Origin of the sequence: Piscibacillus salipiscarius JCM 13188, assembly GCF_001311865.1 — a bacterium.
In the GTDB taxonomy this organism is placed as follows: domain Bacteria; phylum Bacillota; class Bacilli; order Bacillales; family Alkalibacillaceae; genus Piscibacillus; species Piscibacillus salipiscarius.
In genome coordinates this window covers 1-57,671 of the sequence record NZ_BBCD01000008.1, presented here as the reverse complement: position 1 = coordinate 57,671, position 57,671 = coordinate 1, and the positions used below count along the sequence as shown (strand labels likewise).

General features: G+C 34.7%; 60 protein-coding genes, 1 other RNA gene and 21 pseudogenes (1 of these 82 running past the window's edge). 71 read left to right on the top strand and 11 right to left on the bottom strand.

Annotated elements, in window-relative coordinates; genetic code table 11:
- From der to JCM13188_RS07220, 25 genes and pseudogenes are all read left to right on the top strand, one after another.
- Positions 1 to 13: the 3' portion of a ribosome biogenesis GTPase Der gene (gene der / locus JCM13188_RS07335; protein ID WP_054753174.1), read on the top strand. The gene continues 1,298 nt to the left of window position 1, outside the view; 13 of the gene's 1,311 nt are visible here — the last part of the coding sequence; its start codon lies beyond the left edge, outside the window; the stop codon is at positions 11 to 13.
- 14 nt (positions 14 to 27) lie between these two features.
- Entirely contained in the window at positions 28 to 1,050 is a 1,023-nt protein-coding gene (locus JCM13188_RS07330; RefSeq protein WP_054753172.1) for an NAD(P)H-dependent glycerol-3-phosphate dehydrogenase, read from the top strand.
- A 79-nt stretch (positions 1,051 to 1,129) separates the two neighbouring features.
- Positions 1,130 to 1,333 carry a stage VI sporulation protein F gene (locus JCM13188_RS07325; RefSeq protein ID WP_369404881.1) on the top strand — a complete coding sequence of 68 codons (204 nt, stop codon included), beginning with the start codon at positions 1,130 to 1,132 and terminating at the stop codon, positions 1,331 to 1,333.
- A gap of 298 nt (positions 1,334 to 1,631) precedes the next feature.
- Positions 1,632 to 1,831 (top strand): annotated as a pseudogene (locus JCM13188_RS18415) (DUF2768 family protein).
- Between the two features lie 12 nt (positions 1,832 to 1,843).
- Positions 1,844 to 2,572 carry a YphF family lipoprotein gene (locus JCM13188_RS07320; protein ID WP_054753170.1) on the top strand — a complete coding sequence of 243 codons (729 nt, stop codon included), beginning with the start codon at positions 1,844 to 1,846 and terminating at the stop codon, positions 2,570 to 2,572.
- A gap of 142 nt (positions 2,573 to 2,714) precedes the next feature.
- Positions 2,715 to 4,192: pseudogene (gene spoIVA / locus JCM13188_RS07315) on the top strand (stage IV sporulation protein A).
- A 384-nt stretch (positions 4,193 to 4,576) separates the two neighbouring features.
- Positions 4,577 to 4,849, top strand: coding sequence for a non-specific DNA-binding protein Hbs (gene hbs / locus JCM13188_RS07310; protein ID WP_054753168.1), 273 nt, complete (start codon positions 4,577 to 4,579; stop codon positions 4,847 to 4,849).
- Between the two features lie 254 nt (positions 4,850 to 5,103).
- Positions 5,104 to 5,694, top strand: a complete 591-nt coding sequence (locus tag JCM13188_RS07305) for a heptaprenyl diphosphate synthase component 1 (RefSeq protein WP_279401542.1) — start codon at positions 5,104 to 5,106, stop codon at positions 5,692 to 5,694.
- A 1-nt stretch (position 5,695) separates the two neighbouring features.
- Positions 5,696 to 6,406 (top strand): demethylmenaquinone methyltransferase, encoded by a 711-nt coding sequence (locus JCM13188_RS07300; RefSeq protein WP_054753162.1) that lies wholly within the window; start codon positions 5,696 to 5,698, stop codon positions 6,404 to 6,406.
- Between the two features lie 21 nt (positions 6,407 to 6,427).
- On the top strand, positions 6,428 to 7,396 hold the full coding sequence (locus tag JCM13188_RS07295) for a polyprenyl synthetase family protein (RefSeq protein WP_054753159.1): 969 nt from the start codon (positions 6,428 to 6,430) through the stop codon (positions 7,394 to 7,396).
- Between the two features lie 78 nt (positions 7,397 to 7,474).
- Complete coding sequence (ndk, locus tag JCM13188_RS07290; protein WP_054753157.1) at positions 7,475 to 7,921, top strand: nucleoside-diphosphate kinase; 447 nt, start codon at positions 7,475 to 7,477, stop codon at positions 7,919 to 7,921.
- 145 nt (positions 7,922 to 8,066) lie between these two features.
- Positions 8,067 to 8,835, top strand: a pseudogene (locus JCM13188_RS07285) (CheR family methyltransferase).
- 16 nt (positions 8,836 to 8,851) lie between these two features.
- A pseudogene (gene aroC, locus JCM13188_RS18410) lies at positions 8,852 to 10,016 on the top strand (chorismate synthase).
- Entirely contained in the window at positions 10,016 to 11,008 is a 993-nt protein-coding gene (aroB, locus tag JCM13188_RS07270; protein WP_054753153.1) for a 3-dehydroquinate synthase, read from the top strand. Before aroC ends, aroB begins: the two are co-directional and overlap by 1 nt.
- A gap of 99 nt (positions 11,009 to 11,107) precedes the next feature.
- Positions 11,108 to 11,317: a carboxyvinyltransferase gene (locus JCM13188_RS20660; RefSeq protein ID WP_369404880.1), complete on the top strand. Its 210-nt coding sequence runs from the start codon at positions 11,108 to 11,110 to the stop codon at positions 11,315 to 11,317.
- Positions 11,318 to 11,319: 2 nt separating this feature from the next.
- Positions 11,320 to 12,195, top strand: a complete 876-nt coding sequence (locus tag JCM13188_RS07265; protein ID WP_369404887.1) for a 3-phosphoshikimate 1-carboxyvinyltransferase — start codon at positions 11,320 to 11,322, stop codon at positions 12,193 to 12,195.
- A gap of 7 nt (positions 12,196 to 12,202) precedes the next feature.
- Positions 12,203 to 12,388, top strand: a complete 186-nt coding sequence (locus tag JCM13188_RS20655) for a carboxyvinyltransferase (RefSeq protein WP_369404879.1) — start codon at positions 12,203 to 12,205, stop codon at positions 12,386 to 12,388.
- Between the two features lie 23 nt (positions 12,389 to 12,411).
- Positions 12,412 to 13,668 (top strand): tetratricopeptide repeat protein, encoded by a 1,257-nt coding sequence (locus JCM13188_RS07260; protein WP_054753151.1) that lies wholly within the window; start codon positions 12,412 to 12,414, stop codon positions 13,666 to 13,668.
- Between the two features lie 15 nt (positions 13,669 to 13,683).
- On the top strand, positions 13,684 to 14,238 hold the full coding sequence (locus JCM13188_RS07255) for a ReoY family proteolytic degradation factor (RefSeq protein WP_054753149.1): 555 nt from the start codon (positions 13,684 to 13,686) through the stop codon (positions 14,236 to 14,238).
- Between the two features lie 87 nt (positions 14,239 to 14,325).
- Positions 14,326 to 14,694 carry a DUF2487 family protein gene (locus JCM13188_RS07250; RefSeq protein ID WP_279401541.1) on the top strand — a complete coding sequence of 123 codons (369 nt, stop codon included), beginning with the start codon at positions 14,326 to 14,328 and terminating at the stop codon, positions 14,692 to 14,694.
- Positions 14,695 to 14,851: 157 nt separating this feature from the next.
- A pseudogene (locus tag JCM13188_RS07245) lies at positions 14,852 to 15,360 on the top strand (QcrA and Rieske domain-containing protein).
- Between the two features lie 3 nt (positions 15,361 to 15,363).
- Positions 15,364 to 16,037 (top strand): annotated as a pseudogene (gene qcrB, locus JCM13188_RS07240) (menaquinol-cytochrome c reductase cytochrome b subunit).
- A 35-nt stretch (positions 16,038 to 16,072) separates the two neighbouring features.
- Positions 16,073 to 16,903: pseudogene (locus tag JCM13188_RS07235) on the top strand (c-type cytochrome).
- A 59-nt stretch (positions 16,904 to 16,962) separates the two neighbouring features.
- Positions 16,963 to 17,552: pseudogene (gene lhaT / locus JCM13188_RS07230) on the top strand (lipoprotein heptaprenylglyceryl N-acetyltransferase LhaT).
- 253 nt (positions 17,553 to 17,805) lie between these two features.
- Positions 17,806 to 18,486, top strand: a pseudogene (locus JCM13188_RS07220) (zinc metallopeptidase).
- A gap of 29 nt (positions 18,487 to 18,515) precedes the next feature.
- Here JCM13188_RS07220 and JCM13188_RS07215 read toward each other — a convergent pair.
- On the bottom strand, positions 18,516 to 19,397 hold the full coding sequence (locus JCM13188_RS07215; RefSeq protein ID WP_054753143.1) for a YitT family protein: 882 nt from the start codon (positions 19,395 to 19,397) through the stop codon (positions 18,516 to 18,518).
- A gap of 133 nt (positions 19,398 to 19,530) precedes the next feature.
- Here JCM13188_RS07215 and JCM13188_RS07210 point away from each other — a divergent pair.
- The 19 genes and pseudogenes from JCM13188_RS07210 (at position 19,531) to nth (ending at position 34,570) form a co-directional block, all read left to right on the top strand.
- Positions 19,531 to 19,868, top strand: a pseudogene (locus JCM13188_RS07210) (nucleotide pyrophosphohydrolase).
- A complete protein-coding gene (dapB, locus tag JCM13188_RS07205) occupies positions 19,868 to 20,671 on the top strand; it encodes a 4-hydroxy-tetrahydrodipicolinate reductase (protein ID WP_054753141.1) in 804 nt (267 codons plus the stop codon). Before JCM13188_RS07210 ends, dapB begins: the two are co-directional and overlap by 1 nt.
- An 8-nt stretch (positions 20,672 to 20,679) precedes the next feature.
- The gene (mgsA, locus tag JCM13188_RS07200) at positions 20,680 to 21,096 is read left to right on the top strand and encodes a methylglyoxal synthase (RefSeq protein ID WP_054753138.1); all 417 of its coding nucleotides are present in this window, start codon (positions 20,680 to 20,682) and stop codon (positions 21,094 to 21,096) included.
- Positions 21,089 to 22,200: pseudogene (gene bshA, locus JCM13188_RS07195) on the top strand (N-acetyl-alpha-D-glucosaminyl L-malate synthase BshA). Before mgsA ends, bshA begins: the two are co-directional and overlap by 8 nt.
- Positions 22,201 to 22,303: 103 nt before the next feature.
- Entirely contained in the window at positions 22,304 to 23,437 is a 1,134-nt protein-coding gene (locus JCM13188_RS07190) for a CCA tRNA nucleotidyltransferase (protein ID WP_279401531.1), read from the top strand.
- Positions 23,413 to 24,384, top strand: a complete 972-nt coding sequence (locus tag JCM13188_RS07185) for a biotin--[acetyl-CoA-carboxylase] ligase (protein WP_054753134.1) — start codon at positions 23,413 to 23,415, stop codon at positions 24,382 to 24,384. Before JCM13188_RS07190 ends, JCM13188_RS07185 begins: the two co-directional genes overlap by 25 nt.
- A 12-nt stretch (positions 24,385 to 24,396) precedes the next feature.
- Positions 24,397 to 25,230: a 3-methyl-2-oxobutanoate hydroxymethyltransferase gene (gene panB, locus JCM13188_RS07180; protein WP_054753132.1), complete on the top strand. Its 834-nt coding sequence runs from the start codon at positions 24,397 to 24,399 to the stop codon at positions 25,228 to 25,230.
- Positions 25,230 to 26,104 (top strand): annotated as a pseudogene (gene panC, locus JCM13188_RS07175) (pantoate--beta-alanine ligase). Before panB ends, panC begins: the two are co-directional and overlap by 1 nt.
- A 1-nt stretch (position 26,105) precedes the next feature.
- Positions 26,106 to 26,489 carry an aspartate 1-decarboxylase gene (gene panD / locus JCM13188_RS07170; protein ID WP_054753130.1) on the top strand — a complete coding sequence of 128 codons (384 nt, stop codon included), beginning with the start codon at positions 26,106 to 26,108 and terminating at the stop codon, positions 26,487 to 26,489.
- A 47-nt stretch (positions 26,490 to 26,536) separates the two neighbouring features.
- Entirely contained in the window at positions 26,537 to 27,190 is a 654-nt protein-coding gene (locus JCM13188_RS07165) for an exonuclease domain-containing protein (protein WP_054753128.1), read from the top strand.
- 77 nt (positions 27,191 to 27,267) lie between these two features.
- On the top strand, positions 27,268 to 29,109 hold the full coding sequence (locus JCM13188_RS07160) for a helicase C-terminal domain-containing protein (RefSeq protein WP_279401530.1): 1,842 nt from the start codon (positions 27,268 to 27,270) through the stop codon (positions 29,107 to 29,109).
- 153 nt (positions 29,110 to 29,262) lie between these two features.
- On the top strand, positions 29,263 to 29,388 hold the full coding sequence (locus tag JCM13188_RS18405; RefSeq protein ID WP_279401529.1) for a hypothetical protein: 126 nt from the start codon (positions 29,263 to 29,265) through the stop codon (positions 29,386 to 29,388).
- Positions 29,372 to 29,635 (top strand): hypothetical protein, encoded by a 264-nt coding sequence (locus JCM13188_RS07155; RefSeq protein ID WP_279401528.1) that lies wholly within the window; start codon positions 29,372 to 29,374, stop codon positions 29,633 to 29,635. The genes JCM13188_RS18405 and JCM13188_RS07155 overlap by 17 nt, the downstream gene beginning before the upstream one ends.
- Positions 29,636 to 29,709: 74 nt before the next feature.
- Complete coding sequence (locus JCM13188_RS07150) at positions 29,710 to 30,015, top strand: hypothetical protein (RefSeq protein ID WP_054753122.1); 306 nt, start codon at positions 29,710 to 29,712, stop codon at positions 30,013 to 30,015.
- A 196-nt stretch (positions 30,016 to 30,211) separates the two neighbouring features.
- A complete protein-coding gene (locus tag JCM13188_RS07145; RefSeq protein WP_279401540.1) occupies positions 30,212 to 30,616 on the top strand; it encodes a cell wall elongation regulator TseB-like domain-containing protein in 405 nt (134 codons plus the stop codon).
- Between the two features lie 51 nt (positions 30,617 to 30,667).
- A pseudogene (locus JCM13188_RS07140) lies at positions 30,668 to 31,849 on the top strand (pyridoxal phosphate-dependent aminotransferase).
- Positions 31,850 to 31,883: 34 nt separating this feature from the next.
- Positions 31,884 to 33,164: an asparagine--tRNA ligase gene (asnS, locus tag JCM13188_RS07135; protein WP_054753119.1), complete on the top strand. Its 1,281-nt coding sequence runs from the start codon at positions 31,884 to 31,886 to the stop codon at positions 33,162 to 33,164.
- Between the two features lie 69 nt (positions 33,165 to 33,233).
- Positions 33,234 to 33,899: a DnaD domain-containing protein gene (locus tag JCM13188_RS07130; RefSeq protein ID WP_054753117.1), complete on the top strand. Its 666-nt coding sequence runs from the start codon at positions 33,234 to 33,236 to the stop codon at positions 33,897 to 33,899.
- Between the two features lie 68 nt (positions 33,900 to 33,967).
- Positions 33,968 to 34,570, top strand: a complete 603-nt coding sequence (gene nth, locus JCM13188_RS07125) for an endonuclease III (protein WP_054753116.1) — start codon at positions 33,968 to 33,970, stop codon at positions 34,568 to 34,570.
- A gap of 26 nt (positions 34,571 to 34,596) precedes the next feature.
- On the opposite strand, the gene JCM13188_RS07120 is transcribed toward nth, so the two are convergent.
- From JCM13188_RS07120 to recU, 5 genes and pseudogenes are all read right to left on the bottom strand, one after another.
- The gene (locus JCM13188_RS07120) at positions 34,597 to 35,175 is read right to left on the bottom strand and encodes a hypothetical protein (protein WP_054753114.1); all 579 of its coding nucleotides are present in this window, start codon (positions 35,173 to 35,175) and stop codon (positions 34,597 to 34,599) included.
- 2 nt (positions 35,176 to 35,177) lie between these two features.
- Positions 35,178 to 36,398 carry a transglycosylase domain-containing protein gene (locus JCM13188_RS07115; RefSeq protein ID WP_054753112.1) on the bottom strand — a complete coding sequence of 407 codons (1,221 nt, stop codon included), beginning with the start codon at positions 36,396 to 36,398 and terminating at the stop codon, positions 35,178 to 35,180.
- The gene (locus JCM13188_RS07110) at positions 36,376 to 36,897 is read right to left on the bottom strand and encodes a transglycosylase domain-containing protein (RefSeq protein WP_279401538.1); all 522 of its coding nucleotides are present in this window, start codon (positions 36,895 to 36,897) and stop codon (positions 36,376 to 36,378) included. The genes JCM13188_RS07115 and JCM13188_RS07110 overlap by 23 nt, the downstream gene beginning before the upstream one ends.
- 20 nt (positions 36,898 to 36,917) lie before the next feature.
- Positions 36,918 to 37,148 (bottom strand): hypothetical protein, encoded by a 231-nt coding sequence (locus JCM13188_RS07105; protein ID WP_279401527.1) that lies wholly within the window; start codon positions 37,146 to 37,148, stop codon positions 36,918 to 36,920.
- Between the two features lie 129 nt (positions 37,149 to 37,277).
- Positions 37,278 to 37,881: pseudogene (gene recU, locus JCM13188_RS07100) on the bottom strand (Holliday junction resolvase RecU).
- 91 nt (positions 37,882 to 37,972) lie between these two features.
- Here recU and JCM13188_RS07095 point away from each other — a divergent pair.
- The 13 genes and pseudogenes from JCM13188_RS07095 (at position 37,973) to JCM13188_RS07040 (ending at position 47,458) form a co-directional block, all read left to right on the top strand.
- Entirely contained in the window at positions 37,973 to 38,938 is a 966-nt protein-coding gene (locus tag JCM13188_RS07095) for a DUF2515 family protein (RefSeq protein WP_054753106.1), read from the top strand.
- Between the two features lie 277 nt (positions 38,939 to 39,215).
- A complete protein-coding gene (locus JCM13188_RS07090) occupies positions 39,216 to 39,557 on the top strand; it encodes a DUF1798 family protein (protein ID WP_054753104.1) in 342 nt (113 codons plus the stop codon).
- Positions 39,558 to 39,570: 13 nt separating this feature from the next.
- The gene (locus JCM13188_RS07085; protein ID WP_369404878.1) at positions 39,571 to 39,888 is read left to right on the top strand and encodes a cytidine deaminase; all 318 of its coding nucleotides are present in this window, start codon (positions 39,571 to 39,573) and stop codon (positions 39,886 to 39,888) included.
- Between the two features lie 150 nt (positions 39,889 to 40,038).
- On the top strand, positions 40,039 to 40,224 hold the full coding sequence (locus JCM13188_RS07080; RefSeq protein WP_054753102.1) for an SLOG family protein: 186 nt from the start codon (positions 40,039 to 40,041) through the stop codon (positions 40,222 to 40,224).
- Positions 40,205 to 40,612: an SLOG family protein gene (locus tag JCM13188_RS07075; RefSeq protein WP_054753100.1), complete on the top strand. Its 408-nt coding sequence runs from the start codon at positions 40,205 to 40,207 to the stop codon at positions 40,610 to 40,612. The genes JCM13188_RS07080 and JCM13188_RS07075 overlap by 20 nt, the downstream gene beginning before the upstream one ends.
- A 10-nt stretch (positions 40,613 to 40,622) precedes the next feature.
- Positions 40,623 to 40,922 carry a cell division regulator GpsB gene (gene gpsB, locus JCM13188_RS07070; RefSeq protein ID WP_054753099.1) on the top strand — a complete coding sequence of 100 codons (300 nt, stop codon included), beginning with the start codon at positions 40,623 to 40,625 and terminating at the stop codon, positions 40,920 to 40,922.
- A gap of 77 nt (positions 40,923 to 40,999) precedes the next feature.
- An RNA gene (gene rnpB, locus JCM13188_RS18400) (RNase P RNA component class B) lies at positions 41,000 to 41,381 on the top strand.
- A gap of 111 nt (positions 41,382 to 41,492) precedes the next feature.
- Positions 41,493 to 42,588 (top strand): annotated as a pseudogene (locus JCM13188_RS07065) (THUMP domain-containing class I SAM-dependent RNA methyltransferase).
- 19 nt (positions 42,589 to 42,607) lie between these two features.
- The gene (locus tag JCM13188_RS07060) at positions 42,608 to 44,110 is read left to right on the top strand and encodes a carboxypeptidase M32 (protein WP_054753098.1); all 1,503 of its coding nucleotides are present in this window, start codon (positions 42,608 to 42,610) and stop codon (positions 44,108 to 44,110) included.
- A 77-nt stretch (positions 44,111 to 44,187) separates the two neighbouring features.
- Positions 44,188 to 44,967, top strand: coding sequence for an SDR family NAD(P)-dependent oxidoreductase (locus JCM13188_RS07055; protein WP_054753097.1), 780 nt, complete (start codon positions 44,188 to 44,190; stop codon positions 44,965 to 44,967).
- 76 nt (positions 44,968 to 45,043) lie between these two features.
- Positions 45,044 to 46,105, top strand: a complete 1,062-nt coding sequence (locus tag JCM13188_RS07050; RefSeq protein ID WP_054753096.1) for a type III polyketide synthase — start codon at positions 45,044 to 45,046, stop codon at positions 46,103 to 46,105.
- A 165-nt stretch (positions 46,106 to 46,270) separates the two neighbouring features.
- On the top strand, positions 46,271 to 46,618 hold the full coding sequence (locus JCM13188_RS20650) for an isoprenylcysteine carboxylmethyltransferase family protein (RefSeq protein ID WP_369404886.1): 348 nt from the start codon (positions 46,271 to 46,273) through the stop codon (positions 46,616 to 46,618).
- Between the two features lie 15 nt (positions 46,619 to 46,633).
- On the top strand, positions 46,634 to 47,458 hold the full coding sequence (locus JCM13188_RS07040; protein ID WP_054753093.1) for a sulfurtransferase: 825 nt from the start codon (positions 46,634 to 46,636) through the stop codon (positions 47,456 to 47,458).
- A gap of 167 nt (positions 47,459 to 47,625) precedes the next feature.
- Here JCM13188_RS07040 and JCM13188_RS07035 read toward each other — a convergent pair.
- Positions 47,626 to 48,287 (bottom strand): annotated as a pseudogene (locus JCM13188_RS07035) (queuosine precursor transporter); the annotation flags it as partial.
- Between the two features lie 145 nt (positions 48,288 to 48,432).
- Entirely contained in the window at positions 48,433 to 48,639 is a 207-nt protein-coding gene (gene cspD, locus JCM13188_RS07030) for a cold-shock protein CspD (protein WP_054753091.1), read from the bottom strand.
- Between the two features lie 247 nt (positions 48,640 to 48,886).
- Between cspD and JCM13188_RS07025 the strand changes: the two are divergent.
- Positions 48,887 to 49,728, top strand: a pseudogene (locus JCM13188_RS07025) (DUF72 domain-containing protein).
- Between the two features lies 1 nt (position 49,729).
- Here JCM13188_RS07025 and JCM13188_RS07020 read toward each other — a convergent pair.
- On the bottom strand, positions 49,730 to 50,053 hold the full coding sequence (locus JCM13188_RS07020; RefSeq protein ID WP_279401537.1) for a C40 family peptidase: 324 nt from the start codon (positions 50,051 to 50,053) through the stop codon (positions 49,730 to 49,732).
- Between the two features lie 20 nt (positions 50,054 to 50,073).
- Positions 50,074 to 50,757 carry a peptidoglycan-binding domain-containing protein gene (locus JCM13188_RS07015; RefSeq protein ID WP_054753086.1) on the bottom strand — a complete coding sequence of 228 codons (684 nt, stop codon included), beginning with the start codon at positions 50,755 to 50,757 and terminating at the stop codon, positions 50,074 to 50,076.
- Between the two features lie 113 nt (positions 50,758 to 50,870).
- Here JCM13188_RS07015 and JCM13188_RS07010 point away from each other — a divergent pair, with 113 nt between their 5' ends.
- From JCM13188_RS07010 to JCM13188_RS06985, 6 genes and pseudogenes are all read left to right on the top strand, one after another.
- Entirely contained in the window at positions 50,871 to 51,830 is a 960-nt protein-coding gene (locus JCM13188_RS07010) for a thymidylate synthase (protein ID WP_054753084.1), read from the top strand.
- A gap of 12 nt (positions 51,831 to 51,842) precedes the next feature.
- Positions 51,843 to 52,334, top strand: a pseudogene (locus JCM13188_RS07005) (dihydrofolate reductase).
- A gap of 89 nt (positions 52,335 to 52,423) precedes the next feature.
- Positions 52,424 to 52,606: a twin-arginine translocase TatA/TatE family subunit gene (tatA, locus tag JCM13188_RS07000; RefSeq protein WP_054753082.1), complete on the top strand. Its 183-nt coding sequence runs from the start codon at positions 52,424 to 52,426 to the stop codon at positions 52,604 to 52,606.
- 24 nt (positions 52,607 to 52,630) lie between these two features.
- Positions 52,631 to 52,846, top strand: coding sequence for a twin-arginine translocase TatA/TatE family subunit (gene tatA / locus JCM13188_RS06995; RefSeq protein ID WP_054753080.1), 216 nt, complete (start codon positions 52,631 to 52,633; stop codon positions 52,844 to 52,846).
- Between the two features lie 57 nt (positions 52,847 to 52,903).
- Positions 52,904 to 53,659 carry a twin-arginine translocase subunit TatC gene (gene tatC / locus JCM13188_RS06990; protein WP_054753234.1) on the top strand — a complete coding sequence of 252 codons (756 nt, stop codon included), beginning with the start codon at positions 52,904 to 52,906 and terminating at the stop codon, positions 53,657 to 53,659.
- 10 nt (positions 53,660 to 53,669) lie between these two features.
- The gene (locus tag JCM13188_RS06985; protein WP_054753078.1) at positions 53,670 to 53,888 is read left to right on the top strand and encodes a YozE family protein; all 219 of its coding nucleotides are present in this window, start codon (positions 53,670 to 53,672) and stop codon (positions 53,886 to 53,888) included.
- 56 nt (positions 53,889 to 53,944) lie between these two features.
- Here the strand turns inward: JCM13188_RS06985 and JCM13188_RS06980 are convergent, their stop codons facing one another.
- Entirely contained in the window at positions 53,945 to 54,028 is an 84-nt protein-coding gene (locus JCM13188_RS06980) for a YjcZ family sporulation protein (RefSeq protein ID WP_054753077.1), read from the bottom strand.
- 169 nt (positions 54,029 to 54,197) lie between these two features.
- On the opposite strand from JCM13188_RS06980, the gene JCM13188_RS06975 reads away from it, so the two are divergent.
- The 7 genes and pseudogenes from JCM13188_RS06975 (at position 54,198) to JCM13188_RS06950 (ending at position 57,665) form a co-directional block, all read left to right on the top strand.
- Positions 54,198 to 54,446, top strand: a complete 249-nt coding sequence (locus JCM13188_RS06975; protein WP_054753070.1) for a DUF2584 family protein — start codon at positions 54,198 to 54,200, stop codon at positions 54,444 to 54,446.
- A 67-nt stretch (positions 54,447 to 54,513) separates the two neighbouring features.
- A pseudogene (ung, locus tag JCM13188_RS06970) lies at positions 54,514 to 55,176 on the top strand (uracil-DNA glycosylase).
- A gap of 75 nt (positions 55,177 to 55,251) precedes the next feature.
- The gene (gene vrrA, locus JCM13188_RS06965; protein ID WP_054753069.1) at positions 55,252 to 55,773 is read left to right on the top strand and encodes a VrrA/YqfQ family protein; all 522 of its coding nucleotides are present in this window, start codon (positions 55,252 to 55,254) and stop codon (positions 55,771 to 55,773) included.
- 11 nt (positions 55,774 to 55,784) lie between these two features.
- Positions 55,785 to 56,302: pseudogene (gene msrA / locus JCM13188_RS20645) on the top strand (peptide-methionine (S)-S-oxide reductase MsrA); the annotation flags it as partial.
- Positions 56,288 to 56,740, top strand: a complete 453-nt coding sequence (msrB, locus tag JCM13188_RS20640; protein ID WP_369404885.1) for a peptide-methionine (R)-S-oxide reductase MsrB — start codon at positions 56,288 to 56,290, stop codon at positions 56,738 to 56,740. The pseudogene msrA and the gene msrB, both read left to right, overlap by 15 nt.
- An 11-nt stretch (positions 56,741 to 56,751) precedes the next feature.
- Positions 56,752 to 56,955: a DUF6501 family protein gene (locus JCM13188_RS06955; RefSeq protein WP_054753067.1), complete on the top strand. Its 204-nt coding sequence runs from the start codon at positions 56,752 to 56,754 to the stop codon at positions 56,953 to 56,955.
- Positions 56,956 to 57,064: 109 nt separating this feature from the next.
- Positions 57,065 to 57,665, top strand: a pseudogene (locus tag JCM13188_RS06950) (alpha/beta hydrolase).
- The last annotated feature ends 6 nt before the right edge of the window (positions 57,666 to 57,671 follow it).

Genomic DNA, 57,671 nt, shown 5'->3' with positions numbered 1-57,671 from the left:
ACAAAGAAAATAAGAGGTGAGAATTAAATGGAACAAGTTGCAGTTATCGGTGCAGGTAGCTGGGGAACAGCGCTAGCTATGGTACTTGCGCACAATGGCCATGATGTTAGAGTTTGGTCTCATCGTGAGTCACAAGTTGAAGAAATAAACTCAAAACATATTAACTCAAAATATTTACCAAATGTAGAACTACCTTCAAACTTAGTTGCTTATTCTGATATGCAAAAAGCTATCGAAGGTGCTAAAGCTATATTATTAGTTGTACCTACTAAAGCAATTCGAGAAGTGTGCAGACAATTAAGACCTTTTATAACCAATGGCCAAACTGTCATTCACGCTTCTAAAGGTATTGAGCCCGAAACACATAAAAGAATATCAGAAATGATCGCGGACGAATTAGGCGATGAGGTTAACAACCGACTAGTTGTATTATCGGGACCTAGTCACGCAGAAGAAGTTGCACTTAAACAGCCGACAACTGTTACTGTTTCATCATACAACATGGACGCCGCTGAGGTTGCTCAAGACTTGTTTATGAATGAACATTTTAGAGTATACACGAACGATGATGTTGTTGGTGTTGAAATTGGTGGAGCTTTAAAGAATATTATTGCTCTTGGTGCAGGTATTTCCGATGGATTAGGTTATGGTGATAATGCAAAAGCTGCCCTTATTACAAGAGGGCTTGCTGAGATTGCTCGTTTAGGAACAAAATTAGATGCCAATCCACTTACCTTCGCCGGTTTAACTGGTGTTGGAGACTTAATTGTTACTTGTACAAGTCAACACAGTCGAAATTGGCGAGCAGGTAATATGTTAGGTAAAGGTTATGTTCTTCAGGATGTATTAGATCAAATGGGTATGGTTGTAGAAGGCGTTAGAACGACGAAGGCTGCTTATCAATTAGCACAGAAATTAGATATTCCTATGCCTATTACAGAAGGGCTTTATGAACTGTTGTTTGATGAAAAAGACCCTAAACAAGTAGTAGATGAATTAATGAATCGTGGGAAAACTAAAGAATTAGAAGATTTAAATTCATTTTTATAAAATTAGACGCTAAACACACACAACAGCCCTCCCTTTCTTGCATATAGTATTACGAATGCAAACTAGGGAGGAGCCAAATATGTCTCAAGATTTCCAACAAAATATTTTTGAGCATTTGAAAAAGAAAGCAAATATTAACCCTAATGAAGTGATGAATGTTGCAAAGTCTGTTCAAAATGCAAACTTTAAAGATGAAAGAACAGTCCGGAATTTAGTAAGACAACTGGCTATGATGGCAAATAAACCATTAAGTCAACAAAAGAAGATCGGATCGTTAAAATGATTACTGAAAAAGGGCATCAATTGGATCATCAAACTTTGCAACAATTATTTAAAAAATAGGGTAAGAATGGGCAAGCGAAGTTTCAGGATGTACGATGAGTCATACTATAATATGCAACAGTCAATATGAGCTACTTTTGTGAGGAATTTAGTCTAAAACTAGAGGTGCAGAGCCCCATGCACCTCTTTTTAATTTGCATATAGATATGAATTAACATGATTTACAAATTTCATCCCTTAAAATAGTTTATAGTTATGCTATAATATCCCCTAGAGAAAAGAGAAAGGGCTTGATTAGAATGACAGATGCAATGTTTAGAATGTACATATCGTTTGGAGGTATGGGTGCATTAATTTTATCTGCACTACTAATATTATTTGCTAGACATAAATTAAAAGGTTTTTTGGAATTGTGGTAAGTATTCTAGCTTATTTACTATTGATTATTGGAAGTATCATTATCTTTTATATTGTTTTCAGCGGACCAACAGCAGAATAGGTGGGTTAATAAATGAAGCTTAAGTTAGGAATTATACTTGTTATCACATCAGTAATATTATCAGCTTGTCTATATCCTGATAGTCAGCGTGTAGAAAACACTCCTACAAATGATGAACAATTGGAACAAGTCCAAAATGCAGTGCATCAATATCAAGAACAACATAATGGTTTATTACCGATTAAAAATAGAGATCAAAATACACCATTATTTATAAAATATCCTATAGATTTTAATAAATTAAAAGAGTCAAATATTATGGGACAGCCTCCTGCTAATTCGTATGAACGGGGCGGTGCCTATTCATACGTGATTATAGACCCAGAAAATAAGGCGATAGTTAAAGTGTCAGATGTGCGAGTAAATCAAAAATTACGTACTGTAAATTATGAGATTAATTTATATCGAAATGAGAATTTATATCCGCCTTATGGTGAAATGCTTTTTAAAAATTACTTTAAATTAGATTATGAATCATTAGGTATTGATCAGCCGTTTACTGTTAAAAGTCCATATACTAGAAATAAATTAGATGTGATCATTAATGCAAAAGGACAAGCATTAGTTGACTATCGCCCGGATGTCTATAAATTATTAGAAGAAAATAATATAGAGTCTTATGATGGTGACTTAAGAAACCTATTAGTTCAAGAATATCCATTAGTCCCGACTTATTCTCCACCTATGTATTTGGAAGATGGAGAAATTATTTTTAAACATGAAAATAAAACAAAAGAATAAAATGGTATTAGAGATTCTATTTAAATTTTATTAGAATCTCTATTTTTTTTGAAATTGAGTCATATTTGAATAGGACAACATCATAAATTAATATTGCATCGAATAATAGGTGTACGATATTGTACAGGGTCGGAGGGATATAATGGAAAATTTCAACGTGTTTCATGACATATCGAAACGGACGAACGGTGATATCTACCTTGGAGTTGTAGGTGCAGTCCGAACAGGTAAGTCGACATTTATTAAGAAGTTATGGATTTAGTGGTTATTCCGAACATCGAAAGTGAAGACGAACGAGAAAGGGCAAAAGATGAATTGCCTCAAAGTGCTGCTGGGCGTACGATCATGACAACAGAGCCAAAGTTTATCCCTAATCAAGCTGTTGAAATCGCAGTAGATGAAGGGTTAGACGTCAAAGTAAGAATGGTTGATTGCGTAGGTTACACGGTTGATAGCGCGAAAGGATTTGAAGATGAAAATGGACCACGAATGATTCATACACCATGGTATGAAGAAGCTATTCCATTTCACGATGCAGCAGAAATTGGAACAAGAAAAGTTATTCAGGAACATTCTACAGTAGGTATTGTTGTTACAACTGATGGATCATTTGGTGAAATTCCTCGTGAGGACTATGTAGAAGCTGAACGTAAAGTTGTTGAAGAGCTAAAAGAAGTCGGTAAACCATTTATCATGGTACTTAATTCTAGCAAGCCTCATGAGCTTGAAACAATGGAACTGAGAAATGAGCTGGCTGAAGAGTATGACATTCCAGTTTTACCTGTATCTGTAGAGAATTTACGAGAAGAGGATATTTACAATGTTTTAAGAGAAACGTTATATGAATTCCCAGTACTTGAAGTGAATGTAAACTTACCTAGCTGGGTAATGGCTCTTAAAGAAGATCATTGGCTTCGCAAACAATTTCAAGGTGCCATTCAAGAAACAGTTCAAAATATCAAAAGATTACGTGATGTAGATAACGTGGTCGGAAATTTCTACGACTATGATTTTATAACAGATGCCCACCTTTCAGGAATGGAAATGGGTGAGGGAGTTGCAGAAATTGACCTACATGCATCAGATGAACTTTATGATCAAGTGTTAAAAGAAATTGTAGGTGTAGAGATCAGAGGTAAAGATCACTTGTTAGAGTTATTACAGGATTATGCTGATGCAAAACGAGAATACGATCAAGTTTCTGATGCTCTTCAAATGGTGAAGCAGACAGGATATGGAATCGCAACGCCAGCTTTAGAAGATATGAGGCTTGAGGAACCAGAAATTATTCGTCAAGGTTCAAGATTTGGTGTTAGACTTAAAGCAGTGGCTCCGTCAATTCATATGATTCAAGTTGATGTTGAATCTGAATTTGCTCCAATAATCGGTACAGAGAAGCAAAGCGAAGAACTAGTAAGGTATTTAATGCAAGATTTCGAAGAGGATCCATTATCCATTTGGAAGTCAGATATCTTCGGTCGTTCGCTAAGTTCTATTGTAAGAGAAGGTATCCACGCTAAATTAACGTTAATGCCAGAGCATGCAAGATATAAGCTTAAAGATACCCTAGAAAGAATTATAAATGAAGGAAACGGTGGTCTAATAGCCATCATTTTATAAAAGCGACGAATAAGTCGCTTTTTTATTGTTCTTATATAATCTATCTATTAAATAATCTTAAACTATAAAGCAAAGCCCTTGGTATACAAGTAGCCACGTCATTTACTCTAATTTTTGGTTGAGAGATGGTAGAATGGTATGATTTATACAAAAATAGAGAAAAAACATCTAAAAATCCTTATTTGACGCTATTTTTCCTTGCTATCTTAACTATTAATGTGGTAATATGCAGTTAAACCGGCTAGAAAATAATGCTAAATAGCATAAAAAGTCGGTTAAACGCAGGCAATATGCAGGAAGTTGTTGCATTTACTGTGTATTTTGTTTAAATGTGGTTAGAATGGTATTGTCTGATAATTGAAAATTTGAGAGGAGGTGAAAGATATGAACAAGACAGACTTAGTAAACTCTGTAGCTGATCAAGCGGACTTATCTAAAAAAGATGCAGCAAAAGCTGTTGATGCTGTTTTAGAATCTATTACAGGCTCTTTAAAGAAATCTGAAAAGGTACAGCTTATCGGGTTCGGTAACTTCGAAGTACGTGAGCGTTCTGCTCGTAAAGGTCGTAACCCACAAACTGGAAAAGAGATCAACATTCCAGCTAGTAAAGTACCTGCATTTAAACCAGGTAAAGCCCTTAAAGATGCTGTTAAATAATGCAATACATAGGGCAAAAGAGGAGGGACAACCCTCCTCTTTTTTATTGTAATTAATAATTTTTTCAACTCTACCCTACAAAATAAAGCCAATCCAAAAAATAACTTTATTTAGGCACAGTTATTAGATTATAAGCATATTACATGCTACAATATTACTGTACTTCATAGAAATAGATGTCTATTTAAATAATAGGTGATATATAGTGATTAATATAAATAATATAACTATTCGAGAAGATTTTTTAACAGCGTATAAAACACCCATACTTAGGTGATGCTTTTTATAATCAAGTGTTATTAAAGCAACAAATATCTTTTTTTAAAGAATTATTAATAGAGAGCGGACAAAATCATGATCCAGAGTTTTTCTATGCACTTTTACATATGCAATTATCTTTAGATATTCATGATTTAGTGGATTTGGAGTTTAATTTAAACTCAGCTCATAATCGCAATCAAACAAATCAGCTTCAAGTGCTTGTTGGGGATTATCATAGTTCTTACTTCTACAGAATTCTTTCAGAACATAATTTGTTAGATGAACTATACCATCTTATCCAGTCTATTAAATCTATAAATGAAGTGAAGATGTCATTATTACATAATACAACGGACGATTTAAATGAGCAGTTACAACAAATTGAAGCTGTGCATTGTGGTTTATATAATTCATTAATGGATTATTATAAGTTAGACGATTATAAAGAGAAAAACTATTCTAAATTGGTAAATCAGTTGGTGTATGAACGTGAAAGCATCTGGTTAGATCTTTTGGCGAAACGTGATTCTGCAGCGAAAAATGTAATTGATAAGCGAAAAAATGAGCTATACAGGAGAGCATAATATGGATCAGCAAACAAAATCAGAAAAAGTACATTCCGTATTTGAAAAAATATATAAACGATATGATCGAATGAACTCAATTATTTCGTTTCAAAGACATAAAGCGTGGCGTAAAGACGTCATGAAACATATGAAGGTTGAAAAAGGTTCAACTTGTCTAGATGTATGTTGTGGTACAGGTGATTGGACCATTGCACTATCAGAAGCAGTTGGACAAAATGGATACGTTTATGGATTAGATTTTAGTGAAAATATGTTATCAGTCGGTCAAGATAAAGTAGACGAACAAGGGATCCGTAATATTACATTACAACATGGAGATGCCATGAATTTGCCTTATGACGATAACCATTTTGATTACGTTACGATTGGATTCGGTCTTCGAAATACTCCAGATTATAATCAAGTTTTAAGTGAGATGTTCAGGGTAACAAAACCAGGGGGTATTGTTGTTTGTTTAGATACTTCACAGCCGACATTACCAATATATAAACAGCTTTATTTTTTCTATTTTGAACATATCATGCCTTTATTCGGTAAGGTTTTTGCCAAAAGCTATGACGAGTATTCATGGCTTTATGAATCAACTAAAAACTTCCCTGGAAAACAAAAGCTTGCCCATATGTTTAAACAAGTAGGTTTTCAATCTGTTAACGTTAAAAGTTATGCATTAGGTGCAGCTGCTATGCACTTAGGTGTTAAGCCAAAATAATCTCACATAAAGGTGAAAAACATGAAAATCGCTACTGCAATAAAATATGTTAATAAAGATATTCAACGAGTTGAGAAGAAAATAAAAAGTGTTACTAAAGCTGAAAGTTCGATGATACAATCTGCTTCCAATCATTTATTGTCAGCTGGAGGTAAACGAATTCGTCCAATATTTGTTTTGCTTTCATCAAGATTTGGAACAAAACATCAAGATCAGATTATCGATGTGGCTGTAGCATTGGAACTCATTCATATGGCCTCATTGGTTCATGATGATGTCATTGATCACGCAACAGTTAGGCGGGGCAAGCCTACAGTCAATAAACAATGGGATAATGGAACTGCTGTATATACTGGAGATTATATTTTTGCTAAAACTTTAGAATTGTTAAAACCATTTAAGAATAATCGTTTACATGCCGTTTTGTCTAAAACGATTCACGAACTATGTATTGGTGAGATTGAGCAGATTAGAGATAAATTCCAACTTAGCCAAAACCATTTTACATATTTTAAAAGAATTAAACGAAAAACCGCATTATTAATTGAATCGAGTACTCAAATGGGAGCTATTGGCGCGGGAGTTGATTTAAAAACAGAAACTCTCTTAAAAGAGTATGGTTATTACATAGGGATGTCTTATCAAATTATGGATGACATTTTAGATTTTACTTCTACAGAGAAAGAATTAGGAAAACCTGTCGGTAGTGACTTGTTAAATGGACATATCACATTACCAACTTTATATGCAATGCAAGAAGATCATGATATATATAACGGAGTACAAGCTTACTTCAATGAAACGAACAAGCAAAGTGATATCGAAAACGTGATTGCGCGCATAAAAGAATCTAATGCGATTGAACAGTCTTATGAAATTAGTCAGCGATATTTAACAAAGGCAAAAGAGGCACTAGAGCAACTTCCAGATATTGAAGCAAAACAATATCTTTCAGAAGTGGCACAATATTTAGGTAAAAGGCGGTTTTAGCTTAAAAACAATTGTTTTTTATGCCAAACTTTGATAAAATCTTTGACGGCTTACAAAATATTTATAGAGGTGAAAATCATGGAACAAACATTTATTATGGTCAAACCAGACGGTGTACAACGTAACTTAGTTGGAGATATCCTACAACGTTTTGAGAAAAAAGGATTCAAATTAGTAGCGGCAAAATTAATGCAAATCTCACCTGAACTAGCAGAAGAACATTATGGTGAACACAAAGACAAGCCTTTCTTTGGAGAATTAACTGGTTTCATTACTTCCGGACCTGTCTTTGCAATGGTTTGGGAAGGTGAAAATGTAATCGCAACGGCACGTAAAATGATGGGTGCTACTAACCCTGCAGAATCTGATATCGGTACAGTACGTGGCGATTTCGGCCTAACCGTTGGCAAAAATGTTATTCACGGTTCTGATTCTCCTGAATCTGCAGAACGCGAAATTGGTTTATTCTTTAATAAAGAAGATTTAGTTACTTATAACAAAGATCATGATCAGTGGATTTACTAATAAGATTGAGAAGGCCTTGAATTAACAAGGCCTTTTTTTATTTTAGATAAAACTTTTTTCTAGCTTTTAAATGATAAAATAATAGCACGATGTTTCGACATTTTTTTATAATAGAGTTAGATTTAATTAATGGGAGAGCTTAAGTATGGATGATTATTATTCGTTTATTAAAAAGGTTTACAAGGATATAGGAGTCGATTTAAGCCTTTATAAAGAAAAACAAATGAAAAGAAGGCTGACTTCACTTAGAGAACGAAGAGGCTTTAAATCTTTTACTGATTATTATGAAGGATTTAAATTAGACCAAGACTTAAAAAAGAATTTCTTAATCGAATTACGATCAATGTGTCTCATTTCTATCGCAATTACAAAAGGTGGGAAGTTTTAAAAAAGGAAATACTACCAGATTTAATTAAACAAAAGTCAAAAATCAAAATTTGGAGCGCGGCTTGTTCAACTGGAGAAGAACCTTACACAGCAGCTATGTTATTAAGTGATTTTTCGAATTAAATCAAATATCAATCCTTGCAACAGATATAGATGAAGAAGCGCTGGAACAGGCAAAAGTAGGAGCTTATTCAAAAAGGTCGTTAGATGAAACTCCCAAAGATAAAATAGAAAAGTTTTTCTCTGAGCATAATTCTACATATTTAATTTCAGATGAGTTAAAAAAAATCGTAACGTTTAAAAAACATAATTTATTGGAAGACCCATATGACGGGCATTTTGATTTAATTATTTGCCGTAACGTTTTAATTTATTTTACTGAAGAAGCTAAGTTAAAAGTTTATCAAAACTTTAATCAATCTTTATCTAAAGACGGTATTCTGTTTGTTGGAAGTACTGAGCAATTATTTAAACCACAAGAGCACCATTTTGAACCAGTCAATACATTTTTTTATAAGAAATTTTAATGCTAGGGGTGTCATAATGAGGTATTTAACTGCTGGTGAGTCTCACGGTAAACAATTAACCACAATTATAGAAGGTGTTCCTGCACAAATGACGTTATTAAAGGAACAAATTAATGAGTCTCTCATTAGAAGACAAGGCGGGTATGGACGTGGCCGCAGGATGAAAATTGAAAAGGATTTAGTTGAAATTACAAGCGGGGTAAGACATGGTTATACTCTAGGTTCACCTATTAGTCTTGTTATATCCAATGATGATTTTAAACATTGGACACACATCATGGGAGAAGAGCCTGTTCAAGATAACGCTGATATAAAACGCCAAATAACTAAACCTAGACCTGGCCATGCAGATCTAAATGGTGCATTAAAATATGGACATAGAGATATGAGAAATATTCTTGAACGATCATCAGCCAGAGAGACTGCTGCTCGTGTAGCTGCAGGGTCAGTCGCTAAAGTTATCTTAAATGAAGTAGGAATTGATGTAGTCAGCTATGTTAAGCAAATTTATAATGTTAGAGCACTTGATCATCCGAATATGACTTTGGAAGAGAAAAAAGGAAATCTAATGAATCCCCTGTTAGAACTTTAGATCAAGAAAGTGAACAAGCAATGATGAGCGAGATTGACCAAGCTAAAAAGATGGTGATTCAATAGGTGGAGTCGTTGAAGTTCATGTCGAAGGAGTTCCAGCTGGCTTAGGTTCTCACGTTCATTATGATCGTAAGTTAGATGGGCGAATTGCTGGAAGTGTCATGAGTATTAATGCTTTTAAAGGGGTAGAGTTTGGGGTAGGTTTTGATGCTGCTAATAGAAGAGGAAGCGAAACTCACGACGAAATAGATTATGACCCCGAAAAAGGGTATTTGCGTAAAACGAATCGATTAGGTGGTTTTGAAGGTGGCATGACTACTGGAATGCCAATCATTGTAAAAGGAGTCATGAAGCCTATTCCAACTTTATATAAACCATTAAACAGTATTGATATTGATACAAAAGAGCCGTTTCAGGCAAGTATTGAAAGGTCTGATGCTTGTGCTGTCCCTGCTGCATCTGTTGTTGTGGAGCATATTGTAGCGTGGGAAGTAGCAAATGCTTTACTAGAACAATTTACATCAGATACCATTGACCAATTAAAAGATGAATTCCAAAAGTATAGGGAAAGGATTAGGCAGTTTTAATGGAACAGTTGTCAGTAAGGTCCTATAACCATACGTATCCGATTTTAATTGGGAAAGGAATTAGATATAAACTTTCTAAATTTCTAAAGGGTAAAGATTACAGCCAATTAGTTATTATCACAGATGAAAATGTTTACAAACATTATCTTAATGATATAACTGACGATTTAAACCGTGATTTTATAATAAAAGTATTTACAGTGTCGCCCGGTGAACAAGCGAAATCATTGAAGGTTTATGAAGAAATTCAAAAGTATTTGTTAGCTGAAAATATAGATCGTTCTTCAGCAGTTATAGCATTAGGCGGAGGAGTCATAGGTGATTTGGCAGGATTCGTAGCTTCTACCTACATGAGAGGAATCTCGTTTATTCAAGTTCCTACTACTTTACTTGCTCATGACAGCAGTATTGGTGGAAAAGTGGCGATTAATTTAAATTCGACTAAAAATGTTTTGGGTAATTTTTATTCTCCAGATTTAGTCCTTTATGATACGGAAACATTCTTAACTTTATCAGAAAAAGAATTAAGATCTGGTTTTGCAGAAATGGTCAAACATGGTTATTTAACAAAAAATGGTCTTTTAAATCGATTAAAACTTGAAATGAATGAATCGATTAATCCAATGGCAAAAGAGTTCGATCGATTATTATTAGAATCGATAAAAGTAAAACAGAAAATAGTTGAATTAGATGAATTTGAGTCAAATGAACGTAAATTCTTAAATCTAGGCCACACATTAGGTCATGCGATTGAAGCGATTAAAAGTTATTCTCACGGGGAATGTGTGATGTATGGTCTGCTTTTCTGCCTATATGTTTCCGGGGTAAAAAAGGGGCAACCACAGAAGTTTTTAGATGAAGACTTATTAAACTGGGTTTTCAGTTTGAAATATCCGCTCAATTTGATTACAAAAGAAGATTTAGACTTACTAGTTAATAAATGGCAAATGATAAAAAAACAATTAATCAAACAATTAATTTTGTTTTATTAGAAAATATAGGAAATCCATATATGTCATCATTAAAGCCTGAAGAAATTAAGCAATATTTGTTAGATTTTATGGAAATGATGAATTAAGGGAATGAATTAAATGAAACCTTTAAGCAATTCACATAAACAACTAAAAGGAACTTTAGAAGTACCTGGTGATAAATCGATCTCACACCGCGCGATTATGTTAGGCGCACTAGCACAAGGAGAAACAAAAGTTTATAACTTCTTACACTCAGAAGATAGTATGTCTACAATACTTGCGTTTCAGAGATTGGGTGTTGACATTGATAAAATAACAACACAGTAACTATTTACGGTAAAGGCGTACAAGGACTTTCTCAACCAAAGGATTCAGTCAACATGGGTAATTCAGGGACGACTGTAAGACTTATAAGTGGAATCTTAGCAGCATTACCTTTTAATACGAAGCTGGTCGGTGATCAATCTTTAAGTCATAGGCCTATGGACCGAATTATAGAACCACTAACAGAAATGGGAGCATCTATTGAATCTAGTGGTGGTACATTACCTATGCTAATAAGAGGTAGACCATTAACTCCAATTCGTTATCGGTTACCGGTTGACAGTGCTCAAGTTAAATCAGCAATTATGCTTGCAGGGCTATTAACAGAAGGGATAACAACTGTACTCGAGCAAAATACAACTCGTGACCACACTGAGAGAATGCTGCCGATATTTGGTGTTGAAGTAAATCGAAATGACCAAGGAATACAACTAGAAGGACGACAAAACTTAGCTAGCAGTACCATTCATGTTCCTGGAGATGTTTCTTCGGCTTCTTTTTGGGTTGCTGGTGCTACAATTACGCCTGGAAGTCATGTAACAATCAAAAACGTCGGCTTAAACCCAACTAGACTCGGTTTTATTAACGTGCTAAAGCGGATGGGCGCTCAAATAAATACCGAAGTAAAACGGTATGAAGGAGATGAGCCGATTGGTAACATAAGCGCGAGCTATACAGAAAGACTTACACCTACTCCTTTACAAAAACACGAAATCGCAACATTAGTTGATGAAGTACCATTATTAGCCCTAGTTGCTACTCAAGCTAACGGTCAAATGAAAATGAAACACCTCGAAGAGCTTCGTTATAAGGAATCAGATCGAATCAAAAACGACTGTAAATACATTAAAACAATTCGGAGCTACGATTATAGAAACTGAGGATGGTATGATTATAGAAGGTAAGCAAGAATTACATGGTGCTCAAGTTGATTCATATGGAGATCACAGAATTGCCATGATGGCATCAATCGCTTCTTTTATTACGACTTCTAAAGTTACAATAAAAGATACTGAATGCATCAGAATTTCCTACCCTAGATTTTTTGAGGATTTAGCTTCAATAACTATTTAACGGAATGAACAGGAGGGGATCAAATGGACCCGATTAAGGACGCATTAGACTTATATGATGCTGGAAACGTCAATGAAGCAGTCAATCATTTAATGGAAAATGCCAGAGAAATAAGCGAACAAGATCAATTTTCAGTAGCAGAATTATTACAACAGTGGGGATTTTTGGATGAGGCTAGAAGGTTATTTGAGGAACTATACCGAACTTATCCAAATGACCACCAAATCAAATTCCAGTTAGCTGATATTTATATAGACCTCGAGATGGATTCAGAGGCATTAGAACTTATTGAAAGTATTGAGCCAGATGATCCGGAGTATATAAACGCTTTGATGATATTAGCTGATATTTATCAATCACAAGGTCTAAATGAAGTAGCTGTACAGAAATTGCTTCAGGCAAAAGAATTACAACCAGATAATTATTTAATTGATTTTGGTATAGCTGAATTAGCTTTTCATCATGGAGAGTTTCAAAAAGCCTTAGATCATTATGAGAAGTTAGAAGCACACGAAGGAGAGTTCCCTTTTGTCACTATCCATGAGCGGTTAGCTGAATGCTACGCTTCCCTAGGGAAATGGGAAAATGCGTTAACATACTATCAAGAGTTAGAGTTAAAAGAGCCTGATCAATTATTTAAGTATGGTTACACGGCATTTCAATTGGAGCGTTACGACATAGCCATTAAAGCTTGGAATGACCTTCTGGACCTCGACCCTGATTATACAAGTGTTTATCCATACTTAGCAAAAGCATATGAGGAAGAAGGCGTGATGGAATCTGCACTTGATATTCTGAAACAAGGTCTGAAAAAAGACGAATATAATATTGAACTATTTATTAATATAGCAAGGATTGAACTAAAACAAGATCAATTAGAAGCCGCCAAAAGTCATTTGAAAGAGGCTATAGCTCTAGACCCAGGTCATGAGAAAGCTATTATTGAATTATTTTCGATCTACGAGTCACGTGACGATTGGGATGATGCTAAAAAATTAGTAGAAGAACTTATGAAATTTGATGCTTATCCAGAGATTTTAGATTGGTTAGCGGGACAAGTATACAATGAACTAGAAGAATTTGAGAAGGCTAAAAATTCATTTGAAAAAGCTTATTTAACTTATCATAATGATGCTGATTTCTTGAAAGAATATGGATACTTCTTAATTGAAGAGGGACAAATGAATAAAGCTATCCAGTTACTAAAAGACTATTTAATACAAAACCCTGAAGATCAAGACACTAAAGAATTCCTACATCGCCTGCAGGGTGGAATTTAAAAAGAGGGTGAAAATATGGGTGTGACGACTAATCAAAAGCGAGTCTTCATAAATTGGTACTTGGATCATCACAGAACTGAACGTAGAGAAATGGTATGGTTATTAGAATACATTTTGAAACGTGAAAATATCCTCAAACATTTACATTTTGTATTCGAAGCACATTTGTGTCCAAGAAGCATAATAATCTCAACAGATAATGATGAGAAGAGACCTTTTAGATATTATAAAGACCATGTTGTGACAACAGATGTAGATAAAGCTTTTCACGATATAAGACTAAATCCTGAAGATACGATTTATGTTGAAATGAAGTTTGAAGGAAATAGACAATCTACTGAATATGCTGAAGTTTTAGAAGACAACCCATATTTACCTGAAGACTATTATTTAGAAAATGAAGATTATATCTTATTAGAACGTATTCTTGAAGCATCGTCTTATCAGTCTAAAATTCATTTATTAAAAAGTAAAATAGATGCTGCACTTGACCAAGGAAATGTAAACGCATTTAATAAGTGGAGTGACGAGCTAAATAAACTAATGGAAAGTAATAAATATAAATCTTAATAGGAGTTTTTAAATGAAATACCTAAATGCTGATATTAAACAATACACTCAAGCTAAAAAATATGTTGACACTGCCATTTACCTTTAATTCCTTATTCATTTAATTCTGACCAAGATTTGTTACAGCTATCTTCTCAAAAGGAATTAATACAACTTTATATCTCGCAAATTGAAAGTGAGCTGAAAGGCCGTGTTTTTTCTTTACCTGAATATTACTACTTAAAACAAGACAAAATACTTGATGAGGAAAAAGAAAGATTGAAAGGTTTCATCTCGCATATCAACCAACAACCTTTTGAGTATATTTTTCTAATTACTTCAGATAGTAAATGGAGAAAAGCCTCAAGAGATTTAGATGCTGAGTTAGTTTGGCTCCCAGGTTTCAGCAGTACAGAAATGAATCAAGAAGAAACTCAAAATTCATTCAATCTCAAGTTCAAGAGATTAAAATGCTGATTCAAGATAGCTGGTCCGATTAATTATGACATTTTTCATCTAAAATGTGGTTTTATTGACCACTTTTCAGGATTGCGCTATCATTGTATTGTCCTAATAAATATGTGTATCATCAATACCCTGTTCGTTGTAATTGATGAATAGAGGGGGGAAAGACATGACTAATAAGAAAAGCCAAGTATCGCGTAGACAATTTTTAAACTACACTTTAACAGGTGTAGGCGGATTTATGGGAGCAGCTATGGTTGCACCAATGGTTGGTTTTGCGATTGATCCATTACTTAAAGGCGAAAAGAAGACTGAATTCGTCTATGTTATGGATGTGGATGAAATCACAAATGAACCACAACGTAAAACCTTCCCTGTCGATCAAGTAGATGGTTGGTACGAATCTAAAGTTGATCGTTCTGCATGGATTTTTAGAACTGAAGAAGATAAAATTCTTGCATTATCACCAGTTTGTACACACCTAGGATGTGTTGTTGACTGGAATTCTAAAGCAGAATTTGAAAATGAGTTCTATTGTCCTTGTCATGGTGGTCGTTATACTAAAAAAGGTGTTAATATTCAAGGAACACCACCAACAGAACCACTTCATGTTTATGAACAAAAATTGAAGATGGAAAATTATTGTTAGGTAAAGCGGTAGCTAGAAAGGAGGCGTAATAGATGCTTAATAAAGTTTATGACTGGATTGATGAGCGATTAGATATTACGCCTATTTGGCGAGATATTGCAGATCACGAAGTGCCAGAACACGTAAACCCAGCGCATCATTTCTCTGCGTTTGTATACTGTTTGGTGGATTAACATTCTTCGTAACAGTAATTCAGGTTTTGTCTGGAATGTTTTTAACAATGTATTATGTTCCAGATATCATTAATGCTTGGGAATCAGTTAAGTATTTACAAACTCAAGTCGCTCATGGACAAATTGTTAGAGGTATGCACCACTGGGGAGCAAGTGTTGTTATCGTAATGATCTTTCTACATACATTACGCGTGTTCTTCCAAGGTGCTTATAAGAAGCCACGCGAACTTAACTGGGTTGTGGGGGTCTTATTATTCTTTGTAATGCTAGGTTTAGGTTTTACAGGTTATTTACTACCATGGGATAATAAAGCGTTCTTCGCAACACAAGTAGGGTTAGAAATTGCTGAAAGTGTTCCATACATTGGTGGAGATTTAAAAACATTACTAGCTGGTGATCCAGAAATAGTTGGTGCTAAAACATTAGCAAGATTCTTTGCTATTCACGTATTCTTCTTACCAGCAGCATTGTTTGCATTAATGGGAGCACACTTCATCATGATTAGACGTCAAGGTATTTCTGGACCACTATAAGTTATAATTCCATGTCATGAAAAGGAGGGAACACAGTGCAAAGAGGTAAAGGAATGAAATTTGTCGGGGGACTCTCGTGTACCTGATAAAGAAAGTCGTAATAAAATTCCGAAAGATTACTCAGAATATCCCGGTAGAACAGAGGCTTTTGGCCTAACTTCTTATTAAAAGAATGGTTAGTCGGTGCTGTTTTCTTAATTGGATTCTTATGCCTAGTGGCAGCAGCTCCTTCACCACTTGAACAACAAGCGGATCCAAATAATTCATCATATATACCATTACCGGACTGGTATTTCTTATTTCTTTATGAATTACTTAAGTACGAATTTGCTGCAGCTGAATATGTTGTAATTGGTACTGTTATTATACCTGGACTAGGTTTTGGTGCCTTATTATTAGCACCTTTCTTAGACACTGGAACAGAACGTAGACCATCAAAACGCCCAATTACAACAGGTTTAATGCTTTTAGGCATTATCGCAACTGTTTGGTTGACTTACAAATCAGCAGCACACGTTGATTGGGAAGAGAGAGCCAAGTATTCAGTTGAAGCAGTACCAGATGTTGAAATTGATGAAGAGCATCCAGGCTATGAAGTTTATGCTAACAACTGTTTATCTTGTCACGGTGATTCCTTACAGGGTAATCCAGGGATGGCACCTACATTAGTAGGAATTCCATATAATGCTGAGCAAATTAAAGATATCGCTAAAAATGGTATTGGTGAAATGCCAGCCAACCAGTTTTCAGGAACTGAAGAGGAACTTAATCAGTTAGCTGAGTTTATTGTATCTACTAATAAACAAGCTTCTGGTGAAGGTGAAGGCGAAGGTGAAAGTGAAGGTTCTGAAGAAGGATCTCATTAATCATAAAAGCTGACTTGTCATTAAAACAAGTCAGCTTTTTAATATAGTTAGGTGATATAATGCTGTTGAAATTAAAGTTCATATTAATGGATCGGACTTTTTTAAAATTACTTTTAATCGTCAATATTCTAGGTACAATTTATGGATACATTTGGTATGAATATCAACTTGTACTAACACCATTGCATTTTATACCTTTCGTTCCTGATAGTCCGACAGCTTCTTTATTTTTGTTATCGTATTGATTGGATTTTTAGTGGGAAAAAATTATAAATTGTTTGAAGCCTTAGCCATGTTAACACTATTTAAATACGGTCTTTGGGCTGTAGTTATGAATGTATTAACTTTTATTGAATTAGGTGAAGCTTCCCCAGCTGGTTTAATGCTAATTGTCTCGCATGGTGCAATGGCGATTCAGGGCTTATTGTATGCTCCTTTTTATAAGATAAATTGGATTCACCTTGTCATAGCTGCGATTTGGACATTACATAATGATGTTATTGACTATGTCTATGGTATGATGCCTATCTACGGCTCACTTGATCAATATATGTCACACATTGGTTATTTTACGTTCTGGCTAAGCATTCTATCTATTTGGTTAGTTTATAAATACGGTCTGGTCCATCGTACCAAAACAACCCCATAAGCCATATAATATAAAAAAGCTTATGGAGTGTTTAATATGTATAACTTCCTAATTGCATGGGTTGTCATGAATCATTTATCAGTTTCAAATCAGATTATGACAATAATAATTGTTTTTGGAAGTGTAATCCTCACATTAGTTTATGTGGCTTGGAAACGATATTATTATAACCACCACAGAAGCAATTTTATTGATAAAAATTACACAGATGAATAAAATTAATATATAGACATAATAATGGAGGAATGCCAAGATGGGGATAGGAGCTTTTCTAATTTACTTTGCGGTTCTATTAATTCTTCCTTTATGGGCACAAAGTAAAGTTAAGAACACTTATAAAAAATATATGAAAGTCCCGAATTCATCTGGAATGACAGGGGCTGATGTTGCCAGAAAAATTCTTCAAGAAAACGGCATCAATGATGTAAGAGTGGAAGAGACAAGAGGATTTTTTAAGTGATCATTATGATCCTCGTAAAAAGTGGTTAGATTATCTTCAAATAATTATCATGAACAGTCTAAAGCTGCTGCAGCTATTGCTGCACACGAAGTAGGACATGCGATACAAGATGCACAGGATTATGCATTCTTACGTTTCAGACATGCTCTAGTACCAGTAGCAAATTTAGGGTCAAATATGTCCTTTTTCTTAATTATTGCTGGTTTCTTATTAGGCATGACTGGTTTAGTGGGGATTGGAATCGTTTTTATGGCATTTGCTGTTTTATTCCAATTGGTTACTTTACCAGTAGAATTTGATGCATCAAATAGGGCAATGGACCATTTAGTTTCTTCAGGAGTCATCACAAGTTCAGAGCACCCAGAAACAAAGAAGGTACTAAATGCTGCTGCTTTAACGTATGTTGCAGCTGCTGTTGTTGCATTAATGGAACTTGTTCGATTCGTATTAATGTTTCTGCACATGGATGAATAGTTATACAAAATCCCTTAGAGTTTCGAACTCTAAGGGATTTTTTTAAGTAATCGGTTTTTGTTTTCATCTAATGTAAACCCTTCACCTAGTACGTCATGAACCGATGTTACAGCAACAAAAGCATGAGGATCTATTTCGTCTATAATTCCTTTAAGTTTAACTATTTCATTCCGACCAACTACACAATATAAAACATTTCGTTCCTCACCAGTAAAACTTCCACTTCCATGTAAAACGGTAACGCCTCTGTCCATTTGCTCGTGAATAACTTCTGAAATACGACCACTTTTTCCAGAAATAATCATGGCACCACGAGCAGAATAAGCGCCTTCTTGAATAAAGTCAATGACACGGGCTCCTATGAACACGGCAACTAATGTATACATCCCTTGGATCGGTTTAAGGTATAAAATAATGGATGAGAAGATGACTAAAGCATCAAACAAAAACATCGTACGTCCCATACTCCAGCCTACATATTTATGCACTAATCTAGCGATGATATCAACTCCACCAGTTGTGCCTCCATACCTAAATATTATTCCTAGACCGACTCCAATAAAAGTACCTGCAAATAAAGCTGCTAATGTCATGTCATTTCTTAATGAAAATTCTAATGTGTATATTTGAAAAATCCATAAGAAAACAGATACTGCAACTGTACCAATTACGGTATAAATAAATGTATTAATCCCTAGGAGCCTCCAGCCAATTATAAACACTGGAATATTAAGAACTAAGTTCATAATTCCAGGGTCTAAATTAAACATGAAATACAATAATAGGGTGATTCCAGTAAATCCACCTTCAGCTAAATTGTTTTCCATATTAAAATTAACTATTCCAAATGAAAAAATTGCTGAACCCAATAAAATAAATAGGGTATTTTTTACTTTTATATGATATTTCATATAATCCCTCCTTTTACAAAGCACTTTAAATATTATAGACAATGGATATTAATGGTTCAATATAAAATAAAAGATTTGTCAAAATAGTTGGATTTAGCTACCATTAGGATAGGCAATAAGAAAGGTGATTATCATGACAAATTCACATAATGATTTAAAATTGATGCAAGAACGAGTAGATAATTTTATCAGCCAATTTGAAGAAGGGTACTTTTCTCCACTTGCCATGACGGCAAGAATGACAGAGGAGCTTGGTGAATTAGCTAGAGAAGTTAATCATTATTATGGGGAGAAGGCTAAGAAAAGTAGTGAAAAAGAGAAACTCATAGAAGAAGAATTAGGTGATTTATTTTTGTATTAATTACATTTGCTAACTCTTTAAATATTGATCTGTCTGAATCATTTGATATGAGTATGTCAAAAATTGAACAACGAGATCAAAACCGCTTTACAAAAAAGGAGAATCAATAATGGCAGAGACTATTAATGTAATGCTAGCAGGACCTAGAGGAAAAATGGGTACCGAAGCTTTAAAAATGATTGAAACAACTGACCACTTTAATTTAGTTGGTTGCATTGATCGTAAATATAATGGCAAAACAATTAAAGACCTTGAGGGCCTTCCTTCGCTAGATGCACTGATTTACACCGATCCAGAAGAAGCTTTTGAACGACTTAATGCAGATGTGTTTATAGATTTAACCAATCCTGAAACAGGTTTTAAACATACAAAAATAGCTTTACATAATCATATTAGACCTGTGATAGGGACGTCTGGATTTTCGGAAGAGCAATTAGATGAGTTAAAACAATTAAGTCAAACTCAACAAACTGGAATCGTTATTGCTCCTAACTTTGCAATTGGTGCTGTATTAATGATGCGATTCTCTCAAATGGCAGCAAAACACTTTCCAAATGTCGAAATTATAGAAAAGCATCATGATGAAAAATTAGACGCACCATCTGGTACAGCAGTTAAAACAGCACAATTAATAAAAGAAGTAAGGGAATCTAAAAAGCAAGGTCACCCAGATGAGCATGAAACATTAGATGGAGCTCGTGGTGCGACAGTAGATGGAATGCATATTCATAGTGTAAGGCTTCCAGGTTTTATAGCTCAGCAAGAAGTTATATTTGGCCAAAGTGGACAAACCTTAACCATTCAGCACAATTCAACTGATCGCCAATCATTTATGAGTGGTGTTAAATTCGCAGTAGAAGAAGTCATGAAGACGGATCAATTTGTATATGGTTTAGAAAATTTAATGGAGTAGGTGTTAAGGTGAATATCGCGTTAATTGCTCATGATAAAAAGAAACAAGATTTAATAGACTTTGTTATGGCATATAGTGAGATTTTTTCAGAACATCAATTATTTGCAACTGGTACAACAGGAAAATTAATTGCTAAAGAAACTGGATTAACGATTGAACGATTTCAAAGCGGCCCATTAGGCGGTGATCAGCAGATTGGAGCAAGAATTGCGAACGATGAAATGGATATGATTATATTCTTTAGGGACCCTTTAACCGCGCAGCCTCATGAACCTGATGTCTCTGCATTACTACGTTTATGTGATGTATATAAAATCCCATTAGCTACTAATGAAGCTTCTGCTGAAATTTTGATTAGGGGTCTAGAGAGTGGCTGGTTGGACTGGCGCTCAATTAAAGAAAAGAGAGTTCGATACGATGGGTAAAAGAATAGGGATTGTTTGCTACCCTACAGTAGGCGGTTCTGGAGTGGTAGCAACAGAACTTGGAATTCATCTTGCTGAAAAGCAATATGAGGTTCACTTTATCTCAACTACTATGCCATTCCGTCTAAAGCGACTATATCCAAATATTTATTTTCATGAAGTTGAAGTCTCTAATTATCCAGTATTCAAAAATCCTCCTTATGATTTAGCACTAGCTAGTAAGATTGCTGAAGTGATCGACAGGGAGGAATTAGATGTTATTCATGCTCATTATGCGCTTCCGCACGCTATTTGTTCGATCTTTGCAAAACAAATGGCAGAGAGAAACGTTAAAATCGTTACGACATTACATGGAACAGACATCACGATATTAGGTGTAGATGATAACTTAAAACACATGATTAGGTATGCGATCGAACACTCTGATCACGTTACTGCTGTCTCTAATAGCTTAAAAAAACAGACTGAAGATGCACTTCAAGTACAAAAGCAGATTGAAGTCGTTTATAATTTATTGAACCTGTTAATGATACTTCTCTTACAGAAAAAGACTTAAAAGAAAATCTCGGTATTAGTCAGCATGAAAAAGTTTTGATACACATATCAAATTTTAGACCAGTTAAACGAGTTGAAGATGTTGTAAGGGTTTTTTCAAATGTACATAACCAAATACCATCTAAATTACTGTTGGTAGGAGATGGCCCTGAACATTTAAAAATAAGAAACTTAGTGAGAGATTTAGGGTTAGAAGATGATGTATTGTTTTTAGGCAGACAAGATAATGTTCATGATTTATTAAACATTAGTGATTTAAAATTATTGTTATCAGAAAAAGAAAGCTTTGGATTAGTTTTATTAGAAGCCATGATTAGCGGTGTACCATGTATTGGAACGAATATCGGTGGTATACCAGAAGTGATTGTGGATGGTGAAAACGGCTATTTATGTGAAGTTGGCAATATTGAAGAGATATCTAATAAAGCTATTCAGTTGCTAACGGACGATGAATTATGGGATGAATTTTCAGAACATGCTAAACGATATGCTTATGATCATTTCAACTCAAATTTAATTGTCCAAAAATATGAAGATTTATATAACTAATTAAATCTTATTGAATAAGGTGAGCCCATGTTATCAGAACCTTTTCTGCAAGCTGAACCAATTATGATCACGTTAGAAGAACGTGGTTATGAAAGCTTCTTAGTTGGCGGGGCAGTTCGCGACTTTTTTCGCTAATCGTCCAATAGGAGATATTGATATTGCTACTAATGCTACTCCAGAGGAGGTCCAGCGAATTTTCCCTAGAACTGTGCCTGTTGGTATTGATCACGGTACTATTTTAGTTCTTCATAATGGATTTTCTTTTGAAATCACAACATATCGCACAGAAGGTGAGTATGACGATTATCGTCACCCAAGTGATGTGTCTTTCGTTAAGGATATAAAGCTTGATTTAAGCCGCAGAGATTTTACAATTAACGCCATCGCCATGGATCGACACGGGAATGTACTGGATCCTTTTGACGGTAAAATTGATTTAGAAAATCAAATTATAAAAACTGTTGGGTCACCAAATGAGCGCTTTTCAGAAGACCCTTTACGTATGTTGCGGGGGGTACGATTTGTTAGTCAGTTAGGGTTTCAAATGGATTCAGATACCGAGCAGGCGATTAAACAACTGCATCGTTTGCTTCAAAGGATTTCTGTAGAACGAATTACAGATGAAATATCAAAGCTTTTCACCCATCATTATATTAATTCAGCGTTAAATATAGTAAGTGTTACTAATATGGACCGTTCACTTCCGATTTTTGATGAGCAAGAACACTTATTTGAAAAGCTAAAGACTATTAAGTTTCATGAATCTCTTAATCATGCAGGTATTATGTTTGCCATCTTTCATTTATTAGACCCTAATATTTCAGTTCAAAAATGGATCAAAACATATAAAGTTTCAAATCGTATTAGACGAAAAGCTTTGCATTTAATCAATAACTATAATGACTATCAAGAAAAAGGCTTAACCAAACCTGTTATTTATAGTATTGGAAAAGATCATTTATATGATTTTTACCAGTTAATCGGTTTATTAGACTTAGTTAATTTAAAATTTAACGTCCTATTAGATAGTTATGAGCATCTCCCAATAAAGTCGCGTGACGATCTTGTCATAAATGGTCAAGATTTTATTAATTGGTTTCCTAATGAAAAGAAAGGTAAATGGATAGGGGATTATCTCGATCAAATTGAAAAATTAATTATTACTGAAGAGTTAAGGAATAATCGAGACGAGATTGAAAGTAGGGTGAGGGAATGGAAGGCACGAGAAAGAGGTTAATTGATTTATTATCAAATCATCAACAGCCATACATATCAGGACAGCAATTATCAGATGAGTTAAACATATCTCGTTCAGCTGTATGGAAACACATGAATGCACTGAAAAAAGAAGGCTATCAAATTGAAGGTGTAACCAATAAAGGTTACCGAATTGTCTCATCACCGAATGACTTATCTGAAACTGCTTTAAGTTGGGATTTGAAAACGGACTGGTTAGGTCAGAGATTAATATATAAAGAACAAGTGACATCAACACAAATTGTAGCTCATGACCTAGCGCGGGATGGAGCTGAACACGGTACAGTCATTGTGGCCCGGGAACAAACCAAAGGCAGAGGTAGAATGAGACGTTACTGGGAATCCAAGGATGGTTTAGGCCTATGGTTCAGTTCGATTTTAAGGCCAACAGGTATTGAGCCAAAACGTGCTTCTCAATTAACGTTAGTGGCTGCAGTTGCAATCGCTGATTATTTATCTAAATATAATTTAGATGTAAAGATTAAGTGGCCGAATGATTTATTTATAAATGGCAAAAAGCTTGCTGGTATTTTAACCGAAATGCAAGCTGAACAAGACGCTGTAGAATACATCGTTTTAGGTATTGGCATAAACATGAATCATGATCAGCAAGATCTTTTTGAATCAGAGCGCAATAAAGCGACTTCTTTATTGCTTGAAGCAAAACAACCTTTTAACTTAAACACCGTACTGACAGAGTTACTATTTGAATTAGAAGTTAAATTCGATTTGTTTATGTCTGAAGGTTTTTCAACCATAAAAGGACAATGGGAAAGCTATGCTTATAAACTTGGCGAATGGGTTTCAGTAAAGACTCAGACAGAGTGGGATGCAAAAATCTGTGGAATAGATGAAGATGGCGCATTAATGGTTATGAATCAAAACCACCAAGTTCATCACTTATATTCTGCGGAAATTTTATGGTGAGAGGTGTTTTAGATGAACACACATCGTTCTTTTTTAAAAATGAAAGAGGAATCTAACAAAATTGCCATGGTGACAGCTTACGATTATCCTTCAGCTAAGTTGAGCGAAAAAGCTGGAGTGGATATGATATTAGTAGGTGATAGCCTAGGTATGGTTGTATTAGGTTATGATTCGACGATTCCTGTCACTTTAGAAGATATGATTCATCATGGAAAGGCCGTCCGTAGGGGAGCGCCTAACACCTTTACAGTTATTGATATGCCTTTTATGACATTTAATATTTCGATTGAGTCAACATTGTTAAATGCTAAACGATTATTTCAAGAAACCGGTGCAGAAGCTTTGAAAATCGAAGGTGGTATAGAAGTAACGGAACAAGTTAAAGCATTAACAAATGCAGGAATTCCTGTCGTTGCACACATTGGTTTAACACCTCAATCAGTCAATGTTATGGGTGGTTATCGTGTGCAAGGTAAAACGAGTGAGGATGCTAAACGTCTAATTAGAGAAGCAAAAGCATTAGAAGAGGCAGGATCAATAGCTTTGGTATTAGAATGTGTTCCAGAAAAACTTGCGAGTCTTATTACTTCTGAAATCAACATTCCAACAATTGGAATTGGTGCAGGGAAATACTGTGATGGCCAAGTATTAGTGTATCATGATTTACTTCAATACGGCGTTGATCGTTTGGCGAAGTTCGTCAAAGCATATGGTAATATGAATGATCATACTCATGATGCACTAAGTACATATGTTGCTGAAGTTAAAGAAGGTAAATTTCCTCAAAAAGAAAACACTTATACAGTAGATGAAGAAGCTCTTAAGGGGTTATACGGAGGTTCATAATGCTAACGTTGAACACAATTAAAGATATGATTCAATATATAAATAAAGAGAAACGTAGCCAGCGTACGATTGGCTTCGTTCCAACCATGGGATATTTACACTCGGGGCACCGTGCATTAATTGATCAATCTAAGAAGGATAACGACATTACTATTGTTAGCATCTTTGTGAATCCTTTACAGTTTAATCAATCCTCCGATTTAGAACAATATCCTAGAGATTTTGAGAGAGATGCAGCGATTTTAAAAAAGATGGTGTTGATGTCGTTTTTCATCCTACTGCTGATGAGATGTATCCTAATCAACCTTCAATAGAGATGAATGTGACAAAGCGCACTGATGTATTGTGTGGCACATCAAGACCAGGCCATTTTGAAGGAGTCGTGATGGTTCTAACTAAGCTGTTTAATATTGTTAACCCTGACAAAGTTTATTTTGGCTCAAAAGATGCTCAGCAAGTAGCGGTTGTCGATGCACTGATTAAAGACTTAAATTTTAATATAAAACTAATCCCAGTCTCAACTATTAGAGAAGCTGATGGTCTAGCATTAAGTTCGAGAAACGTCCATTTAAATCCATATGAAAGGGATGAGGCTGCACATATTTATCAATCTTTATTAAAAGGACAAAGGTACATAATGGACAACGCTGATTGGAAACGTAATGAAGTCATTAATATTACTAAAAGTTATCTAAGTGAACACACTACAGGTAAGATTGATTACGTTGATTGCTTGTCATTCCCTAATTTAAATAAAGACATAGAGTCAAAACATGATATAATAATTGCGGTTGCCGTTTATTATGAAAAAGCACGTTTAATTGATAACCTAATTTTAGACTCAAGTGGTGCAATTAAATACGGGAGTGAATAACATGTTTCGTACATTAATGAATGCTAAAATACATCGAGCTACTGTTACGGAAGCAAATTTAAATTATGTAGGCAGTATAACAATTGATCAAGATCTCCTTGATCAAGTTGGTATTCTTCCTCACGAAAAGGTGCAGATTGTAAATAATAATAATGGTGAAAGAATAGAAACGTATGTCATAGCTGGTGAAAGAAATAGTGGAGTCATTTGTTTAAATGGTGCAGCAGCAAGGAAATTTCAAAAAGGTGATCTTGTCATTATCATGTCTTATGCGATGATGACGAAAGAAGATGCTATGTCGCATCGTCCTAAAATTGCTATATTAACAGAAACAAATGAAATTGAACAATTGCTGACTGAAGAGGCCCCAATGACTATTTTATAGCTCCCAGCTTGGGAGTTTTATTTTGTCGGAAGAAAAGAGGTGGAAGATTGAACCGATATGTTGTAGTTGATCTAGAAACCACTGGACATTCAGTGAAAAAAGGAGACGAAATAATAGAAATTGGATTGGTTGTTATAGAAAATAATCAAATTATCGATGAATTCTCTTCAAAAATCAAACCAGAACAACCGATTCCACCATTTATTACTAGATTAACTGGGATGACTGATCAAGATGTGGCGAATGCACCAACATTTACAGAGGTCATTCCAGAAGTATTAACGTACCTGAAAGACGCATACTTTGTTGCACATCAAGTACAGTTTGATTATCATTTTCTAAACGCGTCTTTAATGAAACATGGCTACAAACCTTTACAAATGCCTGTTATTGATACAGTCGAGATGTCAAGAGTGCTATTCCCTAGGGCTAATAGCTTTAAGCTTGAGGATATAACTGATTATCTGGATATTAAACACTACTCGCCTCATCGCGCTTTATCCGATGCCTACGTAACAGGATTATTATTAATAAAACTTTTAGATAAGTTAAATAACCTACCCTACGAAACATTAAATCAAATTTCACCATTAACGACGTTCTTCTATGGGGATCTCGAACAAATCATTGTTGAGATTGTTCATAATAAAAATATAAAAGATCACCGAATGATATTAATTTTGAAAATGGTTTCGCAATAAAAGGTACTAAATTTGATAAAAATAAAAGTCTGCCAGAAATGTCTCATGTCAGAAGTTTTGGAGATATGCTCTCAGAATTGAATCATCATGGAAATTTGACTTTAAGAACTAGTCAAACCGAAGGTGCACAGTATATTTTTGACGCAATTGAACAAAACCGTCATGCCGTAGTAGAAGCAGAAACTGGGATTGGTAAAACATTAAGCTATTTATTAGTTGCTATTTTTTATGCCATGAAGAAAAGTCATAAAACATTAATTAGTACGAGTACCATCCAATTACAACATCAAATACAAGACCGAGATTGGATGATGATCTCTGAATCTTTTGATTGTCATAATGAATTAGCCATTTTAAAAAGCCCAAGCCATTATTTAAATTTATCGAAATTACGTTATTATTTAGATGAACTTAAAGATATTAATTATGATACGGCGTTAAGTTTAGCCATTATTTTGGTTTGGTTAACTGAAACAAATACTGGCGACAAAGATGAAATTCAACTTCCATCTAAAGGAGAAGAAATTTGGCCTTTTATTTCAGGTGAGAATAAAGTTAGTGATGAACATAGCGGTTCTTATTTCAAAACTGCATTAACTAAAGCTAATCAAGCATCAATTATTGTTGTGAATCATGCTTTCTTGGTTGCTGATCAATTACATCAGACGCAGCGATTATTAAATTATAATCATTTAATAATTGATGAAGCTCATAGGTTACATGAAGTCGTACAAAAACAACTGGGGGATACGTTAGACTACGTATTTATAGCCCACATTTTAAATAGTGTTGAGAAATTAACGACCCATCCATCTGTAGAGCGATTAAAACATTCTGCAGATCAATTCTTTAGATCTGTGCATCAAGCAGTATTATTTCTACATTCTGAGAAAGATGCATTATCTGATACAGGTAAAATACAGTTATCTTTAGATCAATATCAACTTGATGTCATTTTATCTGGAAGCTTACGTCAGCAACTAAATGATATGCTTTTAGATTTAAAACAACTACAGTCTATTTTGAAACAAAATCAATACAATAATAGATGGAAAAGATTGACTAAGCAGAAAGTGATAGAGGAACTTAGTCAAGTTCATGATTCATTAATAAGATTTTTTAATGATGATGAAGACCATGCAAAGTGGATTGATATTGATCAAGATGGGGCGAAAAATTCTGTTCAGTTAAATATTGAACCTGTTAACGTGCAATCGTTTATACAATCTTCAATTGTAAAGCAGGATGTTCCAACTATTTTTATGAGCGCTACGATTAGAACAAATCATTCATTTACATCATTCTTAGAAGAATTGGGTTTGCATGAGGAAACGAGTTGTTTGTACTTACCTTCACCATATGATTATCAAAATCAAGTCCGTGCATATGTACCATCAGATTTTCCGGAAATTAAACAAGTAAGAGTTGAAGAGTATGACGAATCTGTCGCAACATTTATTGTGTCACTAATTGAAGAATTAAATGAAAAAGTTGTTGTTCTATTTACATCATATGAAATGTTAAAATCCGTTTATAAAATGATAAAAATTATAGACCATCAACAAGAAATACCAATTTTAGCTCAAGGTGTACAATCAGGAAGTCGTGAAAAATTGAAAAAAATGTATGAAAAATCAAATCGTGCGGTTTTACTAGGAACAAGTTCCTTTTGGGAAGGTGTAGATTTAGACCACAAGTCCTTAAAAATCGTTGTCATGGTTCGCTTGCCTTTTGATACACCCAATCATCCAATGTTTCAAGCAAAATCACGTCACTTAGAAGAGCATAATAAAAATGCGTTTTATCATTGGATGTTACCACAGGCTATTTTAAAGTTTCGTCAAGCCTTTGGTCGTTTAATTCGTTCAGAATCAGACCGGGGGGATATTTATTGTTCTAGACCAAAGGTTGATGACTAAACCTTATGGTAAACAGTTTATAAACTCAATACCTGAAGTACCATTATTACATGACAAGAAACACCAACTTTTTAAAGATGCAAAAACTGGTTGTTATATAACGACTACAAAGGCAAATGATAATACTTAGTCATGTATGAAGTGGGTGAGGGTATGTTTAAGCGCATTATTTTTATTTTAATATTAACGTTAGTAGGTACTGAATCAATTATATTTGCTCAAGAAGAACTTGTCTTTGAACCTTTATCATCTGGCAATTTGCGTGATGCATTTAAGTAAAGAAGAAAAAGTTATCATTAATACAGGAAGTTCAAATAGTCGTAAGGAAATAATAAATTATTTAAATGAATTAGAAGATCAGCGTATTAAAGGAATTCTTATTACCAGTGTTAATGCAAGAAACTGCGGTAACTTATCGTATATATTAAATCAATACGACGTGGATCAATTATATTTACCTAAACATAATACTGAATTATGTAAAGTTCCCAAAGATTTTCAAAAATCAAACCTATTACTTAAGTAAAAAACGAACGTATCGCAATTAGCTCTAGGTACTATATAGATCATGTATATAACAAAAATGATGGAAGTAGTCATGTGGCTATTTCAAACGGGAATTTCGTTTGTTATTGGTATGAGGGGAATCTAAAGACGAGTCAATGGGATAAGCAAACTCAGGTAATGTTCCTTCCAGATAATCCTTCTGCGAATTTGACTGAAGAAGACTTAGAAATGCTTAATCCTGAAGTAGCGATTATTAACCGTAGAGGGGAAATACAACCTCTAATTGAAATGTTTCAAAAACAATGGGTGGATATCTATGCACTTCGCAAAGGGGTATCAGCTCACATTAATATCATGCAAGAGGAATATGAACTCTACTTAAAAAGAGAAGAATCGTAAATTTGTTGATTAATCCTCAACAAATTTACGTGTTGTCTTGTTATAATAGTAACAGTGATTAAATACAAAGGATGAAGGCATTGAACTTACGTAAAGTACTAATCAGTGTTGGTTCGGTTATTGGTTTAATTATCGTCACAGTCGTGATGATGTTTTCGTCGCATATAACCAGGCTCAAGACAGTAAAAACACATTAATTGATCAAGCTAAAAGCAAGGCAATTAAAGATACACCACTTACGAAAGTGGAATCTGCCTCTTTATTTAATGGTCGTAATTCTTTTGTGTCAATAAAAGGCAAGGATGAGGAGAGTAAACCTTTATTTGCTTTTATTCCTCAGCTGAATCAAAAACAAAATGAAAGTGATCAGAAACAACCAGAAACACATTACGTTTATGCGGATCAAGGCTTCACAAAAGATGAAATAATAAAACAATGGGGTTCTAACTGTCAAAATTGTGATCTTGATGAAGTAACTATTGGAATGCTTAATAATCGCGTCGTTTGGGAAATCATTTATGAAAGAGACAACCGGTTAATTTTTCAAACCTATCGATTCGATACAGGAGAATTATATGATTCAATCTCGTTTAATCAATAAAAAATGTTAACCTATTAAAGGAGCTTAGGACATAGGAGGAGATGTATACATATGAAATTAGCAAACAGAGTACAAGCACTTACACCATCAACAACATTAGCAATTACTTCAAAAGCTAAAGCTTTAAAAGCTGAGGGACACGATGTCATTGGCCTCGGTGCTGGTGAACCGGACTTTAATACACCCAAATACATTTTAGATGCTGCGATACAAGCTATGGATGAAGGGAAGACGAAATATACGCCGGCTGGTGGGTTAGTAGAATTAAAAGAGGCCATTGTTAACAAATTCAAACGTGATAATGGTTTAGATTATAATCAAAATCAAATTATTGTAAACGACAGGTGCGAAACATGCTTTATATACACTTTTTCAAGTTTTATTAAATAAGGGAGACGAAGTCATTGTCCCAATCCCTTATTGGGTTAGTTATCCTGAACAAGTGAAATTATCTGAAGGTGAACCTATTTTTGTAAAAGCAAAAGAGGAATACAACTTTAAGTTAACTCCTGAACAACTTGAAGAAGCGATTACTCCTAATACAAAAGCAGTCATACTAAACTCACCGAGTAATCCTACTGGTGTTTTGTATAATAAAATGAATTACAAGCTTTAGGTGAGGTAGCGGTTAAACACAATCTATGGATTGTTTCAGATGAAATTTATGAAAAGTTAATTTATGGTGACGAACAGCACGTATCTGTTGCTTCCGTATCATCTGAAATAAAAGATCGAACAATCATTATTAACGGAGTAAGTAAATCACATTCTATGACAGGATGGCGAATTGGCTATGCTGCCGGTAATGAAGAAGTTATTAAAGCGATGTCAAACTTAGTTTCACATGCGACATCTAATCCTACATCAATTTCTCAGTATGCAGCGATTGCAGCATATAATCATTCTGAAGAAGAAATTCATCATATGAAAAAAGCTTTTGAAGAACGACTTAATAAGTTATACAATTGGATAGTAGAAATTCCAAACATCACTTGTGTAAAACCTGACGGTGCGTTTTATCTTTTTCCAAATGTTAAAGAAGTGGTTAAAGCATCTCCATTTAATACGACAGATGAGTGGGTTGCTCAGTTATTAGAAGAAGAAAAGGTGGCAATCGTACCAGGTTCAGGTTTTGGCTCTGATGACAATGTTCGATTATCGTATGCAACATCATTAGAACAATTAGAAGAAGCCGCAAAACGAATTAAACGTTTTGTTGAAAAGTATTCTTAGTAGAAGAAGGAGGAAGTAACGTTGAAAAACGACAATAGCTACAGTTAAAGACCATGTTGAAGAAACAGTAACAATTGGTGTATGGTTACATAATAAACGTTCAAGTGGAAAAATTGCATTTTTACAATTAAGAGATGGTACAGGGTTTATACAAGGTGTCGTAGTTAAATCGGCAGTATCAGAAGAAACCTTTGAACTAGCTAAGTCAATCACACAAGAATCATCTCTTTATGTAACTGGCAAAGTAGTTGAAGATACGAGAAGCCCATTAGGTTTTGAATTGCAAGTTACGGATTTAGAAGTCATTCAAGAAGCTGAAGATTATCCAATTACACCAAAGGAGCATGGTACGGAGTTTTTAATGGACCATCGTCATTTATGGTTAAGATCTAAAAAACAGCATGCCATTATGAAGGTTAGAAACGAAATTATTCGTTCTACTTATGAGTTTTTCAACCAAGAAGGTTTTGTAAAGGTAGATCCACCGATTTTAACAGGTGCTTCTGCTGAAGGTACAACCGAATTATTTCACACAAAATATTTTGATGAAGATGCTTATTTATCCCAAAGTGGTCAGTTATATATGGAAGCAGCAGCTATGGCCCTCGGTAGAGTATTTTCATTTGGCCCTACATTTAGAGCTGAAAAATCCAAGACTAGACGCCATTTAATTGAGTTCTGGATGATTGAACCTGAAATGGCCTTTATGGATCATGACGATAGTTTAGAATTACAAGAACAATATGTGTCACATGTCGTTCAATCTGTACTAGAAAATTGCAAAATTGAACTTGATACCTTAGAACGTGACACAACGAAGCTTGAAAATATCAAGGCTCCGTTCCCGCGTATTACTTATGATGATGCTATTCAATTCTTAAAGGATCAAGGTTTTGATGATATTGATTGGGGAGATGACTTCGGTGCGCCTCACGAAACGGCAATCGCTGAAGCATATGACAAACCTGTTTTTATTACCCATTTCCCTGTAGAAATAAAAGCATTTTATATGAAACCAGACCCTAACAATCCAAAAGTCGCTTTATGCGCTGACTTAATTGCACCGGAAGGTTATGGAGAAATAGTCGGTGGTTCTGAGCGTATTGATGATTTTGAGCTTATGAGTCAGAGGTATGAAGAACATCAATTAGATGGACCTGCTTATGAATGGTATTTACAATTAAGGAAATACGGTAGTGTACCTCATTCAGGGTTTGGACTTGGTTTAGAACGTACTGTTGCTTGGATTTCAGGAACAGAACATATTCGTGAAACAATTCCATTCCCTAGATTACTAAATCGTTTATATCCATAAGACTTAAAGGGATGACTCTTGTCTAGAGTCATCCTTTCTATTAGATTATTTTAAAGGTGGGTATGTCACTTGAACTTACCATTTTCATATCAGAAAATTCTCGTTGACCAAATTAATATTCCAACATTATTAGTAAAAGATTATGGTGCGTTAGGTTTATCTGAGACGGATTTGATGGTTATATTACACATTTTAAGACTTCAGAAAGAACACGAATTACTTCCATCATTCGATCAGATTTCAAATCATATGTCTATTAATTCTAATGATGTTTCTAATGTTTTAAAGAATTTAAAGAACAAAGGTCTATTAGCAATAGATCAATTTGAAGATGAAAACCAAATTGTTCATGAGTGGTATTCCATCACCCCACTTATAGAGAAATTGTATGAAGTACAACAAGAAGTTAACCAATCAAAAAATGAAGAAGGAAAATTATTTAGTTTATTTGAACAAGAGTTTGGACGAGCCCTATCTCCAATAGAAATTGAAACCATTAGTTACTGGTTAGATGATGACCGGTTTAAACCAGCCCTAATAAAAGCAGCCCTGAGGGAAGCAGTACTAATGGGTAAATTAAATTTTCGGTATATCGACCGGATCCTAAATGAGTGGAAGAAAAAAGGGATCAAAAGTGTAGGTGCTGCAAAACAAAATAACCAAAATAATTTTAATCAGACAAATAAAAGTACGCCTGAACCAAAAGGGATACATCCGTTTATTATAACTGGCTAGAAGAGTAAGAGGGGGGAGTAGATGTTAACTAAAAAGGGATTAGGCAAGTACTAGATACTTTAGAGGAAATGTTCCCTAATGCCGAATGTGAGTTAACTCATTCTAATGAGTTTGAATTATTAGTTGCTGTTGTCCTTTCAGCTCAAGCAACAGATGCTTTAGTAAACAAAGTAACACCGGGTTTATTTGCGAAATACAAAGCCCCTGAAGATTATCTCGCAGTATCTTTAGAAGAGCTACAGCACGATATTAAAAGAATTGGTTTATATCGAAACAAAGCAAAAAATATACGCAAACTAAGCGCTGATTTAATTGAAAAGCATGATGGTCACGTTCCTTCAAATTATACCGATTTAGTAAACTTAGCGGGAGTTGGGAGGAAGACGGCGAACGTTGTGATGTCAGTTGCATTTGGGGAACCTGCCATAGCAGTTGATACTCATGTCGAAAGAGTATCCAAACGGTTAGGAATTTGCCGCTGGAAAGACTCTGTTTTAGAAGTCGAAAAAACGCTTATGAGAAAGGTTCCAAAAGAAGAATGGAGTGACACTCATCACAGAATGATCTTCTTTGGACGCTATCATTGTAAAGCGAAGAACCCTAATTGTCCCGAATGTCCATTACTTGAAATTTGTAGGGAAGGTCAAAAGCGCATGAAAAAACGAGGCTGAATTTCAGCCTCGTTTTTGTTTGTAATTTAAGTTGTACTATCTGTCGATTGAGTAGAGTCAGTTGAACTAGTTGAAGTGTTAGTATCACCATTTTCTGTAGTGCTATTAGTAACTGAATCTTCGCCTTGATCATTAGACCCATCATCAGTACCCGATTCTCCGTCACCAGATCCATCATCCGTGGAACCGTCATCTGTTGATCCAGGGTCAGTACCGTCTTCAGATGAGTCATCACCGCCATTAGATCCACCATCTCCATCTGAAGGCGGCTCTTCCTGATCTCCATTTCCATTACCTTCGCCGTTTCCGTTACCTTCACCGTTTCCGTTACCTTCACCATTTTCTTCTTCATCATCGCCAATTATTTCATCAATTAAATCTTTCTCTTCTTCTTCAGGCGGCGTTTCAGCAGAAGTTTGAGCTGGTTCAGATTGATTACCACCATCGTCTATGGCTGTAACTTCAAACGTATAATTAGTTTCAGGAGAAATTTCATCGAATACAATCATTTGATCACTTATGGTAGCAACATCTTGCATGTCACTTCCATCTACGGATACTTTAATGTTGTATTCCATGTCATCATTAGAGTGATCCCATGACACTTCTATAACCCCACGTTTTCATCAAACTCAGCTTTTAGTCCTTCAACAGGATCTGGCTGATCGTATTGTTCCGATACTTCGTTTGGTGTAGTACCCTTAACGAACAATTCCGTAATGATCTGACTTTCTGGTGTATAATCACTTGGTAATTTAGCAGGTCTAGAGCCTTCCTCAATTCCAACCTCAACAACTGAATCAGGTTTAGTGAAATCAGCTGTTTCGACTCCATCTGACATATGTCTCATTAGGTTTCCAAAGATTGCTTTAGGAATAGCTTTATCTTGACCAGATAGTGACTTGTTTCCTTCACTGTAACCAGTCCACACTGAAATAGTGAAGTTTGTAGAATAACCTGCCATCCAAGAGTCAACATCTTCATTTGTTGTACCTGTTTTAGCTGCTACAGGCAGATTATTAACATCAACACTAGAACCAGTTCCATGATTAATGACGTCTTTTAGCATATCAGTAATCATATAAGCAGTGTAATCTTCCATGGCAATATTAGATTCTGGTTTAGTCTCAACTACTTTCTTTTCATCAGGGTACACAATCTTCGTTACTGCGTGTGGTTCATTATAAATACCACCATTACCGAAAGCTGCATAAGCACCAGCAATTTCTAATGGACTTAATTCTTGATTACCTCCAATAGAATCGGAATTGAGTAATGTATCACCATAAGGTAATCCTAATCCACGTACGAAGTTTAAGATTTTTTCATCGCCTTGACTGTTTCTTACTTCGTTAAATGCCTTAAATGCAGGAATATTAATGGACTCATATAATGCTTCACGCATCGTCATCCAACCTCGATAGCGATCATCAAAGTTACTCAAATCTACATCATCACTATAATTATCAACTTCTTCATCTTTTAATTGATGGTAAGTAGACCATTTCTCAAACTCAATAGCAGGACCGTAATCTATAATAGGCTTAATTGTTGAGCCTGGCTGACGATCAGTACTAAAGGCATAGTTTTCACTCGCCCAAATGCCTTCCTTATTACGTCCACCACCAATTGCTAGTATTTCACCAGTCTTAGTATCAATCACTGAAATTCCTGTTTGAACTTTATCGTCACTAAATTGTATTGGACTCTTTTCATCATTCATTAGAAACTCAACTTGTTTTTGAGCATCTTGATCTAATGTTGTATGAATTGTTAACCCAGCTGAATACACATCAACTTCGTCATCAAGTTTTTTGACTAGCTTCATTTAATACTTTTTCAATAAATCCTTCATAAGGAATATCCGATTCGTAGCTGTCTTGAATCATATCCTTCACTTTGATAGCTTTGGCTTCTTTAGCCTCTGCTTCAGAGATCTTTCCATGTTGAACCATTAAATCTAGAACGATATTACGACGTTCTTTAGCAAGTTTTGGATCAATATACGGGTTGTAAGCATTAGGTCTTTGCGGAATACCAGCTAATAGTGCCGCCTCTGAAAGTGTTAATTTACTTAAATCACTTTTTCCGAAGAAAGCTTCAGATGCTTTTTGAACACCGTATATATCTTTACCATAAGCAATGATATTAAGGTACATAGCTAAAATTTCCTTTTTGCTGTAATCTTGTTCTAGTTTAAATGCTAAATATTGTTCTTGGACTTTTCGTTCAATACTTTTCTCTGAAGTCAAAAATGCATTTTTAACAACTTGTTGAGTAATCGTACTAGCACCTTGTGCTCCGAATCCTTCTTTGATATTAGCTATAACAGCAGCTCCGATACGCCTTAGATCAATACCACTATGTTCAAAGAACCTACGTCTTCGGTAGCAAGTACCGCATCTTCTAGAATTTGTGGAATTTCCTTATATTCAATTTCTTCACGTTTTTGAGCACCTAGTTCAGCGACTACGTTTCCATCTCTGTCCAGAATCGTCGTTGACAATGGTACTTGTAATTCTTCCGCGTTCAGTTCAGGTGCGTCTTTAATATAAGAAAATACCACACCTGCAACCACGAACATACCTAATAAACCTATAATCAATAACGATATCAGTACTTTTTTTCCAATTTATTTTTTTGTTTTTCTTTGTTTGCTTTTTAGCTTTTCGACTTTTAATGTCTTCGCTCATTATGATCTCCTCCATTAAAATAAAACACGATCGACAACGGTTAAATAGTCTACTTTTTCTGTAATGTGAATGGGATTAAATAACCGTTTTCTTTGATGTAGTGATAAGGTAACGATTTTCTATTACCCTCAAACTGTTGATCCCAAACCTTTATAAATGGACGAATTGGAAGTAAAAAAGTTTCATTCAATAATTTAAAACGAATAATAAAAAAACAAATCCCTCCATGATCGTCAATCTTTCTCATGTGATCTACTTGGTGCTGATGAATATTTGAAAATGGTAACGAGGTTTTGTTTTTAGTTTGTTTAGCTTCGAAATCAATATATCTACCATTGTAAATTCCATTATAGTCCGTAGTAGAAGGTTGTTGATAATAAGCTTCTTTAATAACAGCAGCACTTCGTTTTGGATAATCAACTTGCACTACTTGGATTGGAGTCGGTTTTTTATGAATAACCGCTTGATCAGTTTCTAAATAAAACTTATTCGTTTCATTTAGTTCTTTTCGAGGGTCATCCCTCTATTTCCGAATTGTGTTCCGCCTAGTTGACTATAGTTTGTATAATTGGTTTGTGAATTATGTTTGTTTTGCCGACTTCCCTTCGGATACTTCAATTTTATTCCTCCTCAACAACCTATTATATCAAATTTTAAACCATGAGGATTTGGATATACTATTACAAAATGGTTAAGAAAGGCTGACAGCATGATTCCGTTAATTGTAAATTACATTAAAGAACAGACTAAAATACATAACCAAAATAACGTTACTCGTACAAAAGCTTATTTAAAGTTTTACGATAAGTTTCCCGAAATTAAATGGTCATTCTTAGCAAGCATTGTATCGCGTAATGCTGGTTGGAATATGACGGATTTACAAAGTGATCCATATGTGCAGTTATTAAGTGAAGGTGAACGTAAATCGCTATATTTAACCTATGAAAGTATCAACTGGTATATATTTCAGGATGCATATCCTCAGCTGTTAATATATCAATTGTCAGAAGAAAAAGATACACCACTATTCTTCTTGTTAAAACATTTTCAAGTTTCTAGATATATAGAGGAGGAATGGTACCGATTCTACCGCCGCAGAGACAAGGAACGTTTGCTCTATGCTCAAATCATTAATGAACAAAATTTAATTGAACAACCAATTATGCAGCACCAGCCATATAAACGTAAAGTATTTAATACCATTCCATTTAGAGGTCAAAACATGGCCCATTATAATGCTGTCTTATTGCCAACAGAACAGGGTAAACTGTACGGCGATTTTGTTTCCCACTTCTTAAGTGTAAGTAAGAGAATTTCAATTGGTAAAAAGATTAGTAATATTTTATTTTATCCCTGTCTATATCCGTTATTTTATTCTTTTGCTAATAATGTTGAAATCACAGGTGATCGCAAGGAATATGAACAATTTATTAATGAACATACGACATCTGACAGTCACAATTTAACCAGTTTTTATCGTGATACGAAACATCAAATCAGTGAATATAGAGTAGATTGGTCATCTTACACAAAGATTAAAAGACGATGGTATAAAGAAGAGAAGATGAAACATCCGACACCAATTAATGAAACATACTATAAGAAGCGTCAATTAATTAAAAACATAGGATCAATTAAAGGGGTAATTAAACACGAGTCTGTCGAAAAAAGCTAAAGTATAAGAACCTTTGTTGGTTTCCTTCTTTGTTTGTCGTACGGGTAGGATTCTAAAAATATTTGCCTAAATAAGAAGCAAAGGAGGAGATGTCAATGAAGTACCCTAATAATAAGGAGTATTTATTAGAATCTCTACAACGTTTAGAAATGGAATTAGAGCATTTAAAGAAAAGAATGCAAATCGTAAACCCAGACTTTCGTAAGAAATAATAGCGTGGCGCAAAGATTCATGATAAAGTATGACTTGAAGGCAAGGTGATTCAAGTGATAGAATTTTGCGACTAACTAGAGAGTTAAAGGATCAAGATGTAGAAGAAATCCATGATCGCTATTTTTATGATCGCAAGTTTGACCGTAAAAACTATGATGATTTTAATTTAATGAAAGAAGAAGCAACACCAATCTTTGAAAAAATTGAGAAGTGGGAAGACGATGCCAATGACCTGGTACATAAGCTGCCGATTTTCCCAAATCAAATTAAAAATACTAAAGATAATTTAGAAATTATGATTTTGCATAGTTATTTTAATGATGTGAGGAAGAAACGTTTCGTTGAACTTTATCAATCTGTAAAATATAATTTGAATTTAATTTTGGATGAACAACAGGAAGAATAGGGGAGAATATAACATGAAACAAAGTCTGTTAGTTAATGAAGCAAAGAGTATGCTAGATCAAGCTTATGTACCGTATTCAACTTTTCCGGTAGGGGCAGCTTTACTTACTAAAGATGGTAAAGTTTATAAAGGCTGTAATATTGAAAATGCAGCTTATCCAGTCACTTGCTGCGCTGAAAGAGTTGCGATTTTTAAAGCAGTTTCTGAAGGTGAGCGTGATTTTGAGTCATTGGCTGTCATTGCTAACACGTCTAGACCTGTACCGCCATGCGGGGCGTGTAGACAGGTGATGAGTGAGTTTTTCGACCCAGAAATGAACGTTTTATATTAGTAATAAGGACCTTGAAGTTAAAGAGGTAAAAGTAAAAGAATTATTACCATTTTCTTTTAATCAAGATGATTTATCATCTGGCCAGGAAAATAATGAAATATCCACATTAGAGCTAGTACAAACTAGCTCTTTTTTTGATATAATGAAAGTATGAATGTAAAATCAATAACTATAACAGGTTATAAACCACATGAATTAAATATTTTTAGTGACCAAGACGAAAAAGTTGGTATTATCAAAAAAGCTTTAAAAAGAAAGCTAGTTGAGTATTTGGATAATGGATTAGAATGGGTTATCTTATCTGGTCAACAAGGCGTTGAAAACTTGGGCATTTGATGTATTACAAGAATTAAAAGAAATCTATCAAGTTAAAGTTGCACTCATACCGCCATTCAAAGACCAAGATCATATTTGGAAAGAAGATAAACAGAAAAAATATCAAACTTTGATACAACTGGCAGACTATTATCAACCTTTAAGTCAAAAATCTTATGAAAGCCCCAAACAGTATTTTGTTAAGAATAAATGGTTTATTGAAAAAACCGATGGGTGCATTCTTCTTTATGAAGAGGAATTTGGGGGCTCTCCGAAATATTTTTATGATTTAATATTAAAATATGAAGAGCAACATGAATATAATGTAACAATTATCAATTCATTTGATTTAGATGATCTTGCTAGAGAAATGCAAGAATTAAATCAAGATAACTTGAATGATGTGTAGGAGGAATTCGATGAAAACAAATTTAACGGGTCAGGAAATTTTGGACAAAGAGTTTAAAACGACAATCAGAGGTTATAATCAAGATGAGGTGGATGAGTTTTTAGATTTAGTCATCCAAGATTATGAAACACTTAATAAAGAAATAGAAACCTTAAAAGAAGAAAATCGAAAACTTAAGACAACTAGCAAACCAAATACAACAACTGCGACTTCTTCTCAGACTAAACAAAGAGGTCAGATCAACTATGATGTATTACAAAGATTATCAAACCTAGAGAAAGCCGTTTTTGGTAAACGATATAGTGAATAATCTGTTAAACATTACTAATGCAGGGACACCTGTTTTATGTTAAACTTTATAATTCAGGCATAAATAAGATGTTGTAGGTATAGACGTAATCGCTCTGTTTTACAGAGAGGAAAGTCCATGCTCACACAGGCTGAGAGGTTTGTAGTGATCGTGCTTGACGAAACCATAAGTCAAGGTAGTTAACTTAAGGTTAGCTAACGGCGGGGAAACAATCTAAGTCCTATATGGGATACGATTGGATTACCTTTAAAGTGCCACAGTGACGATTTTGATTGGAAACAATCAAAGTGGAACGCGGTAAACCCCACGAGTGAGTAACCCAAAATATGGTAGGGGCACTTTCAGCAGGGAATTCAACCTAGCTGAGAGGCAAGTATGACTTGTAGATAGATGGTTACGACTGGAGTACGAGGTTGACCGCCGCTAGTAGTACGAAGGTACAGAACATGGCTTACAAAATACCTACTGGTCACATCTTATTTATGCCTTACATATTATTGGGAGCTTATAAGTTCTTTGAAAGGAATGTAATCATTGTCACAGCCAATTAAGTTAATCGCAACAGCAGCAATGGGATTAGAATCAATAGTTAAAAACGAAATAAAACAGCTAGGTTATGAAAATATCCAAACAGAAAATGGGCGTGTGATGTTTGATGCAGATTTAGCAGGTATTGCAAGAAGTAATTTATGGCTTCGAACGGCAGATCGCGTCAAATTATTAATGGATGAATTCAATGCGTATTCTTTTGAAGAGCTATTTGAACAAACAAAGGCATTACCATGGGAAGAGTGGATTTCTAAAGAAGGATTTATACATGTAGTAGGTAAATCACATAAATCAAAACTATATTCCGTACCTGATTGCCAATCAATTGTCAAAAAGGCAATTGTATCAAGACTTCAAGAAGCGTATAGTTTAACATCAAGACTCGAAGAAACAGGTGCAAGATACAAAGTTGAAGTAGCAATTTTAAAAGATAAAGTTACTTTATCTTTAGATACATCAGGTTCAGGTTTACATAAAACGTGGCTATCGCATTGGCCAGGGAGAAGCACCTTTAAAAGAGACACTAGCAGCTGCTCTCATTCAATTGACAAATTGGACACCTGATGATCCATTTGTAGATCCGTTTACAGGCTCCGGTACTATCCCAATTGAAGCTGCATTAATTGGACAGAACATAGCGCCAGGTTTTAACCGTGAATTTCAAGCTGAAGAATGGGATTCTATTCCTTCTACAGTTTGGGAACAGGCTCTTGAAGAGGCGGAAGACTTAGCGAATTATGATCAGCCATTAGATATTACTGGATCAGATATTAGTCATCAGTCTATCGAGATTGCCAAGCATAACGCAATGGAAGCTGGTTTGGCTGATTTAATTAATTGGAAACAAATGCAAGCAAAGGACTTTATGCCTAAATCTGAAAAAGGTTACTTAATAGGAAATCCTCCATATGGTGAACGATTGGGAGAGAAAGAGACGGTAGAACAAATCTACCAAGATTTAGGGCATATTATGTCATCTTATCCTAAATGGAGCGTATATATCATGACTTCTTATCAGGATTTTGAAAAGCAGTATGGACAAAAGGCAACTAAGAAACGTAAATTATTTAACGGATTTATTCAGACAAACTATTATCAATATTTTGGTAAAAAATAAATAATGGGGAGAGAATTAAATGAGTGGATCAACATATTCTTCAGTAGAACAAGAATTTTTGCAATATTATAAACAGATTGAATCTTATGCTGAAGCAATTAAATTGATGGCATGGGATTTAAGAACTAAAGCGCCTAAGAAAGGAGTTCACAGACGTTCAGAAACGCTTTCTTTTTTATCACAAAAAGTCCATGAATTAAAAACGTCAGATCAAGTGAAGACTTACATTGATGAGCTTAGAAATTCTGAAAACCAAGTCATTAAACGTTCAATCGAACTAGTTGAAAAAGATTATAATAAAACAAAAAAGATCCCTGTTGAAGAGTATAAAGAGTTTGTGGAATTAACCTCACAAGCCGAATCTGTTTGGACAGAGGCAAGAGAGAAATCTGACTTTGAAATGTTTAGACCTTATTTAGAAAAGATTGTTGCTTTTAATATTAAGTTTGCAGAGTACTGGGGATATAAAGAAAACCGATATGATGCACTTTTAGATGGTTTCGAACCAGGAGTGACGGTTAAGACATTAGATCAGGTTTTTCCTAAACTACGAGATGATTTAGGCAAACTCATTAAAAATGTTAATGAATCTAATAATAAACCTGACCCGAGTCAAATTTTGGCTAACTTTCCTAAAGAGAAACAAGAGCAGTTTTCGTTAAAAGTTCTTCATAAAATGGGGTATGATTTTGATGCAGGTAGACTAGATGAAACTGTGCACCCATTTGCCATTAATATTAACCATGATGATGTTCGAGTAACAACACGATACGATGAACAAGATTTTCGTATGGCTGTTTTTGGTACGATTCACGAAGGTGGACATGCATTATACGAGCAAGGGTTAAATAAAGACTTATATGACACGCCTGTGTGTGATGCAATCTCTATGGGCATCCATGAGTCACAATCATTATTCTGGGAAAACTTTGTTGGAAGAAATGAATCGTTCTGGGATCAATACTATGACTTATTTTTAGAATATGCACCAGATTCATTTAAGAATATACCTAAACATGAATTCTATCGTTCTATAAACGAAGTGAAACCAACATTCATTCGAATCGAAGCCGATGAGATGACTTACCCGCTTCATATTATGATTCGTTATGAGCTTGAAAAAGGTTTAATTAATGAAGAAATAGAAGTGAAAGATTTACCTAAATTGTGGAACGATAAAATGGAAGAGTACTTAGGTATTAGACCTGAAAATGATGCTGATGGAGTCCTTCAAGATGTTCACTGGTCAGGTGGAGACTTTGGATATTTCCCATCGTATGCTTTGGGTTATATGTATGGAGCTCAAATCAAGTCGGCTCTTGAGCAGGACGTTGATATTGACCAATCCATTCAAAATGATGATTTATCACCAATTAAAAATTGGTTAAACGAACATATTCATCGAAAAGGAAGTATGAAGGAACCATTAGATTTATTAAAAGAAGTGACAGGTGAAGGGCTTAACCCGAATTACTTAGTTCAATATTTAACAGAGAAGTACCAAAAAATTTATAATTGGTAAGCTTAAACCGAAAGGCTATTCTTAATATAGAAGAATAGTCTTCTTTAGCATAAATTTATCGCTTAGGAGGGTAATACTTGGAAACATATTTACCGAATTTTAAGTTAGAAGGGAAACTAGCAGTTATTACTGGAGCAACGAAGGGAATTGGGCGAGCTATTGCCTTTTCATATGCTGAATCGGGGGCGAACCTTATTTTGATTGCTCGTAATGAGGAAGATTTACATAAGACGAGCCGCGTTATTCAAGACCAATATAATGTATCTGTTGATTATGTTGCTACATCAGTTACAGAATTAGATTTTCTTAAATCAAAATTACTAGAATTAACCGCAGGTCGTGGCATCGACATTTTGGTGAATAATGCAGGGATGAATATTCGTAGTGAAGCCCTTAAAGTAACCGAAAGTGAGTATCAGCAGATTATTGATACAAATATGAAAAGTGTACTGTTCCTGTCACAATTCGTTGCACAGAACATGATTGACCACAATATTAAAGGAAAAATTATTTCCGTTTCATCCGTTGCTGGTCAAACAGCCTTAAGAACAGGTGTTGTCTATGCCATGACAAAAGCCGCCTTAATTCAAATGACCAAAACTCTATCTTTAGAATGGGGCAAATACGGAATTAATGTCAATGCTATCGGTCCTTGGTATTTCCCAACAACATTAACTGAAAAGTTACTACAAAATGATCAATATGTGCAGGATATAGTAAATCGTACGCCTTTGAATAGAATTGGACGATTAGAAGAAATAGCCGGCCCAGCTGTGTTTTTGGCATCTGAAGCTAGTAATTATATGACGGGCCAAACTCTAATGGTAGATGGTGGAATGACCATTTATGGGTTTTAAAATTTAGTATGATTTTCCAACATAAGGGGGACATTAATAAATAGGGGAATAATTCTCTTATGAAAGAGGTTCGTTTATGTCCGTTATATATAGCATCGGGACTGCCGTTCCTAAATATGAATTAAAACAAGACCGCGCGAAAGAAGTTATTTCGACATTACTTACTGAAAAAAGACTATCTAAATATTTAGCAGTGTTTGATACTGCAGGGATTAATCAGAGATATTTTGTAACGGAACCTGAATGGTTTCAGAGTAAACACGGACTTTCAGAACGAAATCATTTGTATATGAAATACGGAATTGATTTAGCTGAACAGGCCGTATTCGATTGTTTTAAAAATCATGAACTACATATGAAAGATCTAGATGCTATTATATCAGTTACGAGCACAGGAATATTAACGCCACCTTTAGATGTCCATTTGATCAATCGTTTACCATTAAAGGATACTATTAGACGCTATCCCTTATTTGGTTTGGGTTGTGCAGGTGGGGGAGTAGCATTATCAAGAGCTCATGATTACCTTAAAGCAAATCCAACACACTCTATTATGATTGTAAACTGTGAGTTAGCCACAGTTGCATTTCACCATGATCATGTAGACCAACAAAATATTGTTGGTGCGGCTTTATTTAGTGATGGTGCAAGCTGTACGGTCCTACTTGGTCATGAACATCCTCTAGCGAAACAAAGAAAAGAGCCTAGCCTTTATATAAAATCGTCAAGTTCTAAACTATTGAAAGAAAGCATGGATGTTATGGGATGGGATATTAAAAATGATGGATTCTATGTTATTTTTTCAACCATTATTCCTAAACTTGTGCGTTCTTTTTGGAAAGATCACTTAGAGGAGTTTTTAATTAAAGAGCAGATTGATTTTAAAGAAATCGAATATATATTAGCGCATCCTGGTGGAAGGAAAGTATTAGAAGAAGTGGAGAAGATTATGTTTGACCATCAAATGCTCGATTATTCTAAAGAGGTCTTAAAACAATATGGTAATATGTCGTCACCGACTGTTTTATTTGTGATTAAACAAGCGTTAGAGAGTCGTCCTTTTAAACGTCAACACCATTTAGTAACTGCATTAGGACCAGGCTTTACTTCAGAAATATTGCTGATGGAGTGGAAATGATATGGTGTATCTGTTTATACTGATATATTTAATCATACTTCGTGTATTTGAATTACTGATTGCTAAGTCAAATGAAAATTACCAGAAAGCTAAGGGCGCCATTGAAATTGAAGACCCGTATTATAAACACATAATCATTACGCATGTTCTTTTTTTGTTTTCTTAATAATAGAAAGCTTTCTAAATCATAGTTGGAATAGAGATGCATCCATCATTGTTTTCTCTTTATTTATCTTATTACAGACCTTTAGATTTTGGAGCTTATGGTCATTAGGACGTTATTGGAACACGAAAGTGATTGTGTTACCAGATGCAAAAGTTGTTGACAGAGGCCCTTATAAATGGATTAAACATCCAAATTATTGGATCGTCGGATTAGAGTTATTAGTTATATCTTTATTATTCTACGCTTATATTACTGCTATAATATTTGTTAGTGCACATTTATGGTTAATGACGAAGCGAATACCTTTGGAAAACAGAGCGCTTAAACAGTATTTTATAAATAAATAAGGGGAGAGGGTTTAGTTGATTATTTCGGTACAAGAAGCTCACGAATTAACGTTGAAAGAAAATGTTGTCTTCGCAGACTGTCGATATGATTTGAAGGATGAAAACTGGGGAAAAGAAATGTTTCATCAAGGTCATATACCAAATGGAGTGTATTTCGATCTTAATAAAGATTTAAGTGGCCAGGTCAAGAATCACGGTGGCCGACATCCGCTTCCTAACATAGAAACTTTTAAAACCAAGTTAGCCACTAAAGGAATCCACCGGGAGACGACGGTTATTGTTTATTGTCAAAATAGAGCATTTTCATCTAGAATGTACTGGTTATTAAAATTCATTGGACATCCTACAGTTTATTTAATGAATGGTGGCTTTGAGGAATGGAAGCAATCAGGATACCCTGTTAGCCAGAGTGAGTTAAATAAAACTGCTAATCAATATGGAAATAGTGAAATAAAAGAAGACCTAATTGCAGACATGTATTATGTGAAAGAAAATAAGGATAGGGATTCTGTCACATTAATCGATTCTAGAAGTTACGATCGCTATATTGGAAAACATGAGCCTATAGACCGAAAAGCTGGACATATTCCAGGTGCCATTAATTCAGAATGGACCAACATATTAAATGATCAACACCAATTTAAATCCCAAGATGAGTTAATCAACTATTTCTCAACTTATCAGGACGCTGAAGAAATGATCGTGTATTGCGGTTCAGGTGTCACAGCAACGCCGAATGTAGTTGCTTTATGGCTAGCAGGTTTCGACAATGTGAGGCTATATGTAGGAAGCTTTAGCGATTGGATTAGTTATGATGAGAATGAGATAGCTAAAGAATAGAAATAGAAGATGACACTGAAGAAAAATGGCTTATTTAAAAACGAATAATGGGTGTTATTTGACGTAGCTAAAATGAAGACGAATGTTAGGAGGAACTTAATCCTAATATTCGTCTTCTTGTAGGTTAAGACATATTTTATGCCAACCTTTTTATTAATTATGGAACTTTTTGCCAAATACATGAATGGGGTATCAAGAGCTGCAACGATAAACTTAATCAAGTAAGTACTAAAGAATATCTCTACCCAAACATTAGGATCAGTCAATAATATTCCCCAGAATGCAATAACAGTAAAGATTGCGGTATCAAGCAACTGACTTAACATTGAACTAACGTTATTTCGAACCCATAAAAATCGATCGGAAGAAAACTTACGCTTGAGTTTCGAGAAAATATAAACGTCAGCATTTTGACTAACGATATAGGCTAATAAACTTCCAATTGCAACTTGGGGAACTAAATCAAATAACGTCATGAGGGCATCATTTACTTGATCTGATTCGGAAGGTTCGAATCTTAACGCTATTTGCATGACAAGCGTCATTGTTATTAACGTATAAAAACCCAACCAGACTGCTTTTTTGCTTCCTCTTTTCCGTATTTTTCATTTAGAATATCGGTTGCTAAAAAGATTGAGCCATATACAATATTCCCTAATGTAGCGGTCACACCAAAGAGTTCAACCATTTTCAACACTTGTAAATTGGCAACTACCGTAGACATTCCAATCCACACTAGTAAGCCATTCTTACCAAAAATCCGATAAATAAAAATCAAAAGAAGAAAATTAATAAGTGCAAAAACAATCCATAATACTTCATTTGTCATCGTCATCATCTCCTTAGTTTTGATATCGCAGGATTTTTCGAACTGCGCTTTGCACAATAGATTATATAATATTACAGAATGAAAATATTTTCAAGTTGCCTACACGAAAAAAGCCGGCAGCATAAGCCGCCGACTTCAAATATATTTAATATTTATTTTTTACAACGTTAGATGCTTGTGGGCCACGGTCGCCTTCGACAATTTCGAATTCAACTTCTTGACCTTCTTCTAAAGTTTTGAAACCTTCTTGTTGGATTGCTGAATAGTGTACGAATACATCGTCGCCACCTTCAACTTGGATGAAACCATAACCTTTTTCTGCGTTAAACCATTTTACTACACCGTTTTGCATGATACAAAATCCTCCTAAAACTTTCACCTAAATGGTGCTTAATTTCACAATAAGTATGCAGATATAAAAATAAGACAACTCCTATAGAAATGAAGGATCATAAATCAATTCTTCACTTCTATAGAAGTTGCCCAATTCATGATACCTCACATCTTTATTGCACTTATAAGTATAACTGATTCACATAGACAACGTCAAGCAAACTTAGATATACTACTAATAAGAAATTAACGGTAGGAGAGATAAATTGATACATATAGGCTTAACTGGTTGGGGAGACCATCCAGCAATACATGAACAAAACGATATGTATAAAAATAAATTAGCCGCCTATGCCTCTCACTTTCCTGTTGTTGAATTAGACGCTGCCTTTTACAGTATTATGAGTCAAGAACAGTATGATAGGTGGGAGAAGCAAACACCTCGTAATTTTTCATTCGTTGTGAAGGCTTTTCAAGGATTTACTGGACACGATAGACAACATTACACACGCAAAGATGTAAAATCGATGATTGATGAGTATAAGAATGGATTAACTCCTTTAATAAATAAAATAATTAAATTGTATTTTATTTCAATTTCCACCTTGGTTTAAATTGTCAAAAGAAAATATAAACCGTTTAAGATTTATAAGAGAGCAATTTGACCAATATGATCTTGCATTAGAATTCAGAAATCGAACCTGGTTTGAAGAGTCTATACGAGGATCCACTTTAAAATTTATGCAGGAAGAAGGCTGGATTCATTCTATTTGTGACGAACCACAAGCTGGGGAGGGATCTGTTCCAACTGTACCAGTTGTTACGAATAAAGTAATACATTAATACGTTTTCACGGAAGAAATGTAATAGGTTGGAATCAAAACGGAAATGAAAATTGGAGAAAAGTAAGGTTTTTATATCGTTATAATGAAGAAGAGCTAACAGAGTGGAAAAATAGGATTCAAAATTAAAAGAGAACAGCGATCAAATTACTGTCCTCTTTAATAATAATTCTGGCGGAGGTGCTTATTACAATGCTAAACAGCTTCAACATTTACTTCATATACAATATGAAGATTTGAACCCAAGTCAAATGAATTTGTTTTAAATTATTTAGCGATACGTTTAGCTCCTAAATATCTAGCACTCCAATAAGAATTACTTAAATTGCTAATCGTAACACCGTTACTTAAGCCAGCATGAATAAAATTGCCATCGCCCAGATATATGCCAGCATGGGATGGGCCAGGTTTATACGTTTCAAAGAAGACTAAATCACCAACGCTAGGCTTTTCAACAGTTTGACCAGAGTAATAAATTGCGTCAACTGTTCTTGGAATTGAAATTCCGTGTTGTTTAAAAACATATTGCAAATATCCACTACAATCAAAACCTGATGGAGAGGTCCCTCCCCAAACATACGGTGAGCCTATATATGTTCTTGCAGTCTGAATTAATGTTCCAGAGGAAGCTTTGGGTTCTGCTTTTTTTGTGGTTTAGTTTTAACCTTTTTAACTGCTTGTTGAACGTTTGATTGGCTTTGCTCCGATTGCTGAGTTTGTGATTCTGACCGAGTTTGTGTGACTTGAACGATTGGTGTATAATCCGATAAATCTAAATCCAATTGATAGGCTTTACTCATTCTCTCCAACGCTTTTTTAGTGGCAGGGCCAGCAATTGAATCAATTTTATCTTTGTAAAAACCATAATGATCTAATGCTTTTTGAACTTGCCTAACACGATTTGATTGTTCACCATATTGTATTTGTTCTCCTAGTGTCTCGATTATTTCCTTATAATGTGTATCTAGTTCTTCTTCTAATTTTAAATAAGTTGTTTCATCCGCTTCACCTGTGGCATTTATATCATTTTGCTTCTGAAATTGCTTAAGTGCATGTTCGGTTAAGGCATCATATTTAGGAGTGTAGTCTCCTTGATAAAAGTTCAGCGTTTTAAGTTTCTTTTGTAAATGAACGACAGCTTCGTGATGCTCACCATATGATAATTTTTGAATCTCTTCAAATTGTTCTTTAGTTATAGCATCTACAGGTAAAGTGAAGGCGAGAGGGGAGCTAATTGCAATACTTCCTGCCATAGTGCTCATCACAAGTGATTTTTTCTTTTTCTTTATAACCATCTAACCAACACCTTTTCTAATTTTTGATGTTGGTATTATATGAGCCTAGTTTGCAACTATGACAGGACAGTCTTATTTGTTACAATATAGTAAAATAAAGTGGGAGGCTAACTATGTTACATACGAATGAAAATCAATATTTAGAATTATGTAAACATGTCTTAAATAAAGGCTCTGATCGAGGAGATCGCACAGGAACTGGAACACGGTCAATTTTTGGTCATCAGATGAGGTTTAATTTAGAAGAAGGCTTCCCACTTCTGACAACGAAGCGAGTACCTTTTAAATTAATTGTTAGCGAGTTGCTTTGGTTTATTAAAGGTGATACCAATATTCGTTATTTACTCGAGTATAACAATAACATTTGGAATGAATGGGCGTTTAAGAATTGGATTGAAAGTAGTGAATATGATGGGCCAGATATGACCGATTTTGGACTTAAAGCTCAAGAAGACCCTAATTTTAATGAACAATACCTTAAGCAGATGGAACGATTTAAACAAATGATTTTAGAAAATGAAGAGTTCGCTCAAAAATTTGGTCATTTAGGCGATGTATACGGTAAGCAATGGCGTCATTGGAAAACATCGCAGAATGATACCATTGATCAATTAGCAGACGTTATTAATAAAATTAAAACATCACCAGAATCTAGAAGACTTATTGTATCAGCATGGAATCCAGAGGATGTTCCATCAATGGCACTGCCGCCATGCCACACTTTGTTTCAGTTCTATGTACAAGATGGAAAATTATCATGTCAACTTTATCAAAGAAGCGGTGATATCTTCCTAGGTATTCCATTTAATATTGCAAGTTATTCTTTACTTACACATTTAATTGCACATGAATGTGGATTGAAAGTCGGTGAATTCATACATACAATTGGTGATGCTCATATTTATCATAACCACTTTGACCAAGTAAAAGAGCAGTTATCAAGAGACCCAAGGCATTTGCCGTCGCTGTCAATTAATAGTGAAGTAACATCCGTGTTTGATTTTGAAGTTGAAGATATTAAAATTGAAAATTATAACCCTCACCCTGCTATTAAAGCGCCAATTGCGGTTTAGGAGTTGAATAACATGTTATCATTTATAGTCGCGATGGATGAAAATAATGTCATCGGAAAAGATAATGACTTACCTTGGTATTTACCCAATGACTTAAAATACTTTAAAAAAATGACATCGGGTCATACCATAATCATGGGTCGAAAAACATTTGAATCAATTGGAAGACCTTTACCCAATCGAAAAAAATATTGTTCTGACCAGAGATCAACAATACAAAGCTGAAGGATGTACAGTCATTCATTCAGTTGATGAGTTAGAGTCTTATCTACATGAGGATGAAGTGTTTTTGATTGGTGGAGCTGAATTATTTAAAACTACATTACCTAAGGCTGATCGCTTATATATCACCCGTATTCATGCCACATTCGATGGAGATACATTTTTTCCGAGATTGATTTATCAGAATGGGAAGTTATAGATGTAACTAAGGGCGAGAGCGATGAAAGAAATCAGCATGAGCATACTTACTATGTTTATGAGCGTAAACACAATAAAAAGTGAACGTTTTATAACAGTGTGCTAAAAGATTTGCAAATCATACTTAAATCAGCGACAATAGAGTTGTTAAATAATTAACGGAAGGTGTTATCATGTCAATAGGTTTACCAGGATTAATACTGATTATATTAATTCTTTTAATCATATTTGGACCGAAAAAATTACCAGAACTTGGTGAGGCTTTAGGTAAAACTTTAAAAGAATTTAAGCATTCTACTAAAGGGTTAACAGATGACGATGATTCAACAAAGAATAAGACTATTGACCATCAGTAACCTTTTCAAGAACGGGGTGATTGAATGAATCCTGCAAACATAGGAATACCAGGGTTAATTTTAATAGTAATTGTGTTATTAATCGTTTTTGGCCCATCAAAATTACCTGAGATTGGACGTGCTTTTGGATCTTCTTTAAAGGAATTTAAAAAGGCGACAAGCGATTTAATGTCAGATGATCAAAATAAAAATGATCAGAAAAATGATCACATCTCTGATTCAAATGATTCTAAGAAATAATAAGGTGTAAGGGGGAATCCTTACATCTTATTTTATGAAAGATAAAGGATGAAACTCATGGAAGAACAACAACATTCTCATGAAGAACAAGAGGTTATGGACTGGACGGAACACCTAGGTGAACTAAGGAAACGTTTAATATGGACATTAATTATTTTTGTCATTTCCTTTGGTGCTGGCTTTATATATGTAGAGGAAATCTATCGCTTTATGGAGCGAGATGTTGATTTTACATTAAATGTGCTAAGTCCATTTGAAATCATATGGATTTATATCATAATTGCTACAATTACTGGCATTATTGTAACGTTACCATTTTTTGCTTTTCAGCTATGGCTGTTTATTAAACCTGGGTTGACCTCACACGAACGAAAAGTTAGTTTAATGTATATCCCGGCTTTATTTATATTATTTTTAGTCGGTCTATTATTTGGTTACTTTGTGATAAAAGATTTAATTTTACAATTCTTATTAAATCTTGGTGATGGTTTAGTTAATGAAATGTTTACGGCAGCCAACTATTTTAAGTTTATATTGCAAATTACGTTACCATTTGCTGTGTTCTTTGAAGTGCCTTTAATTGCCATGTTTTTAACTAGCTTAGGAATTATTGAACCATCATTCATGAGAAAAACAAGAAAGTATGCATACTTAGTATTAGTCATTCTAGGTACTATGTTGTCACCACCAGATTTCATCTTACAATTACTTGTTGCTGCTCCATTAATCATTCTTTATGAGATTGCAATATTAATGTCGTCGGTCGTGTACAAACGCCGAGTAAAGCAGTTAGAGAAATTAAATGACGAATAGGATGGTGTAAGTGAAGTCGTTTTATCATTATATGATGAGATATAGAGGAATGCGAGATCCGTCAAATCCATATAAATTATTAGCAGATTGGATGTTTGAAGATCATGATTTTCCTAAACATTCAACTAATCATGATGAAATTAGCCAATACTTAGAATATAACCCACCATTTACTGAAGCATTATCAACCTTTGACGAATTGTGGGAGGAATATATTCAAAACAAATAACCAGGTGACGGTCACCTGGTTATTATTTCATTAAATGAGAGATTGTTTCGTTTGGTTTAGCAGTATGCGCTACCAACGATGATTAATAGAATGAATAACACTACAATTAAAGTAAATCCACCGCCGTAATTTTGGCCCATGTTTCATTCCCCCTTTTCGTTTCACTTGTAACGTATGCGTATATAACAGAACTTGTATGGGCAATTAATACTACAACTAGACATTAGTGGATAGAAGCCTTTGCATTCCACCTACTACCATTTCACATGGTATAATATTATTAAAATAGTTAAATATGAGGTGATGGTAATGGCAACACCTTTTACAATGGAATGGAGATTAATCACAAATGGGGAAGAGAAACGTGTTCAAGAAGATGACGATATTTTTGAGATCACATTTGAAGGTTACAAGTTATTTCCTGTTGATGAGACGGTCAATGTTATGCGTAAACCTGGTTCTAATCAACAGGGAGCGGCAAAAGTTTTAAAACTCGTCTTTGAAAATCGACAAACTATTTGTCGTTATCAGTTATTATCGTTACATTCTGTCAATTAATGGCGAGTTTATTGTCGAAACAAGCCTTATTCTGCGCTTTCCCAGGAAATGAACAGGGGGAATAGGATTGGAAATCGCATCAGATTGGCATGACTTATTAGAAAGAGAAGTTAAACAACCCTATTTTAAATATTTACTTAATAATGTTGAAAGGGAATATCAAAAACGCTTCTGTTTTTCCGCCAAAAAACCAAATGTTTCGAGCATTTAATTTAACAACTTTTCAAAACACAAAAGTTGTAATCTTAGGGCAGGATCCATATCACGGGAGGGGACAAGCTAATGGCCTTAGCTTTTCAGTTAACAAAGGAGTGACTATTCCTCCTTCTTTAAAGAATATTTATAAAGAATTAGTGAGTGATATAGGTTGCTATTTTCCTGAACATGGTGATTTAACTAAATGGGCAGCTCAAGGTGTATTATTATTAAATACCGTATTAACTGTTAGGGAAAGTAAGGCTCATTCACACAGATCCCTTGGATGGGAAACATTCACAGATCGAATTATCTCGCTTTTAAATGATGAAAAGGAACATCTTGTTTTTATACTTTGGGGGAAACATGCACAGAAGAAGGGGAATATGATTGATCAAAGTCGACATTTAGTCCTTACATCCCCACATCCTAGCCCTTTGTCGGCTCATAGAGGATTTTTGGAAGCAGACCATTCTCTAATACAAATGCTTATTTAAGCCAGTACCATCAATCAACAATTAATTGGTGTTTATAAAAATAATGTTATTTGCCTAAACGGGTTACTCGTCTATTTCGTAGTATATATAAGAATAAGAAGGAGGAATAGGCGATGGATCCGTTTGACTTTCAATCACAACAACATTGGCATCAGAATCCGTACGGACTTGAATCATTTTATCAGCCAATGCCACAAAGAAGAGGGTTGAATCAAGTTTTTCATAAATTGTTAGGTAAAGGTCATAACCCTTATGGCAGAATACCACAAGCGCCATTTTTATCTGGGCCTGGAATGACAACTAAATATACTCAGCTATATGAAACGCTTAACCACATCCAAAAAGGTTTGGGATTAATTCAACAAGTATCACCATATATTAAACAATATGGGCCTTTTGTGAAAAACTTACCGATGTTTGTTGATATGGTGAAAATTATGATGGAAAATGATGATGAGGCTGAAGATCAGCAATATTTTGATCACCATGAGGAAGATGATATACACGATCATCACGATCAAAATAAGTCTCATCAAAAAATTAATAATGACTATGGAGAAAATGAACATCAACACACCAAGAAAAAGACAAATGCTAAAAAAGGTGAATTACCAGGACCTAAACTATATATCTAGAGGTGATTAAGATGTCCCAATTAGAAAAGGCTACATTTGCTGGAGGTTGTTTCTGGTGCATGGTAGAACCATTTGATCGTAGGCCAGGTATTGAAGAAGTCATATCTGGCTACACTGGTGGTCATACTGAAAATCCGACTTATGAAGAAGTTTGTTCTGAAACAACCGGTCATGTGGAAGCAGTTCAAATTATATTTAATCCAGAAATTTACCCATACCAGCAGTTATTAGAGGTTTACTGGCAACAAATTGACCCTACAGATAATCAAGGTCAATTTAACGACCGTGGAGAATCTTATAAGCCAGTCATCTTCTATCATAATGACCATCAGAAACAACTCGCAGAGGAATCAAAGAAAAAATAGAGGAGAGCGGAAAATTTAATAAACCAATTGTGGTTGAAATTCGTCCCTCTGAAACATTCTATCCTGCCGAGGAATATCATCAAGATTATTATAAAAAGAATGCTTTTCACTATAAAATGTATAAAAAGGGGTCAGGAAGAAAAGGGTTTATCGAGGAAAATTGGTCAAAAAAAGATCAAGATACGTTAAAAGAACAATTATCAGACATTCAATATAAAGTAACACAAGAAGATGCTACTGAAATTCCTTATCAAAACGAATACTGGGACCATGAGGAAGATGGCATTTATGTTGATGTAGTTAGCGGCGAACCGCTATTTTCCTCAAAAGATAAATATGATGCCGGTTGTGGTTGGCCAAGCTTTACGAGACCAATTGCCCAATTAGAAGAAAGTTTAGACACCTCTCATGGTATGAGACGAATAGAAGTGAGAAGTAATTATGCGGATTCTCATCTTGGGCATGTTTTTGATGACGGGCCTGCTAGTGAAGGCGGAATGAGATACTGTATTAATTCTGCAGCACTTAAGTTTATCCCGGTTGACCGTCTAGAAGAAGAGGGTTATGGTAAATATAAAGTGTTATTTGTGGAAAATCAATAAGAGGTGAAAGTATGATTCATAAAACTTGGTATGATCATGAAACGATTAAACAAATCAAATGTACAAACACGAAAGCTAAAAAATTCACTGTAGAAAATGTGTTAACACCAGAAAAAGTATATGATGTTAAAAACGAAACGGACGAGTTTTATTTTATTGTAGATGATTCAGGTAAAATGGGCGGGTTTTTAAAAGATTATTTTAAGGAAGTCTAATGACAAGCAGTTTTTCAGCTAAGGTTGAAAACTGCTTTCTTTGACTTAACTTGACATACTAAATTATAATTTAGCTTGAAATCAAGATTTTTTTTAGGAGGCCAACCTAATGAAATATATTTTTCGAGAGGGCAATAGTGAACAGACTTTACTCTTATTACACGGAACAGGAGGAAACGAGGAAGACTTATTACCATTGTCTGATTTGATTGATCCTGAAGCCAATGTTTTAAGTGTTCGAGGTAATGTAAATGAAAACGGAATGAATCGCTTTTTCAGAAGATTAGCTGAAGGAGTATTTGATGAAGAGGACTTAATTCAAAGAACTAATGAATTAAATCATTTTCTAGATGAGAAAAGCAAGGAATATGGATTTGATCGAAATCAAATTTATGCTGTTGGATATTCAAATGGAGCAAACATTGCGGGAAGCTTATTATATCATTTTCAGAACAGCTTAAAAAGGCGCCATGTTGTTTCACCCTATGGTGCCTAGGAGAGGAATTGATTTACCTAAACATGATGAAGTCAAAGTGTTTATTGGTGCGGGAGAAAATGATCCGATTTGCCCAGCCTCAGAAGCTGAAGATTTAAAAAGCATGTTAGAATCGTCCGGGATAGAGGTTGAACTGTTCTGGACAAACCTAGGTCATCAATTAACACGTGATGAAGTAGATGCTGCAAAAGAGTGGTATCAACAGTTGAACTAATAATAA

Coding starts and splice junctions, on each gene's coding strand:
- JCM13188_RS07330 (WP_054753172.1), top strand. CDS start 28: ATGGAACAAGTTGCAGTTATCGGTGCAGGTAGCTGGGGAACAGCGCTA.
- JCM13188_RS07325 (WP_369404881.1), top strand. CDS start 1,130: ATGTCTCAAGATTTCCAACAAAATATTTTTGAGCATTTGAAAAAGAAA.
- JCM13188_RS07320 (WP_054753170.1), top strand. CDS start 1,844: ATGAAGCTTAAGTTAGGAATTATACTTGTTATCACATCAGTAATATTA.
- hbs (WP_054753168.1), top strand. CDS start 4,577: ATGAACAAGACAGACTTAGTAAACTCTGTAGCTGATCAAGCGGACTTA.
- JCM13188_RS07300 (WP_054753162.1), top strand. CDS start 5,696: ATGGATCAGCAAACAAAATCAGAAAAAGTACATTCCGTATTTGAAAAA.
- JCM13188_RS07295 (WP_054753159.1), top strand. CDS start 6,428: ATGAAAATCGCTACTGCAATAAAATATGTTAATAAAGATATTCAACGA.
- ndk (WP_054753157.1), top strand. CDS start 7,475: ATGGAACAAACATTTATTATGGTCAAACCAGACGGTGTACAACGTAAC.
- aroB (WP_054753153.1), top strand. CDS start 10,016: ATGGAACAGTTGTCAGTAAGGTCCTATAACCATACGTATCCGATTTTA.
- JCM13188_RS20660 (WP_369404880.1), top strand. CDS start 11,108: ATGAAACCTTTAAGCAATTCACATAAACAACTAAAAGGAACTTTAGAA.
- JCM13188_RS20655 (WP_369404879.1), top strand. CDS start 12,203: ATGATTATAGAAGGTAAGCAAGAATTACATGGTGCTCAAGTTGATTCA.
- JCM13188_RS07260 (WP_054753151.1), top strand. CDS start 12,412: ATGGACCCGATTAAGGACGCATTAGACTTATATGATGCTGGAAACGTC.
- JCM13188_RS07255 (WP_054753149.1), top strand. CDS start 13,684: ATGGGTGTGACGACTAATCAAAAGCGAGTCTTCATAAATTGGTACTTG.
- JCM13188_RS07215 (WP_054753143.1), bottom strand. CDS start 19,397: ATGAAATATCATATAAAAGTAAAAAATACCCTATTTATTTTATTGGGT.
- dapB (WP_054753141.1), top strand. CDS start 19,868: ATGGCAGAGACTATTAATGTAATGCTAGCAGGACCTAGAGGAAAAATG.
- JCM13188_RS07185 (WP_054753134.1), top strand. CDS start 23,413: ATGGAAGGCACGAGAAAGAGGTTAATTGATTTATTATCAAATCATCAA.
- panB (WP_054753132.1), top strand. CDS start 24,397: ATGAACACACATCGTTCTTTTTTAAAAATGAAAGAGGAATCTAACAAA.
- panD (WP_054753130.1), top strand. CDS start 26,106: ATGTTTCGTACATTAATGAATGCTAAAATACATCGAGCTACTGTTACG.
- JCM13188_RS18405 (WP_279401529.1), top strand. CDS start 29,263: ATGTTTAAGCGCATTATTTTTATTTTAATATTAACGTTAGTAGGTACT.
- nth (WP_054753116.1), top strand. CDS start 33,968: ATGTTCCCTAATGCCGAATGTGAGTTAACTCATTCTAATGAGTTTGAA.
- JCM13188_RS07115 (WP_054753112.1), bottom strand. CDS start 36,398: ATGAAGCTAGTCAAAAAACTTGATGACGAAGTTGATGTGTATTCAGCT.
- JCM13188_RS07095 (WP_054753106.1), top strand. CDS start 37,973: ATGATTCCGTTAATTGTAAATTACATTAAAGAACAGACTAAAATACAT.
- JCM13188_RS07085 (WP_369404878.1), top strand. CDS start 39,571: ATGAAACAAAGTCTGTTAGTTAATGAAGCAAAGAGTATGCTAGATCAA.
- JCM13188_RS07080 (WP_054753102.1), top strand. CDS start 40,039: ATGAATGTAAAATCAATAACTATAACAGGTTATAAACCACATGAATTA.
- gpsB (WP_054753099.1), top strand. CDS start 40,623: ATGAAAACAAATTTAACGGGTCAGGAAATTTTGGACAAAGAGTTTAAA.
- JCM13188_RS07060 (WP_054753098.1), top strand. CDS start 42,608: ATGAGTGGATCAACATATTCTTCAGTAGAACAAGAATTTTTGCAATAT.
- JCM13188_RS07050 (WP_054753096.1), top strand. CDS start 45,044: ATGTCCGTTATATATAGCATCGGGACTGCCGTTCCTAAATATGAATTA.
- cspD (WP_054753091.1), bottom strand. CDS start 48,639: ATGCAAAACGGTGTAGTAAAATGGTTTAACGCAGAAAAAGGTTATGGT.
- JCM13188_RS07015 (WP_054753086.1), bottom strand. CDS start 50,757: ATGGTTATAAAGAAAAAGAAAAAATCACTTGTGATGAGCACTATGGCA.
- JCM13188_RS07010 (WP_054753084.1), top strand. CDS start 50,871: ATGTTACATACGAATGAAAATCAATATTTAGAATTATGTAAACATGTC.
- tatA (WP_054753082.1), top strand. CDS start 52,424: ATGTCAATAGGTTTACCAGGATTAATACTGATTATATTAATTCTTTTA.
- tatA (WP_054753080.1), top strand. CDS start 52,631: ATGAATCCTGCAAACATAGGAATACCAGGGTTAATTTTAATAGTAATT.
- tatC (WP_054753234.1), top strand. CDS start 52,904: ATGGAAGAACAACAACATTCTCATGAAGAACAAGAGGTTATGGACTGG.
- JCM13188_RS06980 (WP_054753077.1), bottom strand. CDS start 54,028: ATGGGCCAAAATTACGGCGGTGGATTTACTTTAATTGTAGTGTTATTC.
- JCM13188_RS06975 (WP_054753070.1), top strand. CDS start 54,198: ATGGCAACACCTTTTACAATGGAATGGAGATTAATCACAAATGGGGAA.
- vrrA (WP_054753069.1), top strand. CDS start 55,252: ATGGATCCGTTTGACTTTCAATCACAACAACATTGGCATCAGAATCCG.
- JCM13188_RS06955 (WP_054753067.1), top strand. CDS start 56,752: ATGATTCATAAAACTTGGTATGATCATGAAACGATTAAACAAATCAAA.